Below are 55,617 nucleotides of genomic sequence, written 5' to 3'. Positions count from 1 at the left end.
GTGACGTCGCAAAGCTTGGCGTTGACGTATACGTGACCTCGGACCTGCGGCACCACCCGGTGGACGAACACCTGCGCGCGGGCGGGCCCGCCGTGATTGATACGGCGCACTGGGCGAGCGAGTTTCCGTGGACGGAGCAGGCGGCGAGTATCGTTGAGCCGCTAGGCGTGCAGACGCAGGTGCTGGACATCCGCACCGATCCGTGGACGGTGTCTGCGCACCCCGGGCACCCAGAGACAACGAAGTAGCAAAAGGAGGAGTACCCCGTGAAGCTTTCCGCAGAGGAGCAGCCGATCCTGCTGGAGCTGGCCAAGGCGGACCGCGTGGCCGCGCACCCGGATTCGGCGCGTCCGGAGGAGCAGGAGCTGGAGAGGCTGCTCAAGGAGCGCAAGGACCTACAGGCGGCGTCCGCCGCCGCGCAGATGGCCGTGGACGACATGGAGCTGGAGATCCTGCGCATCCAGGAGGACGAGCGCAAGCTGAAGAAGCGCGAGATTGATGACAAGCGCCAGCTCGGCGCCGAGACCAACCCGGAGCGCCGCAAGGACCTGGAGCACGACCGCTACGCGGCGAAGTCGCGCATCGCGGACCTGCTCTCCGAGCTCAAGGAGGCGCACAACGAGATCGCCGCGCTGCGCAACAACCGCGACAACCACGGCGCGCGCCTGGACGAGGCGGACCGCAAGGTGGAGGCCGCCCGCCGTGCCGTTGAGGCGCTGCCGGACCGCGAGCAGGTGGACACCGCCGCGCTGCGCCACAAGCTCCCCGACGACGTCCTCGAGGTCTACGACGAAATGGGCGCCGCCGCGTTCAACGGCCGCACCTGCAACGCCTGCTTCATCCAGCTGCCCGCCTCCGAGCGCGCCGCAGTGATGGGCACGCCCGCCGACGAGGTCCCCGCCTGCCCGAATTGCGGTGCCCTGCTCGTGCGCGTGCGCCTCACCCCGGACGAGGCTGCGGCCCGCACCGGACTGACCATCGAGGAGTAGGGGAGCCGATGAAGGTCAGCGTCTTTACTGACGGCGGCTCGCGCGGCAATCCCGGCGTGGCCGGCTCCGGCGCAGTTGTCTACGGCGAGGGCGGGGAGACCCTCGCCGAGATCGTCTACGTGGTGGGCTCCAAGTCCTCCAACAACGTCGCCGAGTACCACGGCCTGCTGCGCGGCCTCGAGGCCGCCGCCGAGCTGGGAGCCACCGAGGTGGCGGTGTCCATGGACTCCAAGCTGGTTGTCGAGCAGATGAACGGCCGCTGGAAGATCAAGCACCCTGACATGCAGAAGCTCGCCGTCAAGGCCCGCAAGCTCGCCGGCGGCTTCGACCGCGTCACCTACACCTGGGTGCCGCGCGCGAAGAACAAGAAGGCCGACGAGCTGTCCAACAAGGCGATGGACGCCGCCACGAAGGACGGCACGCCCCGCATCGTGGAGGAAGCAAGCCTGCACAGCGGGCCGCCCGCCCGCGCCACCGCCCCCCCCAAGGCGCCGAAAACCCGCGCCGCTTCCGCCACCGCGGCCGCCGCCCACCCCGGCGCGCTGGTCTACGGCAACAGCGGCGCAACCCGCACCCGCTTCATCCTGCTGCGCCACGGGCAGACCGCGCACTCCGCGGAACACCGCCTCTCCGGCACCTCCAACCCGGAGCTGACCGAGCTGGGCCGCGCGCAGGCGCGCCGCGCCGCCGGGGCGCTCACCGCGCTGGCGCAGGAGTCGCAGTTTGGGCCCATCGACGCGATCGTCGCCTCGCCGCAGGCGCGCGCCCAGCAGACCGCGCGCGCCGCGGCCGACGCGCTCGGGTTCGACGCGTTTGCAACCAACGACGGATTCCGGGAGATCAACTTCGGCGACTTCGAGGGGCTGACGAGGGACGAGGCCCGGGGGAAGTTTCCGCATGAGTTTGGGGAATGGGAGGCGTCGGTAAGCAAGGCCCCGCCACGGGGCGAATCGCTCGCCGCGCTGCACCGACGGGTGACCCGCGCGCGGCTGAAGCTACAGGAGGAGCGCGCCGGGCAGACCATCCTGGTGGTCAGCCACATGATGCCGATCAAGAGCGTGATCCGGCAGGGGCTCGGCGCCGGGGCGGAGGTGTTCAAGCACACCTACCTGGACCTGGCCAGCGTGTCCGTGGTGGATTTCTACGACGATTTTGGCGTCGTACGCTGCGTCAACGATGTCGCGCACCACAGGTAAGGTACAATGACGGCTTGCGAATGAGTCGGCCGGGTGACCGCGGCCGCCCGAACCGCCGCGCATGCGGGCTGGCGGGTGGCCGAGGAAAGTCCGGACTCCACAGGGCACGGTGGTTGCTAACGGCAACCCGGAGTGATCCGCGGGAAAGTGCAACAGAAAGTAGACCGCCTCGCGCTTGTCGCGGGGTAAGGGTGAAAGGGTGCGGTAAGAGCGCACCGGCGCCGGTGGTGACATCGGCGGCCAGGTAAACCCCACCGGGAGCAAGGCAAGAACCGCTGCGCGTGCGCAGGGGTCGTCGGACGCGATGAGGCTGCCCGCCCATGTTCGAAGGTAGCTGCTTGAGGCGCCCAGCGATGGGTGGCCCAGATGGATGGTCACCGCCCCGTCCGGGGCACAGAATCCGGCTCATAGGCCGGCTCATTCGCACTGCGCGCTCCCGCAGACTCTGGCACGATGGCGGGGTATGAAACTGTATGCCGCGCCGCTGAACTTTCGCGCTATCGCGAGCGAATTCTCCGTCCCCACCGACTTCCCGCCGCAGGTGCTCGAGGAAGCGACGCAGCTCACCGATCGGTTCGCCGGGCAGCGTATCGACGCCCGCTCGATCCCCCTCGTCACCATCGACCCAGTCGGCTCCCGCGACCTGGACCAGGCGGTGCACATCGCCGAGCGCGGCGAGGGAGGAGGCGGCGGCTACACCGTCACGTACGCGATCGCGGACGTCGCCGCCTTTGTGGAGCCGGGCGGGGCGGTGAAGGACGAGTCGCTGCAGCGCGGCCAGACCATCTACCTTCCCGACGAGCCGGCCCGCCTGCACCCGCCGAGCCTGAGCGAGGGTTCCGCCTCGCTGCTGCCGGACGTGGACCGGCCGGCGGTGTTGTGGACGTTCGAGCTGGACCAGGACGGCGAGGTGGACAGCGCTCACGTCGAGCGCGCTCTGGTGCGCTCGGTGGCCCGGCTGGACTACGACGGGGTGCACGAGGACTTCGTGCGGGGGGAGCCGCACGCGTCGATACGCTTGCTCCCCGAGGTCGGCCAGCTGCGGCAGCGCAGCTCGCTGCGGCGCGAGGCGATCAACCTACGGCTGCCCAGCGTGCGCGTGGTCGGCGAGGGCGGGACCTTCGAGCTGGTCATCGAGCCGCGCCACCCCGTCATGGACTACAACTCGGAGATCTCCCTGCTCACCGGCATGGTGGCGGGCAACATGATGGTGGAGGCTGGCGTCGGGTTCCTGCGCACGCTCGGGCCCGCGACCGGTGAGGCGGAGGCCGAGTTCCGGCGCGAGGCGTCGAACCTGGGCTACGAGGTCGGCGGCAACATCGGCGAGTTCCTCGCCGGGATCGACGCGGACACCCCGCGCGGGATGGCCATGATGCGCGAGGCACAGAAGCTGCTGCGCGGCGCGGGCTACGTGGACCTGTCGGAGAAGGAGCCGGAGGTACACGCGGGCATCGGCGGCTACTACAGTCACGTCACCGCGCCGCTGCGCCGACTGGTCGACCGCTACGCCACCGAAGTCTGCCTGGCTATCTGCGCGGGCACGGAGGTGCCGGAGTGGGTGCGCGAGGACGCACCAAGGGTGATGAAGACGATGGGGCGGACGTCCCAGCTGGCCAACACCGTGGACAAGGCGTGCTTGAACCTGACCGAGGCGACCGTGCTCGAGCCGTGGGTCGGCCACAACTTCGAGGGCGTGACGCTCACGGTCAACGAGGAGGACCGCGCCCGCATCTTCATCGCGGACCCGCCGGTGCTCGCCCCGTCCGTCGGCGCGCCGGGGGAGGGCACGGAGACGAAGTTTTCGCTCGTGCTTGCCGACGCCACCCAGCGCGAAGTCTCCTTCGCCTGGCCCGCCGACTAGGTCTGCTGAATAGGTTTGCCGGCTAGGACGCAGGGGCGTCCTCGAGGCGCGCGGTGGTGCCCGGCGTGATCTCGACGACGTCGAACTGCTCGGCCATGCGGCGGGCGAACTCGTCCGCGTCCCGGCGTGGCACGAGCGCGAGCACCGCCCTGGAGGTGCCGGTGGCCGCGGGCCGTGCCGCGAGCGCGCCCCGCTCGCGGCACAGGGCCACGAGCTCGGCGGGGACATTGAGCCCGCGCAGCTCGGTCGGCGAGTTCACCAGCGCGAACAGGTCGTTGGTGTGGCGAGAGCGCAGCGCCCTGGCTACGGCCATGCTGCGCAGCGTCTCCGCCTCGCAGAAGTGGACCCACGCCCGTGCCGTCTCCGGCGCCGGCGCGGTTGCGTCGCCGACGGTGTGGCGCGCCTGGACCCACTCGACGACGCGCTCGATGGCGTCGGGCAGCTTGCGCAGCGAGTGGACGCCGAAGTTGGCGCACGCCGCGCTGATGAACGCGCGGTGCGTGGCGATGCCCTCCACCTGGCCCGCGTCCGCCTCACCGAACGTCTCCGCGACGGAGAAGATGCGCACGCCCTCGCGGGTTGGGTGCGGCGCCTCGGTGAGCGAGCCGTCCGCGTAATCGATCACGGCGATGCCGTTGCCGGTGGCGCGCAGGGCCGCGGTGTGGCGGGAGCGCAGGCCGTTGAGCGACGAGTACGTCTCCACCGCGTGGGCGGCGATGTCGGCGAGGCGGGCGCGGAAGGGCGCGTCGTTGATGTCGCCGTGCCCGGCGGCGAGGGCGAGGCACATGGCCGAGTCCGCGGCCCACAGCGCCCCGAGCCCGGCGCCGAGTGGGATGTCTGAGACAATCGTCACGTCCAGGCCCGCCGTGTCGCGCGAGAGCACCTGCCGCTGGATCAGCTGGTGGACCAGGCCGGCCCACCGCTTGCCCAGGGGGTGGTCGGCGCCGTCGGGGTCGCCGAGCGGGGCGATGGCCAGGACCGGCGCCGAGCCCGGCGCGGACGCCGCGAAGCGGAGCTTATGGTCGTCGCGCGGGCTCACCGCCACCGCGGCGCGCAGCCCGCCGAGCCCGATGAGCGTGGCGCCGCCGAAGTGGTCCACGTTTTCCCCGGCGAGGATCCACGTCGCCGGGGCGGACGCGACGTGTGCCGGCTGCGCGCCCACGCGCCGTTCGTGCTCCTTGCGAGCGCGTTCCACCAGGCCGGATGGTTGGGCGTCGGGGGCAGGCCACAAAGACATAAAGCGTTCTCCACTCTGCGCAAAGGGGGATTGGTACGAGGAAACTCCAGACTACCAACCGCCGTCGGCGGGTATGGTGGGCCAAAATGTCCACCGTTCGCGGCCCACCGCGAACCCCCGGAATACACGAAGGAGCCGACCATGGCAGACGAAAAGTTCTACTTCAACCCGTCCACCGGCGAGGTCACCCAGGGCAAGGTTGCGTCCTGGGACAACCGCATGGGCCCGTACGACACCCGCGAGGAGGCGGAGCGCGCGCTGGAGACCGCGGCGCAGCGCAACCAGGTCGCAGACGACCAGGACGAGGCCTGGGAGGACTAGGACGCGAGCCCCGCCCCCGGCTCTACACCTGCTTGAATGCCTTCTTGATGTCCTTGATCGCCTTCGGGTAGTCCTCGAGCGCTGCGCGCCCGATCTCCAGTTCTCGCTGGTAGAGGATGCCGTACGCGAAGGTATCCTCGCCGCGGTCGCGCGCCGCCCGGGCGAGGCGCTCGATGTGCTCGCGCGCGGTCACCGCGTCCTGGAAATCGCCGAGGATGGTCTGCAGCCGCTTGCACGCCTTGGCCAGCGGCCCCGTCTTCAGGCCCGCGTCCTTGGCGGCCACCGCGGCGTAGCGCAGCTTCTTCGCCGTCTTGCGCACGTCGTGTACGTACGACTCACGCTGCAGCAGCGGCAGGGAGGTGTCGCCGTAGTATTTTTCCACCTTTGCGTTGCGCTTCTTCAGCTTTTTGTACGCCGCCCGCAGGTGCGCGTAGAGCACCGCGTCGGCGGGCTCCTCGGGCTCATGCTTGTCGACGCCACCCTCATCCTCATCAACCTCACCGGGGAGGTGGGGCGTGAGGGCGTCGTGAAGCAGCGCGTCGACCTCGGCGAGCAGGGCGGTGAAGCGCTCGGAGTCGAACATGTCGACGATGTCGGCGTGGGCCTCCTCGTAGACGCCGCGCATGTCGCGATTGATGTGGGCGGCGGTGATCACGTCGATCTTGTCGGACTGGTCGCTGGCCAGCAGGTCGTGGAAGCGCTGCTCGACTACCTCGGCGTCGCGGGCCATGCCGAGGACCGCCGCGGCGTGCTTGAGCTCCGCCTCGAGGTGGGCGAGGTCGCCGGCGGTGATCACGCCGTCGAAAGTCTCCAGCAGGGAGCGCAGCTCGCGGGTGGCCACGCGCATCTGGTGGACCGAGTCGTATTCGTCGGCGCGCACGCGCGGCTCCCAGCTCATGATGGCGTCGCGTTTGTCGCGTAAAGAGGCGTACACCGCGTCGGCGGCCGCGTCGCCGGTGCCCGCGGACGGCAGGGGCGCGTTGTTGAAGCTGTCGCCGAGCGCCGTGGCCAGCTTGGACGGCGAGTCCGAGTGGCGGGCGCCCGCGGCCAGCATGGCCTCGGTGGCGCGGCTGAGCAGGCGCTCGCCGGCGGGGGTGCCGGCGATGGCGTCGGTGAGCTCAAGCTCCCACTCGCGCCACTCGGAGGCCGTGCCGCCGGGCAGGTAGGACTCGGCGGAGACGTGGTCGTCGCAGAACTCCGCCACCGCGAGCGAGTCGGCCGGGTCCGGGTAGCGCACGCCGATCACGGTTTCCACGCGTCGGTTGTCCACGCGCGCGATCGGCTTCAGCGGCGGGTGGACGGGGCCGAGGACGTCGCGCACCGCGTCCAGCAGCGGCTCGGGGACGGTGTCTGCGTCACTGTTCGTGCCGGTGCCGTCCGACAGCGGGTGCTGCAGCTCGCGGCGCCCGCCGGACTCGCCGGGCAGCTTGACGTGCCAGCCGGCGTCCTTGCCGCCGGTGCGGCGGCGCAGGGTGATTTTGGAGCGCGTCAGGCGCAGGTCCGCGGTATCGAAGTAGATGGCGGAAAGTTCGTGGGTGGTGGTGGAGATGGGGGACAGTGTGGCGTCGATAAGCGAAAGCTTCGGTGGCTTAGTCTCGGCGTCGACGGCGAGCTTGACCTCGAGTTCCAGAAATTCCTGTGGTTGTGGCATGCGTTCCTCTCCTCACTTCGGCTGGCATAGAGTCTAGCCCGGCTACAGTGGGCCGTATGAACACTCAACAGGAAGAGGTCCTGCGCAAGGTAGAGCAGCAGGACATCGCGTTTCTGCGGCTCTGGTTCACCGACATCTTCGGCTCGCTGAAGACGGTCATGATGTCTCCCGCGGAGCTGGAATCCGCGTTTGATGAGGGCGCGGGGTTTGACGGCTCCTCCATCGAGGGCTTTACCCGCATCTCCGAGTCCGACACGCTGCTGAAGCCGGACCCGTCGACCTACCAGGCGCTGCCGTTCGACGAGGACTCCGGGCTGCAAACCGCGCGCATGTTCTGCGACATCACCATGCCGGACGGCGACCCGCTCTACGCGGACCCGCGGCAGGTGCTGCGCCGCCAGATCCAGAACGCCCGCGACATGGGCTTTGAGTTCCTGGCCAGCCCCGAGATCGAGTTCTACGTGGTCAAGCCCTTCGAACCGGGCGAGCTTCCGCGGCCGGCCGACAAGGGCGGCTACTTCGACCAGGCCAAGCGCAACGAGGCGCCGAAGCTGCGTCGGCAGGCGATCAGCGCCCTGGAGTACATGGGCATCGTCACCGAGTTTTCGCACCACGAGGCCAGCGCCGGCCAGCAGGAGATCGACCTGCGCCACACCGACGCGCTGACCATGGCGGACAACGTGGTGACGTTCCGCTACATCGTAAAGACGGTCGCCGAAGCCAACGGCGTGCACGCGACCTTTATGCCCAAGCCGTTCCGGGACATGGACGGCTCCGCCATGCACACGCACTTCTCCCTGTTCGAGGGCGACGAGAACGCCTTCCACGACCCGGACGATGAGATCAGCCTGTCGCGCACCGGCCGCCAGTTCATCGCCGGCATCATCGAGCACGCCAACGAGATCTCCGCCCTGACCAACCAGTACGTCAATTCCTACAAGCGCCTCCAGTTCGGCTCCGAGGCGCCCACCGCCGCGACCTGGGGCGTGTCCAACCGCTCCGCGATGGTCCGCGTGCCCACATACCGGCTGCACAAGGCGGAGTCGCGCCGCGTAGAGGTCCGCTCGCTGGACTCCGCCGCGAACCCCTACCTGGCCTACGCGGCGGTCCTGGCCGCCGGCCTGCGCGGGATCGAGCAGGGCTACGAGCTGGACGAGCCCGCCCGCGACGACGTCTTCTCGCTCACCCGCCGCGAGCGCCGCGCGATGGGCTACCGCGACCTGCCCAACTCGCTCGACCAGGCGCTGCGCTACCTCGAGCAGTCCGAGTTCATGGCCGAAGTGCTCGGCGAGCAGGTCTTCGAGTACTTCCTGCGCGCCAAGTGGGACGAGTGGCACGACTACACCTGCCAGGTCACCCCGTGGGAGCTGGAGAGCGGGATGGACCTTTAATATGGCGCTTCCCACCCCAGCAAAACTCGGCCTCGTCTCGCCGCGCGCCGCGGAGGACATCGAGGAGCTTTCGCTTGTCGACGCCCCCTCGCTCTGGACCCTCGCCGGCACCGGTGACCCCGACCTGGCCCTGAACAACACGCACCGTTTCGCCGGGGCGCTGCAGGAGCACGCGCCGGGCGAGTGGGCCGAGGTGCGCGACCAGCTGGCGGCCGATCCGGCGTTTTGCACGCGCTTCTTCGCGCTGCTCGGCGGCTCGACGGCGCTGGCGGACCACCTGGTGGCCAACCCGGGGCAGTGGCGCGCGCTGGCGGGCGAGTTGCCCACCGCCGAGGAGATGCGTGAGGCGATGCTCGCCGCCGTGGACGCCGCACCGATCGCGGAGGCGACGTACCGCGCCGGCGCGCGCTTCGACGACAAGCACGCCGCGAAGGAGGCGCTGCGCGACGCGTACCGCACGCTCATGATGCGGGTCGCCGCCGCGGACCTGGCGGGCACGTTCGCCCCGGTGAAAGGCCACGGCGGGACGGAACCGCTCGGCTACACCCGCACCACCGAGACGCTGACCGCGCTTGCCGACGCCGCCCTCACCGCCGCCCTCGCCGTCGCCGTCCGCCACGTCTACGGCGACGAGGAACCGGATACACGGCTCGCCGTCGTTGCCATGGGCAAGTGCGGCGCCCGCGAGCTGAACTACATCTCCGACGTGGACGTCATCTTCGTCGCCGACGACGCCACCGCCAAGGCGACCCGCACCGCCAGCGAGTTCATGCAGCTGGGCACCGCCTGCTTCTTCGAGGTGGACGGCAACCTGCGCCCCGAGGGCAAGGCCGGCGCGCTCGTGCGCACCCTGGACAGCCACGTGGCGTACTACAAGCGGTGGGCCGAGACGTGGGAGTTCCAAGCCCTGCTCAAGGCGCGGCCGCTGACGGGGTCGCTGGAGTTGGGGCAGTGCTACGTCGATAAGCTTGCTCCGCTCGTGTGGGAGGCCTCCCAGCGCGAATCCTTCGTGGAGGATGTGCAGGCGATGCGGCGGCGCGTGCTGGACAACGTGCCCGAGTCGCTGCGGCAGCGCGAGCTGAAGCTGGGGGAGGGGGGCCTGCGCGACGTGGAGTTCGCCGTGCAGCTGCTGCAGCTCGTGCACGGGCGCATCGACGCCGACCTGCGCAACCCCAACACGGTCGCGGCGCTCGAATCGCTTCGCGACGGCGGCTACGTCGGCCGCGAAGACACGAGCAAACTCATCCGCGCCTACGAGTTCCTCCGACTCCTGGAGCACCGCCTGCAGTTGCAGCGCTTCAAGCGGACCCACCAGCTGCCCGACGCGGATGACGAGAAGCGGCTGCGCTGGCTCGCCCGCGCCGCCGGGTTTCAGGCCACCGCGCGCCGCACCGCGGTCGAGGAGATGCAGCGGGCGCTGTCGCAGCTGCGCCAGGTGGTGTCCAACCTGCACGAGCGCCTCTTCTACCGCCCGCTGCTCGAGGCCGTCGTAGACCTGTCCATCGGCGAGGCGACCTTCTCCGCCGACGCGGTCAAGGCGCAGCTGGCCGCGCTGGGCTACCGCCACCCCGCCCGCGCCTACGACCACCTCAACGCGCTGGTCAAGGGCACCTCGCGCAAGGCGAAGCTGCAGGCGATCCTCCTGCCCACGCTCATGCACTGGCTCGCCGGTACTGCCGACCCGGGCGCGGGCCTGCTCAACTACCGCAAACTCTCGGACGCCGCGCTGGATCGCAGCTGGTTTCTGCGCATGCTTCGCGACGAAAGCGTCGTCGGCATGCGCCTCATGCACATCCTGGGCAACTCGCCGTACACCTCCGACCTCATCATCTCCGCCCCCGACGTGGTCAAGCTGCTCGGCGACGGCTCCAGCGGGCCGCGCCTGCTTGAGCCCGCGCCGGACCAGGTGTACAAGGCGATCATCAACTCCGCCAACCGGCACCGGGGCAACCCCGACAAGGCCGTCGCGGTGGCGCGCTCCCTGCGCCGCGCGGAGCTGGCACGCATCGCGTCTGCGGACCTGCTGGGCCTGATGGAGGTGCGCCAGGTGTGCACCGAGCTGACCATCGTGTGGGAGGCGGTGCTGCAGGCGGCGCTGGAATCTGAAATCTACGCCGACCTGCAGGACCAGGAGCTTACCGAGCAGCCGGCGCGCATCGCTTTCATCGGCATGGGCCGCCTCGGCGGCGCGGAGCTGGGCTACGGCTCCGACGCCGACGTCATGGTGGTTGCCGAGCCCGTGGGGGAGACCTCCGAGGCCGACGCCACCGCGTGGGCGGCGCGCATCGTGGACCAGATGCGCAAGCGCCTGGCCAAGCCGTCCGGTGACCCGCCGCTCGAGGTGGACCTGGGGCTGCGGCCCGAGGGACGCTCCGGCGCCGTCGCGCGCACGATCGCCTCCTACGAGCGCTACTACCGCGAGTGGGGCGAGGTATGGGAAAAGCAGGCGCTGCTGCGCGCCACCGGAGTGGCCGGCCACGCGCCGCTCGGCGAGCAATTCCTGCGCATGATTGACCAGTTCCGCTACCCCAAGGGCGGGGCGAGCAGGGCCGACATCCGCGAGATCCGCCGCATCAAAGCCCGCGTGGACAACGAGCGCCTCCCGCGCGGCGCCGACCGCGCCACCCACACCAAGCTGGGGCGCGGGGCGCTTGCCGACGTCGAGTGGACCGTCCAGCTCCTCACCATGATGCACGCCCACGAGCACCAGGGGCTCCACACCACGTCCACCTTGGACGCGCTGGACTTCCTCGCGGAGTTAGACGACCCGGAGGTGCTGGCCGCGTCGAAGGCGGAGATCCTCCGGACCGCCTGGCTCACGGCCACGCGCGCCCGCAGCGCGCTCGTGCTGGTCTCCGGCAAGCGCACCGACCAGCTGCCCGCGCCGGGGCCGCACCTGGCGCAGGTGGCGGGCTCCGCCGGCTACGACCCGGACGACCAGCAGCAGTTCTTGGAGGACTACCTGCGCATTACGCGCCGGGCTCACCAGGTGATTGAAGAGGTGTTCTGGGGGGAAAAGCCCACCCGCGAGTTTGATTAGCGCCGTCTCCCGCTCGCGCCCGTAGAGTGGGGGCATGGCTGTTCACTTTTCTATTGATCTGACCGATGCGACCTACGCCGACCTGGTGGCGCTGGTGGAGGGGGCGCGTGTGGCGGGCGTCGATAAGCGTGCCGCGCTGCACCTTGAAGATACGACGCTGTCGCTCGAGGTCGAGCCCGATGCGCGGACCGAGCGCAGCGCCGCGCGCGAGCATGCGCCGGCGACGGGCGGGCAGCTGCCGCAGCTTGGCGACGCCGCCATCCGCTCCGTCGTGGACATCCTGACCGGGCGCCAGGAGCCGCCCCGGCGGTAGGGGCTACGCGTCCTGCAGCTTCTGCCGCTCGGCGGGCGCCTCGTTGACGATCTTGACGCGCGGTGTCGCGGTAAGGCGCTGCGCCTTGCGGCGCGACACGAGCAGGCCGATGAGCAACACGGCGGCCGTGACGTAGAAGGCGATCCAGGCGAGCTGGAAGTCGTGCCACTGGTAGGCCTGCCCGTGCGAGGAGTGGTCGAGCAGCACGCCGACGGTCTGAGCGCCGATCATGGTCGCGACGAACCCGCCCATGTTGCCCAGGCCGGTGCCGGTGGCGACCATATTGGTGGGCAGGTTTTCGCGCACGGCGTCGAAGCCGAAGTTCGCGGTGGGCACGCACAGGCCCATGATGATGGCCATGGTGAGGATGGCCGCGTAGCTGCGCGGCTCGCTGGGCAGGAAGAAGATGATCCACGCCAGCGGGGTGACGCCGCCGAGGATGAGGGCGCCGAGGTCGCGGCTCGAGCCCATGCGGGCGGAGACCGCGCCGACGAACGGTGCCGAGGCGATATTGACCACCGTGAACAGGATGAGCACGGTGCCGGCCTGGCTTTCGGTCAGTCCCATGCCGAGCGTCATGAGCGGCAGGCCCCACAGGAGGCAGAAGCTGAACATCCAGAAGATGACCCAGCCGTGGATGAAGAAGGCCTCCCAGGCGATGGGGGAGCGCAGGACCACGCCGAGCACCTCCTTCATCGGGGTGCGGTCGTCCTGGCGCTGCTGCTTGATCTCGCGGCGCTGGCCGGGCGTCATCTCGGCCCATTCCGGGGTGTCGGCGACTGCGATCGCGGCGAGGAGCGCGACAAGTAGGCCGAGCGCGCCGAGGGAGACGAAGGAGACGGTCCAGCCCTTGGCGGTGAGCAGGGCGAGGAAGGGGACCGCGGAGAGGAACTGGCCGAGCTGGCCGAGCGCCGCGGTGAGCTGGGTGAACAGCGGGGTCTTCCGCGGCGGGAACCAGTAGGGCAGGATGCGCATGCCGGACAGGAACGCGGTGGCGTCGCCGGCGCCGATGAGGACGCGGGCGACAATGGCTACGCCGTACGACGTGGTCAGGCCGAGGACGATCTGCCCCACGGCCATGATGATGGCGCCGGCGACGAGCATGAAGCGGGGGCCGAGCCTGTCGATGAGCAGCCCGGTGGGGATCTGCGCGAAGGCGTAGACGCCGACCTGGACTGCGGTAAAGACTGCGATTCGTGATGCGTCGACGTTGAATCTGTCGATAGCTTCCACGCTTGCCACACCGAAGGAGGTGCGGCCGAGGATGGCTACGGCATACACAGCGACTGCGCCGAACCACACGATAAGGGCTTTGGTTGTCAGTTGTTCGCGTGGATGATTGTTTGCCATGGCAATGAATGGTAATACCCTAACGCCCGTTATGTTTAATTGGGAATACCTTTGAGGGAACTCGTGCACGTTGCGCAGCCCGATGCGCCGCAAAAATATCTACGAATTCCAACCCGGTCCCGTAAACTCGACGCCCGTGGATTACATTTCAACTCGCGATACGACCGCCTCACCGCACAAGTTCACCGACATCCTGCTCGGGGGATTGAGCGCCGACGGCGGTCTGTTCATGCCGGCCACGTATCCGCGCCTGGAGCCTTCGCTTCTCGACGCCTGGCGTGACCTCCTCGCCGCCGAGGGGTACGCAGCCCTCGCGGCCGAGGTTGTGAAGCTGTTCGTGGACGACATCCCGCCAGCGGTGATCGAGGAACTCACCGCCAAGGCCTACAGCACTCCCAAGTTCGCGCACCCGGACATCGTTCCGGTCACGGAGCTGGATGAAACGCTCTCCATCGCCCACCTGTCCGAGGGCCCCACCGCCGCGTTCAAGGACATGGCGATGCAGCTGCTCGGCGAGCTGTTCGAGTACGAGCTGACCCGCCGCGGCGAGGCGCTCGCCGTGTTGGGCGCGACCTCGGGCGACACCGGCTCGTCCGCCGAGTACGCGATGCGCGGACGCAACAACATCCGCGTCTTCATGCTCACCCCAGCCGGCCGCATGACCCCGTTCCAGCAGGCGCAGATGTTCGGGCTGGACGACCCGAACATCCACAACATCGCCCTCGACGGCGTCTTCGACGACTGCCAGGACGTGGTCAAGGAGGTCAACGCCGACGCCGCCTTCAAGGCCAAGTACTCCATCGGCGCGGTGAACTCCATCAACTGGGCGCGCCTGCTTGCGCAGACCGTCTACTACATCTCGACCTACCTGCGCGTGACCGAGTCGAACGACGAAAAACTCTCGTTCGCTGTACCGACCGGCAACTTTGGTGACGTGTGCGCGGGCTACGTCGTCAAGCGCATGGGCCTGCCCATCGACCGCCTCATCGTGGCCACGAACGAAAACGACGTGCTCGACGAGTTCTTCCGCACCGGCAACTACCGCCCGCGCTCCTCGGCGGAAACCCAGGCCACCTCGTCGCCGTCCATGGACATCTCGAAGGCATCCAACTTCGAGCGCATGCTTTTCGACGCCCTCCAGCGCGACGCCTCCGCCACCAAGCGCCTCTTCGGTACCAAAGTGAAGGAGGGCGGCTTCGACCTGGACGATCTGGGCGGCCAGGAGGTCCTGGACCGCATCCGGAACGACTTCGGCTTCGTCTCGGGCTCGTCCACCCACGCCGACCGACTCGCCACGATCAAGCAGACGTGGGAGGAGCACGGGGTAATGGTGGACCCGCACACCGCCGACGGCATCCACGTCGCACGCGGCCTTGCCGACGAGACCGACACCCGCATCGTGGTCCTGGAGACCGCGCTGCCGGTCAAGTTCGCCGACACGATCGTCGAGGCGACCGGCCGCGAGCCGCAGGTGCCGGAGCGCTTCGCCTCCATCTTGGCCGCCGACCGCCACGTCACGGACCTGCCCAACGACGCGGAGCGCGTCAAGCAGTTTATCGTCGATACCCTCGGGCAGTAAGCCCCAGCACGAAAAGGAGCACACCATGGCACAGGAACAGTTCGCCGGCCCCGACTACTTCACCGAGTTCGACCCGGAGAAGTTCATCCGCGACCTAAAGATCCAGGCATCCGCCGGCGCTGAGTCGGAAAACGACGCGGAGGAGCACTCGGACGCCGAGTAGCGTGACCCACCCAAACGATTCATCGACCGGCAACCACGCCAGGAAGTACCAGCCGACCTACGGCGAGCGCTGGACGTTCCCGGAGCCCGCGCCGCAACACCGCGCCGCACCCGCCCCGCGCAGCACCACGGCACGCACCGTGAGCTGGGTGGTCTGCATCGTCGCAGTCGCCCTGTTCGTCGCCTCCGTGGTGTGGCTCGGCTTGACCACCTCGCAGCTGCCCACCGGCTCCGTCGAGGAGCGCCAGGCGCGCGAGGCGGTGCAGACCCCGCTGGAGACGGAGGCCGCCGAGTCTGACGGCCAGGCCAACCTGGTCCGCGTGCCAGCGTTCGCGTTGTGGGCGCCCGGTACGCGCATCCAGACGACAGACCACCAGCCGCAGCCCGGCGAGAGCTTCACGGCGCAGTCGTGCACCGTCGCGTTCAGCTTCAGCGACGCGGCGGGCCAGCACTACGCCGTCACCGCGGGGCACTGCGGCCACGCCGGCGACCTCGTGTGGCCCACGAACGCCTCGCGCGCCTTCGACTACGCGCACGAAGTCGGCCAGTTCGTCTACTCGGGGCTGTTTGCTCACGACGCCAGCGCCTCCGACGGCATCGACGTCGGCATCATCAAGATCACCGACCCGGACCGCTACATGGACGTGATTGGCGACCCAATCCCCACCGGCATCGCCGACGAAGTCCCGCCAGTGGGCCACGTCTGCAAAACCGGCGCCACCACCGGCTACACCTGCGGCGAGTTCGAAGACACGCAGCGGGTGCAGATCGTGAACGCGGGGGACGACGAAGACCGCGAAACCTTCGGCGACATCGCCGCAGTCTGCGCCGCCGCCGGCGACTCGGGCGGCCCGGTGTTCACCCACGTCAACGGCCGCGCCGTAATCATCGGCATCGTCTCCGGCACGGAGGCCGGCCGCAGCGGCGAGGACTGCTGGGAGGGGATGGAGAACCCCAAGCTCATGTCCTACTCAAACGTCGAGCAGATGATGACCGTGATCGACCAGGTCGTGCCGGACGCGCAGTGGGAGACGCAACGCTGGTAGCGCTGCGCTGCGAAGCTACCAGGATTCGCCAGGCTCCGGCATGCCCCACTTCTCGCGCAGCGCCGCGCCGGTCGGTTCGTGCTTGTAGGTGTGCGGCCGCGAGGGATTCGCCTCCATGATGGTGAGCTCGTCGTCCGTGAACGCCTCGAAAGTCGCGCGGTCCAGGTACGGGCGCAGGCCGAACTCCTCCCATGCCGGCTGCAGCGCCTCCACCTGCTCGTGCGTCGCGTCGAGCCAGTACAGCTGCGCGAGTTGGCCGCCCCCCTGGCGCTCCAGGTTGTTGGTCACCGTGACCGAGTTGGCACCGTGCTCGTCGCCGAAGTGGAGGAGGTCGGCGATGGTCTGGGGCGGGAGCGTCGTGAAGCAAAAGCCCAGCAGCTCGAAGCGCATGTTGTCGGGTGTCTCGAGGGTGAGCGTGTCCAGGCAGTTCTGCTCGAGCAGGCGCGAGATGTGGCCGGCGGTCTCCGCACTCACCATGGCGGTGGGGGTGAGGTCACCGCGCAGCATCACACCGGTCTTCGTGGCGCCTACCTGCGCGTCGGCGATGACGTTGGGGCGGACGCTGGCGGCGACGTTGGGGGCGTCGGCAGGCGTGGGGTTCCAGGCGGAAACCGGCGGCGCCGGCGTCGTCTGCGTGGTGCGCGCGTTGGTTTGGTAGCTGGTCAGCGCTGCGATCATGACCACGAGCGCGATCAGCACCGCGCCGTAGACGGTGATAAATACGGCTTTGGGGAGGCGCTTCAGGGTGTGCATCGCAGCTCATCCTAGCCGACGTAGACTCGTGGGCACGCGAACGACGAACGAAAGGACACGCCGTGCCAATCCCGGAATTTATCGTGCAGATCCGCGAGAAGATCGGCCACGACCCGCTCTGGCTGCCGTCGGTCGCCGCGATCGTGCTGCGCGATTCCGCCGACCAGTCCGCCTGGGCGGTGCCGGACGTGCTGCTCGTGCGCCGCGCGGACAACGGCGAGTGGACCCCGGTGACCGGGATCGCGGAGCCGGGCGAGCAGCCGCACGACGCGGCGGTGCGCGAGGTGCGCGAGGAGACCGGCATCGAGGCCACGCCCGCCGCGATCCTTGGCGCGGGGTCCGTCGGCCCTCTCGTGCACGCCAACGGCGATCAGGCCAGCTACATGTCGGTGCAGCTGCGCCTCGAGCCGGTAAACCCCGCCGCGGAGCCGGTGGTGGGCGACGACGAGTCGACCGAGGTCGGCTGGTTCCCCATCTCGCGCATGCCCGTCACGGACCCGAAGTGGCGCCTGGCCATCGCGGACGCGGCCGCCCAGCGCCGTCACCCCGCGTCGTTCACCCCGCGGATGGGGCTGTCCAAGCGGTGAGGCTCGGCGTCGATTGCTCCGAGTACCAGGCCGGCCTCGACTTCGCCGGCTTCGACTTCGCGGTCCTGCGCACCACCGACGGCACCTACCAGGACCCGTGCTTCGAGCAATTGCTTCTCGACGCCCACTCGTCCCACTGCTCCCTGTCCACCTACCACTACCTGCGCAGCCCGTCGGAGGGCACGACCGTCGCCGAGCAGGTCGGCGCCGCCCTCGACGTGTTGGGCGGGAGGCGGCTGCCGATGTGGCTCGACGTGGAGTCACCCGCGGGGCTTTCGCTTGCCGACGTCCGCGCCGCCGACACCGCCTTCCGCGCCGCAGGCGTCCCCGTCGCCGGCGTCTACACCACCGCCCGCTACTGGCGACGCCACATGCGCCTTGCCAACCCGGCGGAGTTCGGGGCCCTGTGGCTGGCGCAGTGGGGCGACAACTCCGTGACCGACCCCGCGCGCCTCGGGCCGTGGCCGCGGCCGCTCGGGTTCCCGGCACCGCAGGTGTGGCAGTTCACGTCCCGCGGGCGCGTCGGTGGGATCGCGGTGGATCTCAACCTTGCGGTTGCGGGGTGCGTGGGGGTGGGCTAGGTTGTGGGCCTATGGGGGAGGAACAACTACGGGCCTTTTTGGCCTTCCGCGCTGGGGGTATTGCCACGCTCCGGCTCGTCGACGAGGCCGGGCTCGACGCGCCCGCGCTGGTGGGGATGGGCGCGGCTGAGGACTACGCGGATACGCTGGTGCGGCTCGCGCGGCGGTTCTTTCGGCCGACCAGCCACTCGCGCTACCAGGCCGAGGCACGCTCCGCGGCGGAAGCCAACAGTCACTGCATTGAAACGCTGGAGCTGATCGAGCGCACCGCTCGCCGCATCAGCAACCCGACCAAGCGTTGGGAATACACCGCCGAGCTGTGCGCCGCGCAGGGGGACACCGCCACCATCGCAAAGAAGGCCGCCCGGCTGCGCAAGGACTTCATCGCGCCGCGCGTGCCCGAGGACGGGGTGCGGATCCAGCGCGACATGAAAAACGACAAGTTCATCATCCGGCTCACCGGCCCTACCAACCGACTGCAGGACGTGGTCACCACGTTCGAAACGCCCGACGAGCGGGGCAAGCCTATCGATGCGATTGACTGGATTGTCAACAACCGGCGCATCGTGCAGGCACCGGTGGCGGTGCACGCCATTGTCACCGACAAGGACATCGACCACGTACTCGCAGGCACCGACGACAGCGACGACACCGAGCCGGTCGTCGTCACCAACACCGGGGTCCGCATGACCACCAGCCAGTTGCTCAAGCGCCGGATCCTGCCGGACGGCTACATCACGCTCGCCGCGGAGCACCTTGGCCCGATCAACACCCACCGCATGCGCCTCGCGTCCCGGGTGCAGCGGCTCGCGTTGGAGGTGGACTCGCCGACGTGCTGCTGGCCTGACTGCAACGCGCCGATTTCCAAGTGCCAGGCCCACCACCTCACCGAGTACGCGCACGGGGGAGAGACCACCCCGGCGAACATGTGCTGGCTGTGCCCGCACCACAATGCCGTCAACGGCGACCCGAAGCGCGGCCGCATGACCCGCATCGACGGGCGCATCGCGTGGGTCGGTCCGAAGTACGCCGCGCCGCGCTTCACCGGCCGGGCCTACGCCGATACCGGCGCCGTGATCGGCGGGCCGGCCCAGGGCGCGCCGGCCGGTGAGCCCACCTACGCGGGGCCGTCGCCGCCGGAGTAAAGGCGCACGCGGCGGCGTGCGCGCGGATAGACTGTGCACCATGAAGGTGGTGTGCATTGGTGCGGGCGCGATCGGCGGGTACTTCGGCGGCGTGCTCGCAGAGGCTGGTCACGAGGTGTCGTTTGTCGCGCGCGGGGAGACGCTCGCGGCGCTCAGGCAGCGCGGCGTGCTGCTCAGCCGCGGCGACGAGCCGGCGCGCGCCGTCCGGGTCCACGCGGCGGAGCACGCCGGGGAGGCCGCGGACCTGATGGGCGGGGCGGACATCGTGGTTGTCGCCACGAAGGCGCTGCCGGATAACCCGACGTTCGCGGACCTCGCGGACGCGCGGCAGCTCGGCGGCGTGCCCATCGTCACGACGCAGAACTCGGTCGAAATCCACGACACCGCCGCGCGCATTTTCGGCGCCGACCGGGTCCTCGCCGGGGTGGCCCGCTGCTACGCCACGCGTGTCGGGCCGGCAGAGATCGTGCTCAATCCCGGGCCTTTGGCGTTGAGCTTTGGGCCGGTGGCGGGGGCGTCGATAAGCGAAACTGCCCGGACGTTCCGCGCGGCGCTGGATGAGGCGGGGATCGGCGGCGAGCTGTACGCGCCGGGCGACGTGCTTACGGACGTGTGGTCAAAAGCCATGTTTGTCACCACGACGGGCGCGCTCGGCGCGGTGGCCGGCGTGCCGATGGGCGTGCTTCGCGACGCTTTGCGCCCCCAACTCCGCGCCCTGATGAAAGAAGTCGAGGCCGCAGCCCGCGGGCTTGGCGTGCGGCTGCCGGCGGACGCGGTCTCGCAAACCCTCGCGTTTGCGGACCAGCAGTACGCGGGCGCGACGAGCTCGATGCAGCGCGACATCGCGGACGGACTGCCCAGCGAGCTCGACGCGCAAGTCGGCGCGATCCGTCGGCAGGCCGCCGCCGCGGGCGTGCCCACCCCGCTGCTGGATTACACCTACGCGGTGCTCGCGGTGCGCGCCTAGCTCGTGCGCCCCTCCGCCACCCAACTGACGAACCGGCTCGAGCACAGCGCCCAGTGCGCGACGAGCAGCACCGGGATGCTCAGTGCGATCGCGTCCAGCCACTGCGACCCGCTGACCATCGCCATCTGGTGTCCGCCCATGCTGACGGTGCCCGGCGGGAAGGTACACGACCACCATGCCGGCGAGTACGGCACCCAGCGCGCGGCGTTGGGGTAGAAGGTGATCATGGCGTAGATCGCGAGCGGGATCGCGATGATCAGCGCGACCAGGCCGTAGTAGATGGAGACCGTGCCCGGGAAGAGGATCTGCATCGCGGTGGTGGATTGCCCGACCACGCCGAGTGGCACCCACGCGGTGGCGGACTTCGCGCCCTCGAAGTCAACGCGCCCGTGCCAGGCGGCCCAGTAGACGCGGGCGAATGTCGGCACCGCGGTAAGCAGCGACATGACAAACAGGGCGGTGCCCATCACGTGGTAGAGCGGGCCGTAGTCGTGCGCGAGCCAGCCGGAGACGGACGCGGAAATCATCGGCCCGACCAGCGGCAGGCCCCAGGTGAACCGGGGCTGGCCGTCGAATCGCGTGAGCTGGATCGCCCAGGTGATGACGGTGACTGGGCCGCCGATCCAGAAGCCGATGAGCCTGTACACGCCGTCGCCGGTGAGCCCGGACAGCGCGGCGCCGAGCGCGAGGATGCCGATAAAGTACATCGACCACTCGGCCATCGTGGTGCGCTCGAAGCTGGGCTGGCGGTAGCGCGCAAAGCCTACGGTGAGCACGACGAGGATCACGCACGCGATGGCGGCGAAGATGCCGGCGAGGAGGAGGAGGTCTTCCTCGACGAGCAGGCGCGCGACGATCGAGGTGCCCATGAGGCTGCCGCCCCACGCGGGGCCCGGGGGCGGGAGTTGGCGAAATTTGTCAGTCACGGGCTTATGGTAATCCCTATTGCTTCACGACGCCACGTTACCCCACCCCAGCGGCGTATCTTGAAGGCATGGGTTCCTATCATTTGCTCGGCCGCGACGGTGCGCCGCGCGTTGCCTGGTGGCGTCCGCTTCTCGAGCTCGTCGTCGTCCTCATACTCTTCTTCGGCATCTTCGCCGCGATGCTCGCGCTCTTCAGCGCGGCGGATCAGTTCTTCGACCCGTCGGTCAAGGCGATGGGCGAGTTCGAGTTCGTGGACACGCCTTGGCTCGCGCTCGCGGCGGGGTCAATAGAGGGCGCGACGATCCCCGCGGCGTTCATCGCCGCGTGGTTGCGGGGCCGGCGCCCGGCCGTGCTGTGGTCGGTGGAGCGCCGCTTCCGGTGGCGTATCTTCGGCATCGCGCTGGTGCCGGCGCTCGTCGCGTTCGGTGCGGAGCTGGCGTACACGCTGTGGCGGAGCGAACCCGCGGACGGTGCGTTCACCGCAGAGAACTTCGGTGCGTTGTGCATCCTCGTCGCGCTCATCCCGCTGCAGGCGCTGTCGGAAGAGCTGGTGTTTCGCGGCTCGCTGGTGCAGGCAGTAGGGCAGTGGACCCGCTCGCCGTGGGTGGCCTACCTCGTCCCCGCGTTCATGTTCGTCTCCGTCCACGACTACGGCTGGCGAGGCCAGCTCAGCGTCGCGACGTTCGCGCTCTGCGGCGCGTTCCTCACGTGGGCAACGGGCGGGCTCGAGGCGTCGTTGGCGGTGCACGCCGTGGCGAACACGCTCGCGATCCTACCGGATCCCTTCCACGTGCCCGTTGCGGGCTTGGCTGAGGCGACGGTGGGGGATGCGGTGGCGTCGATAGGCGCGACCGTGCTCGCCACCGCCGCGATTTGGTGGCTGGTGGCTAGCGGTACTGCTGCGAAATCTCGTCGAAGCTAGCCTGCTCCTTACCAACCTGCTTGCGCTGCTGCTTCGCGCGCTTCTTCCTGCGCACCTGGTTCGGGGTGTCGCGCTCCTCGTAGCGCAAGCCCGGGATACCGGTGCGCATCGTGCGCGTGCGGCCGCCGTTGGAGTTGAACGTGTAGCGGAACGGGCCCGAGCCGACGGACGCGGAGAGGCCGGATCCGGACATCGTGAACCGGAACGGCCCGAACTTCTTGGAGCGGCGGAAACGGAACGGCATGGGGGCTCCTTATCGGCGTAGCGTAAAAAGTCCCTCAAGCGTAGCAAAGACCACCCCACACTCGACCTTGGTGCGCGTTGGCAGGACCGTAACGCTTTCATAAGACGTGTTCGTTTCAAGGGAGATCGCGCCGGGGCGCCGGTACGTTGGTCCGCATGGCTAACCAGATCGTACGGAAATTGACCACCAAGACGGCTGCCGCGGCGGCGATCGGCGCGCTGGCGCTCAGCGGCGCTGGTACGGCGGGGGCGCAGGACCTGTCGTCTGTGCCGAGCGTCGCAAGCCTGAACGTGACCGACTATGTCGATACCGACCGGCTTGGCGAGCTCAACGCCACCGTGCTTGGCGGCGCGAGCGGGAAGGCGGCGGAGCAGCGCGCGTCGCAGTCTTCCGTCGTGACCACCCTGCCCGCCGACGCGCAGCCGTTGCCCAAGTCGCAGGCGCAGCGCGCGGTGACCGGGCTGCTCGAGGCGAAGCAGAGCCAGGCGATGACTGTGGAGCTGCGCGCCGACGGCACGCTCACCTACAGCGACGGCTGCAACTCCGGCAACGGCCTGTACACCATCGACGACGTCGGCTCTCTGCACGTCAGCGGCCTTTCGGAGACCCGCGTCATGTGCGATTCCGCGACGATGAACAACGCCGCCGCGCTGAAGTCGGTGCTGCAGTCCGCCCCGGCCGTGTACCAGGTTAACGGTGGCGTCGCGCTCGGGAGCCAGGCGAAGGCGATCGAGTTCACCAAGGCCGCCGCGCAGTAGTTACTCGGCGGCGATGAGCGCGTCGCGGTTGATCTTGCCCGCCAGTGAGCGCGCCACCACGAACGGGATCCAGAGCATCTGGCAGAAGAGCAGTTTGGCAAAGAACAGCGCCACGTCCAGGCTTGACGGTTCGAATCCGAAGCGCGTCGCGAGCGCCAGGAATCCTGCCAGGACAAACATGGCGGTTGAGGAGAAGATGGACCAGCTTAGTCCCTCGTCGCGAGCCTCGATGTGCCGCTGGGTCTCGTACTCGTCGAGCTCGGCGCGCGGCATGTCGGCCCCGCCGATGGATTTGCGAAGCAGCAAGATTCCGACCGCGGCGAGCGCACCCCCACCGAGCCACAGCGCAGTGGACACAGTGGGGTTGAAAAATTGGAGGACCGCAGCGAGCAGCACGATCGCGATTCCGACGTCGGTGGCCAGAGTGAGCCGATTTCGCTTCACGACGATCGCGTGAACATCTTTCGGTGCCATGGGGAGTCCTTTCGGGGTTTTAGGGTGTGCGGTAGATCTCGGTTGACATTGGCGTGAACTCGGTACGGGAGAACACGGCTTCCACCGGCAGCCCGAAGACGTCGCAGATTTTGAATGCGAGGTCGAGGCTGGGGTAGTGGTCGCCGCGCTCGAGCGCTCCGATGGTTTGTGGATTGACTTCAACCGCTTCCGCGAGTTGCCCGCGCGACATGTCCCGTTCGGTGCGCAGCACGCGGATACGGTTAAAGATCGGATCCACAGGTCTTTTCTTTGGGGACATGACTCAGAGTGTTGCATAAACACAACGGGTTATCAACTGATTGCACCAACTTTCATGCGACTTTCAGCTTCGACCGCCGCGTTTAGGAGTGCCCTGGAGATACCGTTCTAGTTCTCTCAAGGTGGTTGATTTGGCGGTTTTGCTCGGTAGGTTGAGGGCCATGGTTTCCAAGATCATGAAGAAACTGTCCACCGCAACCATTGCCGTTGCCCTGATGGGTGGCGCCACCGGCACCGCCAACGCACAGGAGCTGCCGCAGGGGCTGTCGTCTGACCCCGCGATCGTCGAGAGTGCTGCGGGGCTCAGCTCCATCCTCATCGGCGGCGCACCGGCGCTGCCGGGCTCCAGCGCTCAGCTGCCGGCTGCTCCGGCCGAGCAGGGCGGCCTGATTACCGCCCTGCCCGAGCACGCGCAGCCGGCACCCGAGCATCTGCGCGGCCCCGCCGTCGAGCGCCCGCTGCAGGCGAAGGCCAACGAGAACGTGACCATCGAGTTCAGCCCGGACGGCACCCTGACCTACGGCGACGGGTGCAACTCCGGCAACGCCACCTACCACTTCGACGAGCAGGGCAAGCTGCACGTCGGCGACCTTGCCGAGACTCAGGCGCTGTGCGACCCGGCCGCTATGGCCGCCGCCGACGATCTGAAGACCATCCTGCAGGCGAACCCGGACGTCTACATCCTGGACCGCGACACCATCGCACTGGGCAGCCAGGGCCACGGGATCGAGTTCATCGAGGCGAAGGCCACGATCAGCGAACCGCAGGAAGGCTAAGAACGCGACCCACGAGAAACGATGCACTCGCGGCCCGGACTACTTTGGTCCGGGCCGCGTAGCATCGTTCTATGACTGCACACAAACCAATTTCGAAAGTCGCCTACGCGCCAATGCTCGGGCTGGAAACATAGGCCGAGCGCGTCGACAAGCGCTATTCGCACCTGGTGCAGCTGCGGGCTTCCGCGCTCAACCAATGCGTGTATTGCCTGGCCATGCACCGTCGTGATGCGAAGAAGGACGGCTGGAGCGAAGAAAAGATCAGCAGCACCGAGCGCTGGACCGACTACAAGGAGCAATTCTCCGACGAAGAGTGCGCAGCACTCGAGCTCACCGACGCCGTGACCCGAATCCACGGGGAGGAGTCCGTGCCGGACGAGCTCCGGAATCGGATCGGCATCACCACACGTCTTCACCCGCGCAGCATTTCCGGAGTTGGCGACTTCGACCTAGGCATCCGGGTATAAGTAAACCCCGAGGGAACACCCTCGGGGTTTTGACTGACGCGCGCGAGCTAGCAGTCGAAGTACATTTCGAACTCGAGCGGCGTCGGCCGCAGCTGGGCCGGCGCGATCTCGTCCTCGCGCTTGAGCGTGAGGTAGGTCTGGATCAGGTCGTCGGTGAAGACGTCGCCTTCGGTGAGGAAGTCGTGGTCCGCCTCGAGGGCGGCGAGCGAGGCCTCGAGCGAGGTCGGTGCCTGCGGGATCTCCTTCGCTTCCTCCGGCGGGAGCTCGTAGAGGTCCTTGTCCACCGGGGCGTGCGGCTCGATGCGGTTCTTGATGCCGTCGATACCCGCCATCATCATCGCGGCAAAGCCGAAGTAGGGGTTGCCAGACGGGTCCGGCGCGCGGAACTCAATGCGCTTGGCCTTCGGGTTGGTGCCGGTGATCGGGATGCGGATCGCGGCGGAGCGGTTGCGCTGCGAGTACACCAGGTTGATCGGCGCCTCGAAGCCCGGGACCAGGCGGTGGTAGGAGTTCAGCGTCGGGTTGGTAAACGCGAGCACGGCGCCAGCGTGCTCGAGGATGCCGCCGATGTACCAGCGTGCCAGGTCGGACAGGCCGCCGTAGCCCGACTCGTCGTAGAACAGCGGCTCGCCGTCCTTCCACAGAGACTGGTGGGCGTGCATGCCCGAGCCATTGTCGCCGGCCAGCGGCTTCGGCATGAACGTCGCCGCCTTGCCAAACTGGGTCGCCGTGTTCTTCACAATGTACTTGAAGTCCTGCAGGTCATCGGCCGCGTGCAACAGGGTGTTGAAGCGGTAGTTGATCTCCTGCTGGCCGCCGTTGCCCACCTCGCGGTGGAAGCGCTCGATGTGGAAGCCGGCCTGGTCGAGGTTGCGGACCATCGCGTCGCGCACGTCGACGGTCTTGTCGTACGGCGGGACCGGGAAGTAGCCGCCCTTGTAGCGGTTCTTGTAGCCCAGGTTCGGGTTGCCGTCGGCGTCGGATTCCTTGCCGCGGTTCCACCAGCCCTCTTCCGCGTCGATCTCGTAGAACGCGCGGTGGCCCTCGGCCTCGTAGCGGATGGAGTCGAAGAGGTAGAACTCGGCCTCGGCACCGAAGCTGCAGGTGTCCGCAATGCCTGTCGACGCCAAGTAGTCCTCCGCCTTGCGCGCCACGTTACGCGGGTCACGCGAGAAGGCCTCGTGGGTGAACGGGTCGTTGACAAAGAACTTCACGTTCAGCGTCTTCGCCTCGCGGAACTGGTCCAGCTTCGCGGTGGCCAGGTCCGGCATGAGCGTCATGTCGGACTCTTCAATGGTGGTGAAGCCGCGGATGGAGGAGCCGTCGAATGCGAGGCCCTCTTCAATGACATCCTCATCAAACATGGACGCCGGGATGGAGAAGTGGTGTTCGCGGCCGGGAACGTCGGTGAACCTGACGTCGACGAATTCGACTTCCTCGTCCTTAATGAATTTTGTTACGTCCTCGATATTTTCGAAAGACACGTGCTATCTCCTTACGGCGACAATGTGAACCACACAAAGTTTAGTCGAATGCCCCGCCGAGGTCGCGTACCCCGCCCATTTTCGTGGCTCGCGCGGCGCAGCTAGGCTTGGTCACCATGGCAGGATCGAAGAGTTGGCGCGAAGGCCCGGAAATGCCGAACCAGTTCGGCGGCACACCGGAGTACCCAGGGCAGACGTTGGGGCTGCCGGCGGAGGGGCCGGGCTCGCAGGCGTCGGTAATGCGGCGCGCGGGCGGAGTCCTCATCGACTGGGTCCTCGCGTGGGCGATCGCGACGCTGATTACCGCCACCACGGATGCGTTGGGAGACACCGCCACACTGACCTACCTCGTCTGGATCGTCCTGGGCATCCTCACCGGTTGGCTCATGGCCCGCACGCCGGGGATGGCCATGCTGGGCATGGGTGTCGCGCGGGTCGACGCCACCGAGCCCGTCGGCCTCTGGCGCGCCGCGCTGCGCACCGTCCTGACCGGGTTCGTGTTCCCGGCCGCGATCGTGGATGCGGACGGCCGCGGTATGCACGACCGGGCGACGAACACGACGGTGATCCGCGGCTGAGAAGGGGGAAGTGGGGGCGTCGATAAGCGACTAGCCCGGCGTGCCGCCGAGGTTTTCGCGGAAGTCGATGTGGTGCTGGAACGCCCAATTGCGGTCTGTGATGAGGCGGGCGACGGTAAGCCCGCCGGAGAGGAAGAGCACCGCGAGGACGACCTCGGTGGTGGCGCTGATGCCGCCGGTGACGTCGCCGCTGGTCAGCTCCTGCATCGCGGCGTAGATCGTGGTGCCGGGGATCATCACGACGGTCGCGGGGATGGTGACCGTGGAGCGCGGGACGTGGAAGTGCTGCCCGAGCCAGCGGCCGAGAATGCCGATGGTGAGCGTGCCGAGGAAGCACGCGAGGAAGTACCGCATGTCGGCGTGGAGGAGGACGAGTCGCAGGATGTTAGCGACCGTGCCGAGCGTCGCGGCGAGGAGCGCCATGCGCCGTGAGGCGTTGAAGAGGATGGCAAAGCCGCCGATACTGAAGAAGCTGGCGACGGCTGCGGCGAGGTAGAACCCGAGCTCCGGCTCCGCGGCGATGTGCGGCGGCGGGGGAGCGCTGGTGATCATGGCGATCACGGCGACGGTGAGCATCATGGCCACGATCACTTCGAGCGCGTAGAACAGCCGGGGGATGCCGGCGCTGAAGTCGAAGCGCGACAGGTCATTGAGCGCCACGAACAGCGGGAAGCCGGGGATGAGGTAGAGGATCGCGGCGACGAAGCCGGCGGAGAGCTGCGTGTCCGCGCCCGGCACGAGGAGCGACAACAGCAGGAAGAGGATGGTGGAGACGGCGCCGGCGATCATCACCACGCCGAGCTGGAGGAATCGCTTGTGCGCCAGGCGCTGGCGCACGAACTGGCCGACGCCCGCAGCGATCACCACCAGCACTGCGGTGAGCAGGGAGAAGCGGTTGAGGATCGCGAACCCGCCACACGCCAGGCCCGCGGCGAGCGACGCCACGAGGGGGCTCCAGCGAGGGGTGTGGATGTGCTCGATGTCGTCGAGAAGCGCGTTGACTTCCTCGGCGGTGGCGTAGTGGTGCAGCTCGTGGCGGCTAAAGTTTTCCAGCGCCTCAATGCGCGAGGCGTTCACGCCGGGCACCGGGAGCACGGCGGCGAGGGTGCGGAACCGCTCGCCGCGGTGGAACGTACAGGTGAGCGTGTCGAGCCCGACGATGACGTCCGCGTGGTCGAAGCCGAGCGCGCGGGCGCACCGCTTCACGGCGCGGATGACTCGGTAGGCGGGCGCGCCGGAGGTCAGCAGCATTGAGCCGAAGCGCAGCGCCGTGCTGGCCTCTACGCCCATGCCGAAGTGCTCGTCGCTGCCGTGGTGCGTGTGGTCGATTCGCATGATCGTATCCGGTAGCCGCCCGGTCGCTCTACTTACCCTTGCGCTGCTGCATGCGGCGCATGCGGCGGTTCATACCCGCCATGTTCTGTGCCTGACGAGGCATTGGGCCGCCCGGCATCCCGGCGACCTGGCCGGGGCCCTTGCGGTTATCCATCGCCTCAAGCTTGGCGTTGAGGGAGTAGACCTCGTCCTTCTTGTAGTTCTTCGGCAGCTTCAGCAGGTGCTTCTGCAGGTCACGGACGGGAACCTGGTCCTCGCCGTCGCCGGCGTAGACCTCGTGGATCGGCACGCCGGCCAGGAGGCGGTCGACGCGCTTGTGTTCCTTCGCCATCATCGGCTTGAGGCGGTTCCGGTTGCCCTCTCCAACCAGCACGACGCCGGGGTTGCCCACGACGCGGTGGATGGTGTCCATGTGGGTGTTGGCCTGGACGCCGTTCTTGGTCAGCCAGACGATGCCCATGGTGTTGCGCATGTTTTCCAGGGTCCAGCCCGCTGCGCCCGGGGTGTCGCCAACCTCGTCGTACATGGACTTCTCCAGGCGGCGGGAGAACAGCCACATCGCCAGCACAGCACCCAGCAGCAGGCCGATGACCAGCATGAACCACTGGCCGCTCCAGAGCAGGCCGATGAGGAAGAACAGCAGGCCCACGCCGAGCACCGAACCCAGCATGATGGGGATGAGCGCCTTGTCGCGCTCCTTTTGCATCTTGAACGCCTGCCACACCTGGCTGCGCGTCTGCTTGCTCTTCGCGCGCTTCGCGGCGCGCTCTTCCTTCTTCGCGGCCTTCGCTGCGGCCTTGTCATCCTGCTTCGCCATGTCGCCAATGTTAATGGCACGCCCCGGGCAAGCAAAAAGAAACGCCCGCCGGTGAGGCGGGCGTGAAGCAGCGCTTAGCGCGTGACCACGGGGTGGTCCTTCGACGGGCCGTACTTCTTCAGCAGGGTCGACGCCTCCTGCGTCGTTTCGCCCTGCGAGGTCTCCTTGAGGTGCTTGAGGTTCTCGGGCAGTTCGCGGCCGTGGTGCTCCATCGCCTGGACGTAGAGCTTGCCGGCGCGGTAGGAGGAACGCACGAGCGGGCCGGACATGACGGCGGCGAAGCCCATGTCGTAGGCGGCGTCGCGGTATTCGATGAACTCCTCCGGCTTCACCCAGCGGTCGATCGGGTGGTAGGTCGGGCCGGGGCGCAGGTACTGGGTGATCGTGATGATGTCGGTGCCGGCATCGTGCAGGTCCTGCAAGGCCTCGAGGATTTCCTCGCGGGTCTCGCCCATGCCGAGGATGAGGTTGGACTTGGTAATCAGCCCGAAGTCGCGCGCCTGACGGATCACGTCCAGCGAACGGTCGTAGCGGAACGCGGGGCGGATGCGCTTGAAGATGCGCGGCACGGTCTCCACGTTGTGCGCGAAAACCTCGGGGCGGGCCTCGAAGACCTCCTGGAGCAGGTCCGGCTTGCCGGAGAAGTCCGGGGTGAGGTTCTCCACACCGGTGTGTGGGTTGAGCTCGTGGATCTTGCGCACGACCTCGGCGTAGAGCCACGCGCCTTCGTCCTCAAGGTCGTCGCGGGTCACGCCGGTGATGGTGGAGTAGTTCAGGTTCATGCCGCGGACCTCTTCGGCTACGCGGCGCGGCTCGTCGCGGTCCAGCGGGTCGGGCTTGCCGGAGGCGATGTCGCAGAAATCGCAGCGGCGGGAGCAGCGGGAGCCGCCGATGAGGAAGGTCGCCTCGCGGGATTCCCAGCATTCGTGGATGTTGGGGCAGCCGGCTTCCTGGCACACGGTGTGCAGGCCTGCGCCCTTCACCTTTTGTTTCATGTCCTCGTACTCGGGCCCCGTTTTGACCTGGTTGCGGATCCACCGCGGTTTGGACTCGATGGGGGTTTGCGCGTTGCGCTTTTCGATTCGGAGGAGCTTTCTGCCATCTGGTGCTACAGTCACGTTTTCTACGTTAACTGACGTGTCAAGCGCTGCGTTACCGCGGTCGCTTCTTCAGCCCCTTCGTGGGATCCGGCGCCGAGGCGAAGGTGTGGTTAGCCACCGTGAGCTCGCCGGACAGCGCGCGGTCGAGGTGGTGGAGAAGCCTTGGGGCGATTGCCGACGCCCGCGTGTCCCTCCCCAACTCCAGACTCATGGTGGTCACGTCGGCGTCGTCAATGCCGCAGGCGACGATGTGCGCGTAGTGGGCGAGCGTGTTGTCACAATTGAGGCTCAGCCCGTGCATGGTGACGCCACGGGTGATGCGGATTCCCAGGGCCGCGATTTTGCGGTCGCGCGTCGGTGCCGACGGGTCGGCGGCGCGCGTGGTGTGGGGGACCCAGACGCCGGAGCGCCCGTCGATGCGGCCGGCGGTGGTCACGCCCGCCTCGCGGACCGTCTCAATGAGCGCCTCTTCCAGGCGGCGCACGTAATCCACCACGTCGACGGGCTCGGCGAGCTTGATGATGGGGTAGACCACGAGCTGGCCCTCGCCGTGCCACGTGATGCGCCCGCCGCGGTCCACGTTGACCACGGGGACGGGGTAGTCGGCGTCGGGCATGTCCTCGGGCTGCGTGCGCTTGCCCGCGGTGAACGTGGAGGGGTGCTCGAGTACGAGCACGGTGTCGCCGACCTCGCCCTTCGCGCGCTTTGTCGCGAGCTCTGCCTGCAGGTCCCATGCCTCCTGGTACGGCACGACGCCGAGCTCGCGCACCTCGAGCGGGGTGGCGGCGTCGGCGCGGATGGATTTGTCGGCGGGGAAAAATGGGTCACGCGGGGCAGTCATGCTTTCGCATTCTAGCCCCGCGTGAAGTGGTGGGTGTTTAGCCCTCGACGCCGTTCTCTGCGGCGTACTCGTCGGCGGTCATGAGCTCGCCGACGGACTCGACCTCGACCTCGAACAGCCAGCCTGCGCCGTACGGGTCATTGTTGATGGCCTCGTAGGCGCCGTCGATGTCCTCGTTGACGGCGGTCACGGTGCCGGTGACCGGTGAGAACAGGTCGGAGACGGACTTGGTGGACTCGACCTCGCCGCAGTGCTCGCCGGCGGTCACGGTGTCGCCCACCTGCGGCAGCTCGGCGAAGACGATCTCGCCCAGGCGATCAGCGGCCACGTTGGTAATGCCCACGCGCACGGTGGCGCCGACGGCGGTGTCCGGGGTGGCGTTGATCCACTCGTGGTCCTCGGAGTAGTAGAAGTCCTTCTGCAGTGCCATGTTAGGCGTCCTTTCGGGAGTAAAACGGGGTCTCTACGATAGTAAACGGATAGCGACGTCCACGGATGTCAATTTCCACAGCCGTGCCAACCTCCGCGTGCTCGGGCGCGATGTGCGCCAGAGCAACAGGGTAGCCCAGCGTCGGCGAAGGCTGGCCGGAGGTGACCACACCGATGCGTTCCTCCGCGCCCGGCAGGAACACCTCCGCGCCCTCGCGCGCGGCGCGGCGCTGCTCGGAGGTCAGACCGGCGATGACTACAGACGGCTCGCGGCCAGTCAGCGCGTCCTTGCCCACAAAGTCCGCTTCCTTCTTGGCAAAGGCGCGGCCCATCCCGGCCTCGACCGGGGTGATGTTGGTGGTGAGCTCGTGGCCGTAAAGCGGCATCGATGCTTCGAGGCGCAGCGAGTCGCGCGAGGCGAGCCCGCACGGGGTGCCGGAACCGATCACGGCGTCCCACACCGCCTGGGCGTCCGTGTTGGCGCAGAACAGCTCGAAGCCGTCCTCGCCGGTGTAGCCGGTGCGGGCGACGAACACCTCGACGGACCCGCCGCCTGCCGGGTGCAGGGTCATCCAGGCACCGGAGTAGTAGGCGAGTGTGTCGGCGTCGTCGCTGAGCAAAGGCTCGAGGACCTTGAGCGCATTCGGGCCCTGGACCGCGACGAGTGCCAAGGCCTCGGAGTCGTTGCGCAGCTCAACGTCGAAGTCGCCCTTGCGCGCTTCAAATGCGGCCCACACGGTGGCGGTATTGGCAGCGTTGGGCACGACCATGAAGTGGTCGTCGGCCATCTTGTAGGTGATCAGGTCGTCCAGGATGCCGCCGTCCTCGGCGACGATCATGGAGTACTTCGCCTTGCCCACCTTCAGGATGGACATGTTGGAAATCAGGGCGTAGTCCAAAAACGCGGCGGCGTCGGGGCCCTTGACGTCGATCTCGCCCATGTGGGAGAGGTCGAAGATGCCGACGGCGCTGCGCACCGCGCGGTGCTCGTCGAGCTCGTTGCCGTACTTCAGCGGCATGTTCCAGCCGCCGAAATCGGTAAACGTGGCGCCCAGCTTCTCGTGGGCTGCGTGCAGGGGAGAGGTAGCCATGAGGGTTCTCGCTTTCAGTGGGAGGGGACTATTCGCCGGTGTTGATGCCAAAGGCTTCCGGCGGCGGGCATGCACAGACGAGGTTGCGGTCGCCGTACGCCTCGTCGATGCGGCGCACCGGCGGGAAGTACTTCGCGTGCACGAGCCGGTCGACCGGGTAGGCCGCCTGCTCGCGGCTGAATTCGTACGGCCAGTCGGAGCGCACCACGGAGTGGGCGGTAAACGGCGCGTGGTGCAGCACGGAGGATTCGTAGGCGACGCGGCCGTCGATGATCTCCTGGATCTCGCCGTGGATGGAGCGCATCGCCTCGACGAAGCGGTCCAGCTCGGCCAGGTCCTCGGATTCGGTCGGCTCGACCATGAGGGTGCCAGCGACCGGGAAGGACAGCGTCGGCGCGTGGAAGCCGTAGTCCACCAGGCGTTTCGCCACGTCCGCTGCGGTCACTCCGGACTTGTCGGTCAGCTCGCGCAGGTCCAGGATGCACTCGTGGCCCACCATGCCGTTGTCGCCGGTGTAGAGCACCGGGAAGTACTCGTTGAGCTGGTGAGCGAGGTAGTTGGCGCCGAGCACGGCGTGCTGGGTGGCGGACTTCAGTCCGTCGGCGCCGCTCATGGCGATGTAGGCCCAGGAAATCTGCAGCACGCCCGCGGAGCCGTAGAGGCTCGCGGAGACGGGCACGCCGGCGTCGCCAGGCACGGGCGCCGAGGCCTGCTCAAGCGAGACGTTCGCGTCACCGGGCAGGAAGGGGATGAGGTGTTCGCCCACACCGATGGGGCCCACGCCCGGGCCGCCGCCACCGTGAGGGATGGTGAAGGTCTTGTGCAGGTTGAGGTGGCTGACGTCGCCGCCGAAGTCGCCGGGGCGCGCGATGCCGGTGAGCGCGTTCATGTTTGCGCCGTCGATGTAGACCTGGCCGCCGGCCGCGTGGACCTTGTCGGCCACGGTGCGCACGGTGTCCTCGTACACGCCGTGGGTCGACGGGTAGGTGAGCATGATGGCGGCGACGTGCTCGCCGTGCTTCTCCAGCTGCGCGTCGAGGTCGTTCAGGTCGATCGAGCCGTCGTCGGCGGTCTTGATCACCACGACTCGCAGGTTGGCCAGGCTTGCCGACGCCGCGTTCGTCCCGTGCGCCGACGCCGGGATCAAGCAGATGTCGCGCTCGGTGTCGCCGTTTGCCACGTGGTAGCGGCGGATCGCGAGCAGGCCGGCGAGCTCGCCGGTCGCGCCCGAGTTGGGCTGCAGGGACACCTCGGCGTAGCCGGTGATGCTGATGAGCCAGGTGCGCAGGTCGTCGATAAGCGTGGCCCAGCCCTTCGTGTATTCGGCCGGGGTGAAGGGGTGCACGTTGGCGAATTCTGGCCAGGTGATGGTCTCCAGGCCAGCGGTGGGGTTGAGCTTCATCGTGCAGGAGCCGAGCGGGATCATCGTGCGGTCCAGCGCGAGGTCCTTGTCGCCGAGGGTGCGGATGTAGCGCATCATTTGCGTCTCGGAGTGGATCGCGTTGAAGGTCTCGTGGGTGAGGAACTCGGTACGGCGTTCCAGCGCCTCGGGCAGGCGCGGTTCGGCGGACTCGGGCGCGGTGGCGCCGAACGCGTCGAGGAGTGCCGCAAGGTCGGCCTCGGAGGTGTCCTCGCCGAAGGACACGCCCACGGTGGTCGCGTCGATGGAGCGCACGAGGTAGCCGGCCTGGGCAAGCTTATCGACGACCCCCTGCGCGTCCGACACCTCAACCGCCACCGTGTCGAAGAAGTGCGCGTGCTTGACGCGCGCGCCGGCGACCTCCACACCTGCGGCGAAGCGCGCGGCGAAGTCGTGGACGGTGCGCGCGATCTCGGTCAGGCCGGCGGGGCCGTGATAGACCGCGTACATGGAGGCCGCCACAGCCAGCAGCGCCTGGGCGGTGCAAATGTTGGAGGTGGCGCGCTCGCGACGGATGTGCTGCTCGCGCGTCTGCAGTGCGAGGCGGTAGGCGGGAAAGCCCTCGGCGTCCTTGGACACGCCGACCAGGCGGCCCGGCAGCTGGCGCTTGAGCTTCTCCGGCACCGCCATGAAGGCAGCGTGCGGGCCGCCGTAGAACAGCGGGACGCCGAAGCGCTGGGAGGAGCCGATCGCGATGTCAGCACCAAGCTCACCCGGCGACTCCAGCACGGTCAGCGCGAGGATGTCGGCATCAACGGTGACGAGGCCGCCGCGTTCGTGGATCGCCTCGATAACCGGGCGCGGGTCCGCGATGTCGCCCTCGGTGCCCGGGTAGGCCAGCACGGCGCCGACGAGGTCCTCGCCAACCACGCCCTCGGAAAGGTCAGCGACCTCCACCTCGAGGTCGATGGCGCGGGCGCGCTCTGCCGCGACGGTAATGACTTGGGGGTGCAGGCGGGCGTCGAGAAGCACCCTGCGTCCCTTGCGCACCGCGCGCGACATGAGGCCGACGGCCTCGGCGGCGGCGGAGGCCTCGTCCAGCAGCGAAGCGTTGGCAATGTCCAGGCCGGTGAGGTCCTGCACCATGGTCTGGAAGTTGAGCAGCGCCTCCAGGCGTCCCTGGGAGATTTCCGGCTGGTACGGGGTGTAGGCGGTGTACCACCCGGCGTCCTCGATCACGCCGCGGCGGATCACCGGCGGGGTGAGCGTGGAGTTGTAGCCCTGGCCGTAGAAGGCCTTGAGCACGGTGTTCTGGCTTGCGATCTCGCGCAGGCGGTCCTGCGCCTCGTACTCCGTGAGCGCCTGCGGCAGCTGCAGCGGCCCGTCAGCGAGGATGCCCTTCGGCACCGCCGCACTGATCAGGGCGTCCAGCGACTCGTAACCCAGCGCGTCCAGCATTTTCCGCTGCTCGCTCTGGTCGGGGCCAATATGACGGGAGATGTAATCCAACAGGTGCTCCTTGGTCGAAAGTGGTGCCAAACACCGTCAGTATACGGTCTGGGCCTTAGGTGACTCGAACTGTGGGGGAGTCCCAGAACGCACACAGCGGCCCGGCCCCCGTTCGTGGGGGGCCGGGCCGCTGTGTGGCTGTGCCGTTGATCCAGCGCCGGATCAGTCGGCGAAATTACAGGGCGAGGTCTGCTTCGAAGTCGCCGACCTCGATGCGGTCCTTGATCGTGGTGATGAAGCGACCTGCGTCTGCGCCGTCGACCAGCTGGTGGTCGTAGCTGAACGGCAGGTAGCACATCTGGCGGATCGCGATGGAGTCGATGCCGTCCTCGGTGACGATGACCGGGCGCTTCTCAATCGTCGCCGTGCCCAGGATGCCCGCCTGCGGCGGGGTGAGGATCGGGGTGTCCAGCATGGCGCCCTCGGAGCCGATGTTGGTCACCGTGAAGGTAGCGCCGGTCAGGTCGTCCGGGCGCAGCTTCTTGTTGCGGGCGCGCTCGGCGAGGTCCTTGATGGCCTTGGCGATCTCGGCCAGGTCCATGTCCTGCGCCTTCTTGATCACCGGCACGAGCAGGCCCTGCGGGGTGTCCACAGCAATGCCGATGTTGACGTCGGAGTGGTAGGTGATCTCCTTGGTCTCCGCGTTGTAGGACGCGTTGACGTTCGGGTGGGAGACCAGCGCCTCGGCCGTCGCCTTGATGAAGAATGCAAGGTAGGTGATGTTCGTGCCGTGCTTCTCCACGAAGGCCGGCTTGACCTTCTTGCGCAGCTCTGCGACGCGGGTGACGTCGACCTCCTGCACGTGGGTGAGCTGGGCGGTGGTCTGCAGGGACTCGACCATCTTCGCAGCGGTGATCTCGCGGATGCGGTTGACCTTCTGCGTGGTGCCGATGAGCTTCTGCTTCTCCGGGTCCACGGACTTGGTGGACCAGTTTGCGCGAGCACCCTTGGCGGCCGGCTTCTCGGCCGCGCCCTTGTCAGTTGCGGAAGCGCCCTTGTCAGCTGCGGCCTCGCCGTTAGCAGCAGCCAGCACGTCCTGCTTGCGGATGCGGCCTCCAACGCCGGTGCCCTCAACGGTGCTGAGGTCAACGCCGTGCTTGTCGGCCAGCTTGCGCACCAGCGGGGTGACGTACGGGACGTCGCCACCGCGGTTTGCCAGCTTCTCGGAAGCGCCCGCCTTCGGGGCCTCCTTCTTGGGCGCCTCCTGCTTCGGGGCAGCCTTCGGAGCTTCCTCCTTCGGCTCCTCTGCCTTGGCCGGAGCCTCTTCCTCCTCCTCAGCCTCGTCGGCACCAGCGGCAGCGGCGTCTGCGTCGCCGACAACGGCGATGGCGCCGCCGACCTCGATGGTGTCGTCCTCTTCAGCCAGGATCTCCAGCAGGGTGCCGGCGACCGGGGACGGGATTTCGGTGTCGACCTTGTCGGTGGAGACCTCGAGCAGCGGCTCGTCGACCTCGACCTCGTCGCCGACCTCCTTGAGCCAGGTGGTGATGGTGCCCTCGGTGACGGACTCGCCGAGCTCCGGCATCTCAATCTTGGTGCCAGCGCCCGAGCCGGAGGACTTCTTCTCCTGCTTCGGAGCTTCCTGCTTCGGCTCCTCGGCCTTGGCCGGAGCCTCTTCCTCGGCCTCGGTCTCGTCGGCGGCGTCGTCCGCGCCAGCAGCAGCGGCGTCTGCGTCGCCGATGCGCGCGATGACCTCGCCGACCTCGACGGTGTCGTCCTCATCGGCCAGGACCTCAACCAGGGTGCCGGCGACCGGGGACGGAATTTCGGTGTCGACCTTGTCGGTGGAGACCTCGAGCAGCGGCTCGTCGACCTCGACCTCGTCGCCGACCTCCTTGAGCCAGGTGGTGATGGTGCCCTCGGTGACGGACTCGCCGAGCTCCGGCATCTCGACGTCGGTCGCGGAGCCGGATGCCTTCGGTGCGGACTTGGCTTCCTGCTTCTCAGCCGGCTTTTCCTCTGCGGCCTCGTCCTTCTCTTCAGCCTTGTCGGCGGAGTCGGCGGAGCCAGCGGCTTCCTCGCCCTCCTCGCCGATGATGGCGATGACCTCGCCGACCTCGACGGTGTCGTCTTCCTCAGCCTTGACCTCAATGAGGACGCCGGCGACTGGAGACGGAATTTCGGTGTCGACCTTATCGGTTGAGACCTCGAGCAGGGGTTCGTCTACCTCGACGGTATCGCCGACTTCCTTCAGCCACGTGGTGATCGTGCCTTCGGTGACAGACTCGCCCAGCTCGGGCATCTCTACGGAGTGCGCCATGTTTTCTCAGTCTCCTCGTAGTTCAAGGTTGTAACGGAAGCTATACAGAAAACAGGCTACCCGCATTCTCCCGTATTCGTCGCGTTTGGGGGCACCATCGGTGGGGGCCTCAGCCGGGCGGCATCGCCTCGCCCGCGCGCCGGTTCCGTAAGATAAGGCGCGTGTTTAACCTTTTCGGCAAACGGAAACAGTCCTCCAGCTTCAAACCCCCGCGCGCGCCAGGCGGAACGATTCGCCCGGACGACGCCGAGTACCTGAAGCAGTGGGTGCGTGGCCGCAAGTTTGTCGAGGGCTACATTGAGCCGGAGACCATGGTCAATGAGATGTCGGTCGTGCTCGTCGATGAGCTGGGCAACTACACCCGCCGCCGCATCGGCGGGCCGAAAGGCATCGACCAGGTGGCCAAGCTGCTGAGCATCTCGCTCTACGACGTCGAAGAGACCGGCTACCCCGACCGCATGCGCAAGAAGATGGAGCAGGAGCGCATTCTGCGCAAGCGCGAGGAGCAGCGGCAGCGCCGCGCCAAGTTCGAGCGCGGCGAGGACCCCTACAGTTAGGGGTTCATCGCTTATCGACGCCACCGCCCCCGGCCACGCCTACTCACCCGCAAGCTGCGTGAGCGTCTCCACAATGGTGCGAACCGGCGCGCCGGTTGCCCTCTTTGGGGTGTAGCCGAATGGCGAGTCGGTGTTGAAGGCCGGGCCCGCGACGTCGATATGCGCCCACTGCGTGCCGTTGTCTTCCCCGGAGAACTTGGAGAGGTACAGCCCGGCGAACAGCATGCCGCCGGTGCGCGCGTTGTGGGTGTTGCGGATGTCCGCGATCGGGGACTTCAGCTGCGCCTCCTGCTCCTCGAGCAGCGGCATGGACCAGGCCGGCTCGCCGACGGTGCGTCCGTTCTCCGCGATGCGGTCGCGCAGCTCCCCCGTACCCATCACGCCGGCGGTGCGGGTACCGAGCGCCACCATCTGCGCGCCGGTGAGCGTGGCGGTCTCGATGAGGTAGGTGGGCTTGTCCTCCGCTGCGCGCGCCATCGCGTCGGCGAGCACCAGGCGGCCCTCCGCGTCGGTGTTGAGGATCTCCGAGGTCAGCCCGCCGTAGTGGGTGATCACGTCGCCCGGGCGGGTCGCCGAGCCGGATGGCATGTTCTCGGCGAGGGGCAGCCAGGCGTCGATAGGCATGGCCAGCTCGAGGCGTGCCGCGGCGACGATGGAGGCCAGCTGGGCCGCGGAGCCGCCCATGTCGCTGATCATGTCCTCCATGTGCGCGCCCGGCTTCAGGGAGATACCGCCGGTATCAAAGGTGATGCCCTTGCCAACCAACGCGGCGCTCGCTGCCTCGCCGTCCTGCGCGGTTGACGGAGCCCAGGACAGGTGCACCAGGCGCGGCGGGCGGGCCGAGCCCTTGCCCACAGCGGTGATGCCGCCGAAGCCGTGGTCCTCCAGGTACTGCTCATCAAAGACCTCGACGCTCAGCCCGACCTGCTCGCCGACCTCGCGCATGATCTCGGCGTACGCCTCGGGGTAGAGGTAGTTCGCCGGCGTGTTGACCAAGTCGCGCGCCAGGTTGACGGATTCCGCGATGATGCGCGCGCGGTCAAACGCTGCTCGCTCCTCGTCGCCCGCGACAACTGTCACCGCGACCGGGGCGGGGGCGTCCTCCTCCGCGGACTTCAAGCCTTGGTAGGAGTAGGAGCCCAGCAGCAGGCCCTCCACGATCGGTCCCATGCCAAACTCCGTGCTCACCGCGACCTCCTCGAGGCCGGAGAGGCTGCGCGCCGCCGTGCCGACGCCGCGACGCACGGACTCCTCGTCAACCTCGTCGGCAGCGCCCAAGCCGTAAGCGATAAACAGGGTGCCGCCGACCACGACGCGGTGCAGCTCGCCGGCCGCGCCCTTCGCGCCCACCTTCGCCAGGGCGTCGAGGACGCCGTCCGCAGTCAGCGCGGTCACGGGCAGCTCGACGCCGTCCTGGCCCGCAGCGACCGGGATCAGGCGCGCGGCCTGCAACGGGGCGGAATCCGCCAACGTCAGCGCCGCGGTGGTGCCGCGGGCGGGGAGTGCGCAAGTGAAAGTCATGTTGGGTTACCTTTCGATCAGGGAATCGTCGATAAGCTCTGCTGAATAAATTCCAGCCCTATTCAGCGTACTCGGGCTCCGGCGGGGTACTGCCCGAGTAGGGTGGGGCGCATGACAACGCTAGACTTCTCCATTTCGCAACACCCGAACCCCGCAACCGACGCGGAGCGCGAAGCCATTTTGGCCGACCCGGCGTTTGGGCAAGAGTTCACCGACCACATGGTCTCCATCGAGTGGACCGAGGACAAGGGCTGGCACGACGCGCAGGTGCGCCCGTATGGGCCCATCTCCCTGGACCCCGCGACCAACGTCTTCCACTACGGGCAGGCCATTTTTGAGGGCCTGAAGGCGTACCGCCACGCCGACGGTTCCATCAGCACCTTCCGGCCGGAGCAGAACGCGAAGCGCATGCAGCACTCCGCCCACCGTCTGGCCATGCCGGAGCTGCCGGAGGAGTTGTTTATCGAGTCGCTGCGCCAGCTGGTGAGCATCGATAAGGCGTGGGTGCCCGAGGCGGGCGGCGAGGCCGCGCTGTACCTGCGTCCCTTCATGATCGGCACCGAGGAGACCCTGGGCGTCAAGCCCTCCCATTCGTACACGTTCTACGTCATTGCCTCGCCCGCGGGCGCGTACTTCTCCGGCGGCGTGAAGCCGGTCTCCGTGTGGGTGTCTAAGGAGTACGTCCGCGCCGCGCCGGGCGGCACCGGCGACGCGAAGTTCGCCGGCAACTACGCGGGCTCGCTGCTCGCGCAGGCGGAGGCCCAGGAGAAGGGCTGCGACCAGGTGGTCTGGCTCGACGCCATCGAGCGCAAGTACATCGAGGAGATGGGCGGCATGAACCTCATGTTCGTCGAGGGCTCCGGGGACGACGCCACACTGGTCACCCCGGCGCTGTCCGGTTCGCTGCTCGCCGGCATCACCCGCAAGTCGCTGCTCCAGGTCGCGGAAGACGCCGGCTTGGGCACTGAGGAGCGCAAGATCACCGTGGAACAGTGGCGCGAGGGAGTGGAAAACGGCACGATCACGGAGACGCTGGCGTGCGGCACCGCTGCGGTGCTCACCCCGGTGGGGCGCGTGCGTAGTGCGGACGGCGAGTTCACCATCAACAACAATGAGGCCGGTCCGATCACGATGTCGCTGCGCGAGCGCCTGCGGGGAATCCAGAACGGCAGCGTGGAGGACACCCACGGGTGGAACGTCACGCTGGTTGAGGCGTAGAGCGCCTCACCCGGCCTAGCGCGGCTCCGGCCGGCTCGTGGCACGCAGCTGCGTGAGCGCCTCGGCTGCCATCTCCGCGGCCATGTTGACCTGCGGCAGCGCGGCCAGCGCGCCCGCCGCCTGGCCCGTGGTCATGTCCAGGGCAAGCACCGGGGTCAGCTCGAGCGCCTGGAGGCAGCCGATGTGCGCCGGCTCTGGGCTTACCCCGCCGGCGATGCACCAGCGCTTCGTGCCGGGGGCGAGTCGCTCTGCTGTGTAGGCGGCGACGGAGGGGAGCGCGGCGTCGATAAGCACTGGCGTCCTGCGCGCCGCGGACTGGGCGACGAGGCCCACGAGGAAGGCCATGTCGGGGCCAGAGATCTCCGCGAGCACGCGCTCGACGTCGTCGGCGATGGTGCGGGCGCGGAACATTGCGTCGCGGATCGCGGCGACCTTGACCTTCCACACCTCGTCGTTGATCCCGGAGCCGCGGCCGATCGCCTTGACCGGCTCCGTGCGCGTGAGCGTGCCGTACACTGCGGCGGCGACCGTGGTATCGCCGACGCCCACGTTGCCGGGGATGATGAGGTCGGTGCCGGAATCCACTTCGTGGTCGGCCACCTCTATGCCCCGCGCGATGGCGGCGACGCACTGCTGCGTGGTCATCGCGGGCTCCACGTCGATCGCGCCGGTGACCTCGTCGAACTCGTCTACCACGCGCACCGACGCCCCCGCGGCGCGCGCCGCGATGTGCGCCGGACCCGCGCCGGCCTCAAGCTGTTCCAGCAGCGTCGCGCCTGCGTCCGGCTCCCACGCGGACACGCCGCGCTGGGCTACGCCGTGGCGAGCGGCAACGATGACCGCGCGCGGGTGGGCGAACGGCGCGGGCGTCGACGCCCCCTGCACCCCCGCGACCCACGCGCCGATGTCGGCCAACCGGCCCAGGTTCCGCCCCGGCACGGAGCGCGCGAGGAGGCGCGACACGTTCCGCGCGCGGCCGAGATCGGGGGATTGCACGGGCGCGAAGTCGACGCCGGCCAGATGGGGCTCGGTCATGGCTTAGACCTTCTCGCCGATGCTCACCTGCGGTTTGGGCGAGCGCCAGTTGCGCGGCTGCGACGCGCGAGAGAACGCGTACATACCCAGGCCGAAGCCAGTCTCGGTGGTGCCCGGGAACTTGGCGCGCACCGCGTTGTTCACGCGCTTGCCAATCACGAAGGCCTCGATGAAGATGGCCAGGATAAACAGCATGGTCAGCCCGGAGAGCACCGCGGACACCTCGGGCAGCCACGTGCCAATGAACAGGACCACCACGAGCACAAGCGCGACCGGCATCACGTAGTTGTTGAAGAAGCGGCGCGCGTCGACCCAGTCGCGCGCGTAGCGGCGCACCTCGCCCTTGTCGCGGTCCATGAGGTAGCGCTCGTCGCCAGCGTCGATGCGCGCCTGAATCTCCTTGTTCGCGCGGCGGTTCTCCGCGCGCTGCTCCTTCTTGTAGGCCTTCCACTCCTCCTTCGACATGGAGGCCTTGAGCTCCTTGTTCTTCTGCGCGCGCTGCGCCTGCGTCATGTTGTCAGGGTCGCGCAAGACGCCGCGCTTGACCTCCTGGTCGTGGCGCTTCGGGGTCGGCCGCCCCTTCGGCGGCGTGTAGCCCTTCGGGTACTTGGGCTCGTCGTGTGCATCGCTTATCGACGCCCCCTTGTCCCCACCGGACGCCCCACCGATCTCCGCGGCGGAGATGGCGGTCGAGCCGCCCCCGGCCCGTTGCTCGGACTGTTGCTCAGATTTCTGCCATGGGAGTTTCACGCACTCTAGGCTACAAGGCGCCGCCCGGAAAGGAGCAATGCGCTGCCGGGAATAATCGCCCACGGCCCCGCGTTGCGAGGCGTGAGGAAACCCCACCGTCCCCACCGATGCTGCGCGGGCAGTATGATGGGGCAAACTCCGGCCACATATATAAGGAGAGATTTCAATGACTGCACCTACCTCTGCAACTGGTGTGAACCTGACCGATGCCGCCGCCGCGAAGGCCAAGGCGCTGCTGGACCAGGAAGGCCGCACCGACCTGTCCCTGCGCATCGCCGTGCAGCCGGGTGGCTGCGCTGGTCTGCGCTACCAGCTGTACTTCGACGACCGCGACCTGGACGGCGACAAGGCCGACGAGGTCGGCGGTGTGCGCCTCGTGGTGGACAAGATGAGCGTGCCCTACCTGATGGGCGCCACCATCGACTTTGCAGACACGATCGAGCAGCAGGGCTTCACCATCGACAACCCGAACGCCGGTGGCTCCTGCGCTTGCGGCGACTCCTTCAACTAAGTCGCAACGCGAAAGAATCCCGCCCTCCACACAGGCGACAAGCTGTGTAGCGGACGGGATTCATTTCTCATAGGCCGATTGTTTCTGCGTTATTCGCAGGCGACGCCATCGCCGTCGCGGTCCAAGGCGGAGCGGTAGCCAGGCTCATAGTCGTAGATGGGATTTACACCAGCCTCGCGGGCTGCAGCGCAATTGCGGTAGTAGCCGTTTGCAGGCCGCTTCCCGTTCTGATTAGCGGGTGCGGGGCGCGCTTGGGGTGCTGGTGCTGGAGCTGGTTTGGGCACAGACCGCGGGGCCGGAGCAGGCTTGGGTGCTTGCCGCGGAGCGTTCGCTGGTGCTGTGTTCTGGCGGGGCGCCGGCTTCTGTGCCGGTGCTTTTGCTCGGGGGCGGGGCCCAGGAATAACTCCCGGAAGGGGGTTAGGGATGAGTCGCTGCTGGACTGCCCAAACTGTCGCGCCAGCGCCCAAGCCAACGACCGCAAGAATGGCGGCAATCGTAATGGCAGCGGCTGCGCCTGTGGAGAGCTCATTGTCTTCTGCGTGAGCAGCCTCTTGCGAAGTAACCTCGGTAGCTTGCGCATTCGGCACAGACGTTAGGGAAAACATGCATGCGCCAGCCAGCCCTAGCGCCAGAATTGACTTTTTCATAACTAAAGAATAGCAGCATGCTTTGAATTGCCTTGTAGTTTGGATGGCGTGATGTTGCGCACTTTCTGAACCTCGTCTACGCCCCGCAGCCGTGCTGCTCGCGCAGCCACGTCTTCGCTTCGTCGAGGGCCTCGTCCCCGGTGGAGGTGGGGGAGTCGGGCTGGATCGGATACTCGGCGAACTCTTCGCCCGTTCGGGCCTTGTCCTTAGCCATGGTGAGCATGAGTACGCTGCCATCCGGGAAGTCGTAGAGCATGTTCGCGGAGGCGAAACCAGCCGTGGGGGTGCCGAAGGAGCGTGCGGTGTCCAGACCGCGGAAAGCGAGCATGGTTGCCTCGCCGGAGGAGGCGGTGGTGGCGTCGACAAGCACTGCGGTGGGCGCTTCCCACTTACCGCCTGCAGTTTCCAGCGGGGTGCCGCCGCCGCTGACCGCGTTGCCGTCGACCGTGACCTGAGACGTGTTGACGCGGCTGACGAACTCGAGCGCCGTCCCGTCGGGCAGGAGCGGGGACAGGCCGGCGATCATGGGGCCCATGTCGCCGCCGTCGTTGCCCCGGAGATCAACGATTGCGCCGCACGCCCCGCCGTCCCGGGCCTCGAGCAGTCCACTGGTGAGGGTGTCCGCGTACTGCTGGATTTCATCGTTCCGGCCGATGCCCGGCACAGTTGCGACCGCGACGTTTCCCACCGTTGTCACTCCGACCTGGGCAGTAGGGCTGCCTTCTTCGGCGTCGGGCTGCTGGGTTTCCGCCGGAATGAGCCTGGAGTGCTTGCCGCCGGCGGCGTGGACAGCCTGGTCGAGCACGTCCAGGAGCTCGGCCTGGTGCTCCGCGCCCTTCGCAGCCTCCTCTGCCTTGGCTCGAGCGGCGGCGAACTCCTCCGAGTCTCCGTAAAGCCCCATGGACTCAGACAGGTCGAGCACCGTGCGGGCGTAGCGCTGCGGAGAATCTTTGCCCAGGAACTTTGCCTGGCCGGTCATCTGCGCGGAGAGTGTCGGCCCCCAGACGTAGCAGGCGGCCGCGAGGGCCAGGCCGATGGCGACTACGACGCCGCCGAGGACGAGAAGAATTTTCTTTGCTGTACTCATGGTGTCCATTCCACCGTGGCGGCGGGGCTCGGACAATGGTGGCAACCGGAGTCTTTGGGTAGAGCTAGCGCTACCCCTTGAGCTCGCGCAGCTACTTCGCCGGCGGCCGGTGCTGCCTGGCGCAAATGGAACTAGCTCCATCTGGACGGATGCTGCCTGCAAAACGCCTGGTCGGCTGGGGTCGCCCGGTGCAAATGGAGCTAACGCCATGTAGATAGCTGTGTCGGGGAAACGCCCGGTCGGCTGGGGCTGCCAAGTGCAAACGGAGCTAGCTCCATGTGGATAGGTGTGTCGGGGAATCGCCTGGTCGGCTGGGGCTGCCCGGTGCAAATGGAGCTAACGCTGTTATGTCCATAGAGTTTTTGGACAAGGAGTCCAATGACTTTTTGGACACGGAATCCATGGAGTTCTTGGACAGTTTCTAGCGGGTCATATTTGTGGTCTGCGTTTCGGTCGGGGCTTAGCGAGTTTCGGGTTCATCCGTGGCGGCTTGCGGTGCTTCATTCCTTCAACGAGGTTGATGTTGATCTGCCCGCCTGGTGGCCTGTGGCTCAGTGTGACTGGCAGTGGCACGCTGAAGAGGAATTCACCGTCGTGGGCCGTGAAGAACTCCGCGATATCGTCGTTGGTGACCGTGGCGTAGAGCTCGCGGTTTTTGAATCTTAGGCCGATGTAGAGCCCGTAGCTACACACACGAACGACACCGTCTTTGCTCACGCGGAGCGTATCTGGGATACCCCAATCGTTTGTTGATTGTGTTGTCGGCACCGTTAGTGTTGGGGTATCGGTGCCAGGTATGCCGTGTGAAGCTGCCATGTCATCGGTGCTGGTCTCGGGTGAAGTTGCCGCTTCCCCGGGGCCGTTTCTCACTTCGTTTGCTGCCTGCGGGTTGTGCGCCTTGTTGTAGGCAAGTACGCGGGCCCAGACTTGATCTGGATCAAGCGGCTGCGTGGGCGAAGGTGCTTTGGGGAAGGTCTCGAAAGCCTGGCGTGGAGTGATGTGCATCTTGCCGACCAGCAGTGATTGGTGCCGTCGTCGTTCGTTGTACACGTGCCGATACTCAGCGAGGTATGTGTTGACCTCGGCAAGGCTTACTGGGTGGCGAGCGTCGAGAAACTGGGTCAATGTGCGGTGGGAGCGTTCGTCTTTGCCTTGGGTTGTCGGCGCGAATCCAGCAATGGCGAGCACGCCTTCGCTGGCGAGCCATGTTTCAGTCGCTGTGAGGTATCCGCGGTGGTAGGTGGCAAACGCGTCGCCGTTATCAGAAAGGATCTCTTGGGGTTTGCCGTAGGTGGCGAACGCTTCGGCAAGCACGGTGCGCGCATCAGTACCGTTTTCCGGTAACGCGAACGCTTTGGTTCCGACGTCGAATCTGCTGGCGTCGTCGATGACCTGGTAAATCGTCACGAGCGTGTGAGCATGGTCGAAGAGGCGGTAGACCAGTCCATCGATCTGCCAGAGTTCACCGACGAAGTCACGGGCGAAGCGTCTATAGGAACTCCTCGGCCGTTTGCGGGCATTAACGTCGACAAACCCCAGCTCATGGAGCCATGAGGCGATTGTGGAACGTGAAGGGGTGCGATCGGCACCGACGGAGTCGAACAAGAAGTAGTAGATCGACCAAGGCCCGTAATCCAAGCCCTGTTCCATCAGCTTTTGCCTGGCGTGGACGACGGCGATCTTGTCGTGGTCTCCAAACTTTCCGGCCGGGTGCTTCGGGGCAGTCGAATCCGGCACAATGCCGGATCGCCCCTTTTGCGCTATCCGGTCTTTGATGTTGTGGTACGTCTGCCGCGAGATGCCCAGTTCTTTGCAAAACTGTGTGATCGTTTTGCCGTCACGAGCAGGATCGAAATCTGCGACCTTTCTGCGCTTGTGTAGTGGAATAGCCATCCGGCTATTCCACCGCTGCAGGCGTCCAAAAAGCTACTAGACATCCTGTCCAAAAACTTCCTGGACTCCTTGTCCAAAAAGTCCCTAGACATGACAAAATGGAGCTAACGCCATGTAGATAGCTGTGTCGGGGAAACGCCCGGTCGGCTGGTGCTGCCAAGTGCAAACGGAGCTAGCTCCATGTGGATAGGTGTGTCGGGGAATCGCCTGGTCGGCTGGGGCCGCCCGGTGCAAACGGAGCTAGCTCCATCTAGACGCACGTGGCCCGTAAAACGCCCGGTCGGCTGGTGCTGCCAGGTGCAAACGGAGCTAGCTCCATCTAGACGGACGCTGCCCGTAAAAACGCCTGGTCGCGGACCCCGGCGCCGCCCAAAGGGAGCTAGCTCCATTTGCCCAGTGTGCACCCAGCCCCCTTTGCGCACCCAGCGCCCCCTTTGTGCACCCAGCCCCGGCGTGCCCCCCGGATCCGCCAGCCCACGCAGGACCCCCAAACGCGGCCGCCCGTTTACAGCTTGACCGGGTACTCCTTGTGCTCGATCTGCGGGTCGATACGGTGCTCGACGAAGATGCCGTGCCACACCATAAACGCCAGCACGGTCCACAGGCGGCGCGAGTGATCCGAGATGCCGTCGCGGTGCTCCTTGAGCATCTCCAGCACGGCCTTCTTGTCAAAGATGTGCTCGGTTTGCGAGTCGTTGATGGTGTCCTGCGTCCAGCCGTACAGTTCCTCGCCGGCGAGCCAGTGGCGCATCGGCACCGGGAAGCCGAGCTTGCGGCGGTTGAGCACGTGCGCGGGCACGATCTGCTCCATGGCGCGTCGCAGCGCGTACTTGGTCGTCCCGTTCGCAATCTTCTGCTCATGCGGGATCGTCTGCGCCACCTCGAACACTTCCTTGTCCAGGAACGGTACGCGCAGCTCGAGCGAGTTGGCCATGTTCATCTTGTCCGCCTTCACCAGGATGTCGCCACGCATCCAGGTAAAGAGGTCAAGGTTCTGCATGCGCGCCACCGGGTCCATGCTTGTCGACGCCGCGTAAATCGGCGCCGTGACCTCGCGGTGGTCCCACTCGCGCTTCGCCCAGGGAAGCACTCGCTCCAGCTGCTGGAAGTTGAAGGACCGTGCGTTGCCGTAATAGCGGTCTTCCATCGGTGTGGTGCCGCGCTCGAGCAGGCTCTTGCCCTTCATGCCTTCCGGTAGGACCTGTCCGAGCCTGTTCAGCCCGCGCAGCAGGGGAGAGGGGAGCTTCTCAAACGGAGCGAGCGACAGCGGCTCCTTGTAGATGGTGTAGCCGCCGAACAGCTCGTCGGCGCCCTCGCCGGACAGCACGACCTTGACGTGCTTGCGGGCTTCCTGGGCCACGAAGAACAGGGGCACGAGCGACGGATCGGCGACCGGGTCGTCGAGGTACCACATGATCCTCGGGATGGCGTCGGCGTACTCCTCGGGGGAGACGATCTTCACGATGTGCTCTACGCCGATGGCCTCGGCAGACTCGGCCGCCACGTCGACCTCCGAGTAGCCTTCGCGCTCAAAGCCGGTGGTGAAGGTGAGCAGGTCCGGGTTGTGGCGCTTTGCCAGCGCGGCGATTGCGGTGGAGTCGATACCGCCGGAGAGGAAGGAGCCGACGGTAACGTCCGCACGCATGTGCTTCGCCACCGAGTCCTCAAGCGCCGCTGCGATGCGGTCGTAGAGGTCTTGCTCCTTGTCCTTGGTCACCGGGGTGGTGCGGAAATCGGGCTTGAAGTAACGCTCCGCGTGGACCTCGCCGCCCGGGGTCAGGGTGACGGTGCAGCCGGACTCTACGCGGCGAATTCCGGCGTGCAGTGTCTCTGGCTCAGGGACGTACTGCAGGTCCACGTAATGCTCGATGGCGCGACGGTCCAGGCCGTTGTCTTGACCGGAGAGGTCAAGGCCCAACTGCTCGGACATGTTCAGGATGGACTTCTTCTCGGAGGCGAAAACGGTACCGGCGTCGGTCGTGGCGTAGAACAGCGGCTTGATGCCAAACAGGTCGCGGGCGGCAAACATCGTCTTGGTCTCGGTATCCCAGATCACGATGCCGAACATGCCGCGCAGGTGCTTGACCACATCCTTGCCCCAGTGGTGGTAGCCCACCACAATCGGCTCGCCGTCGCCGGAAGTATTGAACGTGTAGCCGGCGGCCTGGAGCTCTTCGCGCAGCTCGATGTAGTTGTAAATCTCCCCGTTGAACGTCATGGCGTAGCGCTCGGGGTTCTCGGCCGGGCCCCAGCGCAGCGGCTGGTGGGAGTGCTCGAGGTCAATGATGGCCAGGCGGTTGAAGCCGAACACTGCGTCGTCGTCGTGCCAGGTGCCGGCGGCGTCCGGGCCACGGTGGTACATGCACGGCAGCGCGTCGTCCACGGCTGGGACGAAGGTGCTGGCGTTGGATCCGGCGGTAAGCATTGCAAGCAGGCCACACATCGTAAGTTGAACCTTCTCCTTATATATACGGTGCGCCGCAAGCATCGGCCGGGGCGCGTCATGATGTGTTCCAGGATAAGGTTCCGAGGGCTGGAACGGCGAACCAGACGTGGCCGCGGTGGTTCAACCTTTAGCCCGTCCCCGATTGGGGGCCAACTTTCGGATGAACTTTTTGGCGAAAAATCCGTTTTTTGGGTGACACAGACCACGCTGTGGGTGGGGGATGGGGAAAAGCCAAGGGTGGCGGGTGTGCGTCGAGAAGCGAAAGCTTGGCGCGTTGCGGCTCCAATCTGCAATTCCGTGCCTGCCCGCTGGATGAACTATTCTGACTGGGTAGGAATGGGTAGGAATGCTCTGGCATTTCTATGAACGTTCATCGTTTTCAACGAATTGAAGTGTGGACAGGAAGGCAGACACACGTGGAAAAGGAAACAAAGCGCAGCTTTGCCCGGAAGCTCGGTGTAGCAGGCTCGCTCCTGCTCGGTGGCTTCGCGCTCGCTGGCTGCAGCGTTGCTCCCCCGGAGGCCCTCGCTAACGTGCTGGACATGGGCTGGCCGGACCCGATTACGCCGGAGGGCACTGAGCTGTACAACTTCTGGGTGTGGGTCTGGGTTGCCGCCTGGATTGTCGGCATCATCATGTGGGGCCTGTTCCTCACCGCTGTGTTCAAGTGGAACCGCAAGGCCAAGGAAAAGAAGGGTGAGGGCGAGTTCCCGAAGCAGCTGCAGTACAACGTCCCGCTGGAGCTTGCGCTGACCATCGTGCCGATCGTCATCGTTATGGTCCTGTTCTTCTTCACCGTGCAGTCGCAGACCAAGGTCACCGCGCTGGACAAGGATCCGAAGGTGACCGTGGACGTCACCGCGTTCCAGTGGAACTGGAAGTTCGGCTACGCCGAGCTCGACGGCGAGTTCACCAACAACGGCCAGAAGTACGAGGGTGTGGACAAGGAGCGCCAGGCGCTCGCCGAGGAGACCAAGCACGATCCGGAAGACATGCCGAACGCGAACCCGATTCACGGTATGTCCCAGGGCGACCAGTCGTATCTGAACTTCAACAAAATCGAGACCATCGGTTCCACCGAGGAAATCCCGGTGCTGGTGCTGCCGACCGACACGCCGATCGAGTTCCGTCTCGCGTCCGGCGACGTCTCCCACGCGTTCTGGATTCCGGAGTTCCTGTTCAAGCGCGACGTCTACGCACACCCGGAGGCGAACCAGCAGCAGCGCAGCTTCCAGATCGAGCGCATTGAGAAGGAAGGCGCATTCGTCGGCCGCTGTGCCGAGATGTGCGGTACCTACCACTCGATGATGAACTTCGAGCTCCGCGCAGTCTCGCCGGAGAAGTTCAAGGACTACATGGAGTTCCGCGAAGCCAACCCGGAGGCGCCGAACTCGGACGCGCTGAAGGCTATCGGCGAGGAGCCGTTCGCAACGACCACCCACCCGTTTGTCACTGACCGCACCGCAACCCGCGACGGCGATAACGCCGTTGTCGCTGCCAACAACTAAGAAAGAGGAAGTGTAGAACTATGGGTCCTGGCGCAAAAGTTTTCTACGCAATCGGCACCTTCTTGGGTCTGATGGCGGTGATCTACATCTTCGCCACGAGCTGGATTGGTGAAGATGCTTACCTGTTCGGCCTCGAGTGGGTCGGCGGCGTTGCCCTCGTTCTGGCAACCGCCCTGTGCTTCATGATGGGTGTGTACCTCGACTTCACCGAGCGACGCATGGACGTCGTCCCCGAGGACTGGGAAGAGGCGGAGATCGAAGACGGCGCGGGCGTGCTCGGCTTCTTCTCCCCGCACTCCATTTGGCCGTTCGCAATGTCCGGCGCGGTGCTCTTCCTCGGCTTGGGTATCGCCTTCTACCAGCTGTGGCTGATCGCCTTCGGTGCAGTGTTCCTCATCTGGACCACCACCCAGCTCAACCTGCAGTACGGCATCCCGCGCGAGAAGCACTAACTGCTCCGCCCCGCTGCCTTCGCGGGTCCGCAAGCCTCGGCACTTCGGTGCCGGGGCTTTTTGCTTAGCGACGCCCACCCGCCCAGGGGTCAACCGAAAGTAGGTCCGCGCGCCAAATCCCCTGGGAGAAAATGTGAGAAGTGACACATTCGGGAACTTGGGGAACCAGCAGTGCGACCGTGAATCCGTCGGTCGGGGAGGGGCACGGGGTTGTGGAAATCGATGCCCGGCGGCGCTCGCTTGTGTCGTGTTGGTGTGACCAGGGACGATGCGCGTCGTAAAGCGCGGGCCAAAAGTTCCCGAGTTTTTCAAAAAGTTTTCCGTAACCGTTGTTCGCGCTGAAACGGCAGGTTGGGGCATGCCTGTCAGAGAAAGTCCGGGGGTATTCGAGGTGACTTTAAGGCGGAAACGCGCCATAATCACATGCGTGACGACCGCAATTACTAATCAAGGTATGGCGACACCGCAGAATCGTGTCCCAGTGCTGAACCGACCCAACATGGTCAGCGTTGGCACGATGGCGTTCCTCGCCCAAGAGTTGATGTTCTTTGCCGGCTTGTTCGCGATGTACTTCACGTCGCGCGCAAACGGCCTGGCCGCCGGAGACTGGGCGCACCAGACGGAAAACCTGAACGTTATTTTTGGCCTCATCATTACTATCGTTCTGCTGGCTTCCTCGGTGACGTCCCAGGTGGGCGTATTTGCTGCAGAAAGGGGTGACGTATTCGGGCTTCGCAAGTGGTTCTCCGTAACCATTCTGCTCGGCGTGGTCTTCCTGGGCCTCGTCGCGTTTGAGTGGACTGAGATGGTGCACGAGGGCGTGACGCCGCAGGCGAGCGTCTACGGCTCGGTGTTCTACATCATCACCGGATTCCACATGGCGCACGTGACCGCGGGCATCCTCGCGTTCATCGTGGTGCTGCTCCGCGTTTCCAAGTCGAAGTTCACCCCGGCGCAGGCTACGGCCGCAATGGTGACCTCCTACTACTGGCACTTCGTGGACGTCGTGTGGATCGGCGTGTTCACCACGATCTACCTCGTCCAGTAGCCGGCCTAGTAACCGTTTGAATAGTCGCTAAAAGGAAACAAGATGGAAAACACACCAAAGAAGAAGCGCATTGGTCGCAAGACCAGGCGCACGGTCGCTGGTGCAGCCGCGCTCACGCTCGGCCTCTCCGGCGCCGGCCTCTTGGCATCCGCACTGGCCCCGAACGCTCAGGTTGCTAACGCCGAGCGAGACGAGCAGGCGATGATCCAAGAAGGCAAGGACATCTACGACGTCGCGTGTATCACCTGCCACGGCGCCAACCTGCAGGGCGTTGAAGACCGCGGCCCGTCCCTGATCGGTACCGGTGAAGGCGCCGTGTACTTCCAGGTCAACTCCGGCCGTATGCCGATGATGTCCAACGACGCGCAGGCTGAGCGCAAGCGTCCGCGCTACACCGAGTCCCAGGCACTCGCCCTCGCTGCGTACGTCGCGGCGAACGGTGGCGGCCCCGAGCTCGTGTACGACAAGGACGGCAGCGTCGCGATGGAGTCGCTGCGCGGTAAGGACTACGACGGCAACATTCAGGCCGCCGACGTTGCCCGCGGTTCCGAGCTTTTCCGCCTGAACTGCGCGTCTTGCCACAACTTCACCGGCCGCGGCGGTTCGCTGTCGTCCGGTAAGTACGCACCGGCCCTGGATCCCGCCAACGAGCAGGAGATCTACCAGGCGATGCTCACCGGCCCGCAGAACATGCCGAAGTTCTCTGACCGTCAGCTCTCTGCTGATGAGAAGCGAGACATCATCGCCTACATCAAGTCGGCTAAGGAGACCCCGAGCCCCGGCGGCTACGCCCTGGGCGGCCTCGGCCCGGTTTCTGAGGGTATGGCTATGTGGATGATTGGCGTGACCTTGGTCGCCGCCGCTGCTATCTGGATTGGATCGCGTTCATGAGTGATGTAAAGAAGAACTACACAAACGAAGAGCTGGACCGCATGAGCAATGCGGAGCTGGCCGCGCTGGGCACCGAGCTTGACGACGTCACCGTTGCCTACCGCAAGGAGCGTTTCCCGGTCGAGGGCGACCCGCGCGAGAAGTCCGCAGCCGCAGGTATCAACGCCTGGCTGCTGGTTTCGGTCCTGTGCGGCATCGCGTTCCTCGGCGTCTACCTCTTCTGGCCCTGGGAGCCGAAGTTCCACGGCGACGAGGATCTGTGGGTCTACACCCTGTACACCCCGCTGTTGGGCCTGACCTCCGGTCTTGGCTTTGTCACGCTGGGCATTGCAATCATCCAGTACGTGAAGAAGTTCATCCCCGAGGAGATCTCGGTACAGCGCCGCCACGACGGCCGTTCCAGCGAGCTGGATCGCCGCACGACGACGGCGCTGCTGAACGACGCTTGGGAGACCTCGACCTTTGGCCGTCGTAAGGCCATGCAGGGCCTCCTTGGCGGCGCTGGCGTGCTGGCCGGTCTCATGGTCATCGCCCCGCTGGCCGGTCTTATCAAGAACCCGTGGCGCCCGCGCACCGAGCTCGGCTACATGGGCGACGGCACGCTGTGGACCCACGGTTGGACCATTCAGGACCAGGGCGTCAAGGTCTACCTCGGCCGCGACACCGGTGCAATCGCCGAGCTGCACGAGGGCGAAACCGGTTCGCACTACAGCACCGCCGGCGTCTCCCGCCTGGTGCGCATGCGCCCGGAGGACTTGGCTGCCGCGTCCATGGAGACTGTCTTCCCCCTCTACGAGGAGGACGTCAACGACGGCAAGGAGTACGACCCGAACCGCGACGTGTACGAGCACCACATGCACTCGCTGCACGGTCCGCGTAACTCCGTCATGCTGATTCGCCTGCGTTCGCAGGACGCACAGCGCGCCGTTGAGCGCGAAGGCCAGGAGGACTTCCACTACGGCGACTACTACGCATACTCGAAGATTTGCACGCACATCGGTTGCCCGACCTCGCTGTACGAGGCCCAGACGAACCGCATCCTGTGTCCGTGCCACCAGTCGCAGTTCGACGCACTGCACTACGGCAAGCCGGTCTTCGGCCCGGCCGCCCGTGCGCTGCCGCAGCTTCCTGTGACTGTTGACGAAGAAGGTTACCTCATCGCCAACGGCAACTTCATCGAGCCCGTCGGCCCGGCATTCTGGGAGCGTAAGTCCTAATGAGTACTAAACTTGCACAAGTCGCGGACAATGTTGATTCGCGGTACACAATCGCTGGGGTGCTTCGCCCCCAGCTGAACAAGGTCTTCCCGAGCCACTGGTCCTTCATGCTCGGCGAGATGGCCCTGTACAGCTTCATCATTCTGTTGTTGACCGGTGTCTACCTGGCGCTGTTCTTCGACCCGTCTATTACCAAGGTCATCTACGACGGCGCGTACCTCCCGCTTAACGGTGTGGAGATGTCGCGCGCATACGCAACTGCACTGAACATCTCGTTCGAGGTCCGCGGCGGCCTGTTCGTCCGCCAGATGCACCACTGGGCAGCGCTGATGTTCATGATGTCGATGTTCGCCCACATGATGCGCATCTTCTTCACCGGCGCGTTCCGTCGCCCGCGTGAGGCGAACTGGATTATCGGTGTCACCCTGGTGCTCCTGGGCATGATCGAGGGCTTCATGGGGTACTCCCTGCCGGACGACCTGCTCTCCGGCGTCGGTCTGCGCATTATGTCCGCCATCATCGTCGGTATTCCGATCATCGGTACCTGGATGCACTGGGCCATCTTCGGTGGCGACTTCCCGTCGGACCTCATGCTGGATCGCTTCTACATTCTGCACGTGCTGATCGTGCCGGGCATCATCCTCGCGCTGATCGCAGCTCACCTGCTGCTCGTCTGGTTCCAGAAGCACACCCAGTTCCCGGGCCCGGGCCGTACCGAGAACAACGTCATTGGTATCCGCATCATGCCGGTCTTCGCCGTCAAGGCAATCGGCTTCATGATGTTCGTCTTTGGCGTCCTCGCAGCGATGGCCGGTCTGACCACCATCAACAGCATCTGGATGCTTGGCCCCTACAACCCGTCGCAGGTCTCCGCAGGTTCGCAGCCTGACGTCTACATGCTGTGGACCGATGGTGCCGCCCGTGTCATGCCGGCATGGGAGCTTTACCTGGGTAACTACACGATCCCGGGTGCCTTCTGGGTCGCCCTGCTCTGTGGTCTGATGGTCGTCCTGCTG

At 66.7% G+C, this 55,617-nt stretch carries 52 protein-coding genes, 1 other RNA gene and 1 pseudogene (2 of these 54 running past the window's edge); 30 read left to right on the top strand and 24 right to left on the bottom strand.

What is annotated here, in order from left to right:
* The 5 genes from EAW56_RS05535 to EAW56_RS05515 form a co-directional block, all read left to right on the top strand.
* Positions 1-248, top strand: the end of a protein-coding gene (locus EAW56_RS05535; RefSeq protein WP_208636490.1) for a Nif3-like dinuclear metal center hexameric protein. It extends 907 nt beyond the left edge of the window; the window shows 248 of its 1,155 coding nt (coding positions 908-1,155); its start codon lies off the left edge, out of view; the stop codon is at positions 246-248.
* An 18-nt stretch (positions 249-266) separates the two neighbouring features.
* Positions 267-989, top strand: coding sequence for a zinc ribbon domain-containing protein (locus EAW56_RS05530; protein WP_095534939.1), 723 nt, complete (start codon positions 267-269; stop codon positions 987-989).
* 8 nt (positions 990-997) lie between these two features.
* A complete protein-coding gene (locus tag EAW56_RS05525; protein WP_122085545.1) occupies positions 998-2,185 on the top strand; it encodes a bifunctional RNase H/acid phosphatase in 1,188 nt (395 codons plus the stop codon).
* A 21-nt stretch (positions 2,186-2,206) separates the two neighbouring features.
* An RNA gene (gene rnpB / locus EAW56_RS05520) (RNase P RNA component class A) lies at positions 2,207-2,609 on the top strand.
* Positions 2,610-2,648: 39 nt separating this feature from the next.
* A complete protein-coding gene (locus EAW56_RS05515) occupies positions 2,649-4,046 on the top strand; it encodes an RNB domain-containing ribonuclease (protein ID WP_122085543.1) in 1,398 nt (465 codons plus the stop codon).
* A gap of 22 nt (positions 4,047-4,068) precedes the next feature.
* On the opposite strand, the gene EAW56_RS05510 is transcribed toward EAW56_RS05515, so the two are convergent.
* Positions 4,069-5,283: a galactokinase family protein gene (locus tag EAW56_RS05510; protein WP_122085542.1), complete on the bottom strand. Its 1,215-nt coding sequence runs from the start codon at positions 5,281-5,283 to the stop codon at positions 4,069-4,071.
* A gap of 141 nt (positions 5,284-5,424) precedes the next feature.
* Here EAW56_RS05510 and EAW56_RS05505 point away from each other — a divergent pair, with 141 nt between their 5' ends.
* Positions 5,425-5,604, top strand: a complete 180-nt coding sequence (locus EAW56_RS05505; RefSeq protein WP_095278206.1) for a hypothetical protein — start codon at positions 5,425-5,427, stop codon at positions 5,602-5,604.
* 22 nt (positions 5,605-5,626) lie between these two features.
* Here the strand turns inward: EAW56_RS05505 and EAW56_RS05500 are convergent, their stop codons facing one another.
* Positions 5,627-7,255, bottom strand: a complete 1,629-nt coding sequence (locus EAW56_RS05500) for a CYTH and CHAD domain-containing protein (RefSeq protein ID WP_122085540.1) — start codon at positions 7,253-7,255, stop codon at positions 5,627-5,629.
* Between the two features lie 56 nt (positions 7,256-7,311).
* Between EAW56_RS05500 and glnA (EAW56_RS05495) the strand changes: the two genes are divergently transcribed.
* From glnA (EAW56_RS05495) to EAW56_RS05485, 3 genes are read left to right on the top strand one after another with little or no spacing between them, the layout of a single operon-like run.
* Positions 7,312-8,646 (top strand): type I glutamate--ammonia ligase, encoded by a 1,335-nt coding sequence (gene glnA / locus EAW56_RS05495; RefSeq protein ID WP_122085538.1) that lies wholly within the window; start codon positions 7,312-7,314, stop codon positions 8,644-8,646.
* Between the two features lies 1 nt (position 8,647).
* Complete coding sequence (locus EAW56_RS05490; RefSeq protein WP_122085537.1) at positions 8,648-11,686, top strand: bifunctional [glutamine synthetase] adenylyltransferase/[glutamine synthetase]-adenylyl-L-tyrosine phosphorylase; 3,039 nt, start codon at positions 8,648-8,650, stop codon at positions 11,684-11,686.
* Between the two features lie 34 nt (positions 11,687-11,720).
* The gene (locus tag EAW56_RS05485) at positions 11,721-11,999 is read left to right on the top strand and encodes a hypothetical protein (RefSeq protein WP_122085535.1); all 279 of its coding nucleotides are present in this window, start codon (positions 11,721-11,723) and stop codon (positions 11,997-11,999) included.
* A 3-nt stretch (positions 12,000-12,002) separates the two neighbouring features.
* Here EAW56_RS05485 and EAW56_RS05480 read toward each other — a convergent pair whose 3' ends face one another.
* Positions 12,003-13,349 (bottom strand): MFS transporter, encoded by a 1,347-nt coding sequence (locus tag EAW56_RS05480; protein ID WP_095546921.1) that lies wholly within the window; start codon positions 13,347-13,349, stop codon positions 12,003-12,005.
* A 136-nt stretch (positions 13,350-13,485) separates the two neighbouring features.
* Between EAW56_RS05480 and thrC the strand changes: the two genes are divergently transcribed.
* From thrC to EAW56_RS05470, 3 genes are read left to right on the top strand one after another with little or no spacing between them, the layout of a single operon-like run.
* Positions 13,486-14,928 carry a threonine synthase gene (gene thrC, locus EAW56_RS05475; RefSeq protein WP_095546971.1) on the top strand — a complete coding sequence of 481 codons (1,443 nt, stop codon included), beginning with the start codon at positions 13,486-13,488 and terminating at the stop codon, positions 14,926-14,928.
* A 25-nt stretch (positions 14,929-14,953) separates the two neighbouring features.
* The gene (locus EAW56_RS12700) at positions 14,954-15,091 is read left to right on the top strand and encodes a hypothetical protein (protein WP_167457398.1); all 138 of its coding nucleotides are present in this window, start codon (positions 14,954-14,956) and stop codon (positions 15,089-15,091) included.
* Between the two features lies 1 nt (position 15,092).
* Entirely contained in the window at positions 15,093-16,136 is a 1,044-nt protein-coding gene (locus EAW56_RS05470) for a S1 family peptidase (RefSeq protein WP_233125676.1), read from the top strand.
* A 15-nt stretch (positions 16,137-16,151) separates the two neighbouring features.
* On the opposite strand, the gene EAW56_RS05465 is transcribed toward EAW56_RS05470, so the two are convergent.
* The gene (locus tag EAW56_RS05465) at positions 16,152-16,889 is read right to left on the bottom strand and encodes a hypothetical protein (RefSeq protein WP_122085533.1); all 738 of its coding nucleotides are present in this window, start codon (positions 16,887-16,889) and stop codon (positions 16,152-16,154) included.
* 62 nt (positions 16,890-16,951) lie between these two features.
* Between EAW56_RS05465 and EAW56_RS05460 the strand changes: the two genes are divergently transcribed.
* Genes EAW56_RS05460 through EAW56_RS05445 form a run of 4 tightly spaced genes read left to right on the top strand, consistent with a single transcriptional unit; the run spans position 16,952 to position 20,169 of the window.
* Complete coding sequence (locus tag EAW56_RS05460) at positions 16,952-17,476, top strand: NUDIX hydrolase (RefSeq protein WP_122085531.1); 525 nt, start codon at positions 16,952-16,954, stop codon at positions 17,474-17,476.
* Entirely contained in the window at positions 17,473-18,057 is a 585-nt protein-coding gene (locus tag EAW56_RS05455; RefSeq protein WP_122085529.1) for a GH25 family lysozyme, read from the top strand. Before EAW56_RS05460 ends, EAW56_RS05455 begins: the two co-directional genes overlap by 4 nt.
* Positions 18,058-18,068: 11 nt before the next feature.
* Positions 18,069-19,202: an HNH endonuclease signature motif containing protein gene (locus tag EAW56_RS05450; RefSeq protein ID WP_143340140.1), complete on the top strand. Its 1,134-nt coding sequence runs from the start codon at positions 18,069-18,071 to the stop codon at positions 19,200-19,202.
* A gap of 40 nt (positions 19,203-19,242) precedes the next feature.
* Complete coding sequence (locus tag EAW56_RS05445) at positions 19,243-20,169, top strand: 2-dehydropantoate 2-reductase (RefSeq protein ID WP_122085528.1); 927 nt, start codon at positions 19,243-19,245, stop codon at positions 20,167-20,169.
* Here EAW56_RS05445 and EAW56_RS05440 read toward each other — a convergent pair.
* Positions 20,166-21,095: a TDT family transporter gene (locus EAW56_RS05440; protein ID WP_122085526.1), complete on the bottom strand. Its 930-nt coding sequence runs from the start codon at positions 21,093-21,095 to the stop codon at positions 20,166-20,168. The two genes, EAW56_RS05445 and EAW56_RS05440, sit on opposite strands and share 4 nt — an antisense overlap.
* A gap of 68 nt (positions 21,096-21,163) precedes the next feature.
* Between EAW56_RS05440 and EAW56_RS05435 the strand changes: the two genes are divergently transcribed.
* A complete protein-coding gene (locus tag EAW56_RS05435) occupies positions 21,164-22,018 on the top strand; it encodes a CPBP family intramembrane glutamic endopeptidase (RefSeq protein WP_122085524.1) in 855 nt (284 codons plus the stop codon).
* Here EAW56_RS05435 and EAW56_RS05430 read toward each other — a convergent pair.
* Entirely contained in the window at positions 21,984-22,262 is a 279-nt protein-coding gene (locus EAW56_RS05430) for a DUF4236 domain-containing protein (protein ID WP_095538082.1), read from the bottom strand. The genes EAW56_RS05435 and EAW56_RS05430 overlap by 35 nt on opposite strands.
* A gap of 155 nt (positions 22,263-22,417) precedes the next feature.
* Between EAW56_RS05430 and EAW56_RS05425 the strand changes: the two genes are divergently transcribed.
* Positions 22,418-23,020 carry an META domain-containing protein gene (locus EAW56_RS05425; protein ID WP_122085523.1) on the top strand — a complete coding sequence of 201 codons (603 nt, stop codon included), beginning with the start codon at positions 22,418-22,420 and terminating at the stop codon, positions 23,018-23,020.
* Here the strand turns inward: EAW56_RS05425 and EAW56_RS05420 are convergent, their stop codons facing one another.
* Together EAW56_RS05420 and EAW56_RS05415 are read right to left on the bottom strand one after the other, a co-directional pair.
* Positions 23,021-23,494 (bottom strand): hypothetical protein, encoded by a 474-nt coding sequence (locus tag EAW56_RS05420; RefSeq protein WP_122085521.1) that lies wholly within the window; start codon positions 23,492-23,494, stop codon positions 23,021-23,023.
* Positions 23,495-23,513: 19 nt separating this feature from the next.
* Positions 23,514-23,774, bottom strand: a complete 261-nt coding sequence (locus EAW56_RS05415) for a helix-turn-helix transcriptional regulator (protein ID WP_095278171.1) — start codon at positions 23,772-23,774, stop codon at positions 23,514-23,516.
* Between the two features lie 160 nt (positions 23,775-23,934).
* Between EAW56_RS05415 and EAW56_RS05410 the strand changes: the two genes are divergently transcribed.
* Entirely contained in the window at positions 23,935-24,549 is a 615-nt protein-coding gene (locus EAW56_RS05410) for an META domain-containing protein (RefSeq protein WP_095546931.1), read from the top strand.
* Between the two features lie 152 nt (positions 24,550-24,701).
* Positions 24,702-25,016 (top strand): annotated as a pseudogene (locus tag EAW56_RS05405) (carboxymuconolactone decarboxylase family protein); the annotation flags it as partial.
* Positions 25,017-25,063: 47 nt separating this feature from the next.
* Here the strand turns inward: EAW56_RS05405 and glnA (EAW56_RS05400) are convergent.
* Positions 25,064-26,500, bottom strand: coding sequence for a type I glutamate--ammonia ligase (gene glnA, locus EAW56_RS05400; protein WP_122085519.1), 1,437 nt, complete (start codon positions 26,498-26,500; stop codon positions 25,064-25,066).
* Between the two features lie 116 nt (positions 26,501-26,616).
* Here glnA (EAW56_RS05400) and EAW56_RS05395 point away from each other — a divergent pair, with 116 nt between their 5' ends.
* The gene (locus tag EAW56_RS05395) at positions 26,617-27,078 is read left to right on the top strand and encodes an RDD family protein (RefSeq protein WP_095534918.1); all 462 of its coding nucleotides are present in this window, start codon (positions 26,617-26,619) and stop codon (positions 27,076-27,078) included.
* Positions 27,079-27,108: 30 nt separating this feature from the next.
* Here EAW56_RS05395 and EAW56_RS05390 read toward each other — a convergent pair whose 3' ends face one another.
* From EAW56_RS05390 to sucB, 8 genes are all read right to left on the bottom strand, one after another.
* Positions 27,109-28,413, bottom strand: coding sequence for a threonine/serine exporter family protein (locus EAW56_RS05390; RefSeq protein WP_122085518.1), 1,305 nt, complete (start codon positions 28,411-28,413; stop codon positions 27,109-27,111).
* A 28-nt stretch (positions 28,414-28,441) separates the two neighbouring features.
* Positions 28,442-29,230: a DUF4191 domain-containing protein gene (locus EAW56_RS05385; RefSeq protein WP_122085516.1), complete on the bottom strand. Its 789-nt coding sequence runs from the start codon at positions 29,228-29,230 to the stop codon at positions 28,442-28,444.
* 74 nt (positions 29,231-29,304) lie between these two features.
* Positions 29,305-30,348, bottom strand: a complete 1,044-nt coding sequence (gene lipA / locus EAW56_RS05380) for a lipoyl synthase (RefSeq protein ID WP_095278155.1) — start codon at positions 30,346-30,348, stop codon at positions 29,305-29,307.
* A 34-nt stretch (positions 30,349-30,382) separates the two neighbouring features.
* Complete coding sequence (lipB, locus tag EAW56_RS05375; protein ID WP_095278153.1) at positions 30,383-31,171, bottom strand: lipoyl(octanoyl) transferase LipB; 789 nt, start codon at positions 31,169-31,171, stop codon at positions 30,383-30,385.
* Positions 31,172-31,208: 37 nt separating this feature from the next.
* A complete protein-coding gene (gcvH, locus tag EAW56_RS05370) occupies positions 31,209-31,601 on the bottom strand; it encodes a glycine cleavage system protein GcvH (RefSeq protein WP_122085514.1) in 393 nt (130 codons plus the stop codon).
* Position 31,602: 1 nt separating this feature from the next.
* Positions 31,603-32,691, bottom strand: coding sequence for a glycine cleavage system aminomethyltransferase GcvT (gene gcvT / locus EAW56_RS05365; protein WP_095553895.1), 1,089 nt, complete (start codon positions 32,689-32,691; stop codon positions 31,603-31,605).
* A 28-nt stretch (positions 32,692-32,719) separates the two neighbouring features.
* A complete protein-coding gene (gene gcvP / locus EAW56_RS05360; protein ID WP_122085512.1) occupies positions 32,720-35,560 on the bottom strand; it encodes an aminomethyl-transferring glycine dehydrogenase in 2,841 nt (946 codons plus the stop codon).
* A 175-nt stretch (positions 35,561-35,735) separates the two neighbouring features.
* The gene (sucB, locus tag EAW56_RS05355; RefSeq protein WP_122085510.1) at positions 35,736-37,820 is read right to left on the bottom strand and encodes a 2-oxoglutarate dehydrogenase, E2 component, dihydrolipoamide succinyltransferase; all 2,085 of its coding nucleotides are present in this window, start codon (positions 37,818-37,820) and stop codon (positions 35,736-35,738) included.
* A 161-nt stretch (positions 37,821-37,981) separates the two neighbouring features.
* Here sucB and EAW56_RS05350 point away from each other — a divergent pair, with 161 nt between their 5' ends.
* Positions 37,982-38,377 (top strand): oxidoreductase, encoded by a 396-nt coding sequence (locus EAW56_RS05350; protein ID WP_095278143.1) that lies wholly within the window; start codon positions 37,982-37,984, stop codon positions 38,375-38,377.
* A 39-nt stretch (positions 38,378-38,416) separates the two neighbouring features.
* Here EAW56_RS05350 and EAW56_RS05345 read toward each other — a convergent pair whose 3' ends face one another.
* Positions 38,417-39,898 (bottom strand): leucyl aminopeptidase, encoded by a 1,482-nt coding sequence (locus tag EAW56_RS05345; RefSeq protein ID WP_122085509.1) that lies wholly within the window; start codon positions 39,896-39,898, stop codon positions 38,417-38,419.
* Between the two features lie 111 nt (positions 39,899-40,009).
* Here EAW56_RS05345 and EAW56_RS05340 point away from each other — a divergent pair, with 111 nt between their 5' ends.
* Positions 40,010-41,116, top strand: a complete 1,107-nt coding sequence (locus EAW56_RS05340) for a branched-chain amino acid aminotransferase (protein WP_095555418.1) — start codon at positions 40,010-40,012, stop codon at positions 41,114-41,116.
* A 15-nt stretch (positions 41,117-41,131) separates the two neighbouring features.
* Here EAW56_RS05340 and EAW56_RS05335 read toward each other — a convergent pair whose 3' ends face one another.
* Together EAW56_RS05335 and EAW56_RS05330 are read right to left on the bottom strand one after the other, a co-directional pair.
* Complete coding sequence (locus tag EAW56_RS05335; protein ID WP_122085507.1) at positions 41,132-42,151, bottom strand: nicotinate-nucleotide--dimethylbenzimidazole phosphoribosyltransferase; 1,020 nt, start codon at positions 42,149-42,151, stop codon at positions 41,132-41,134.
* A gap of 3 nt (positions 42,152-42,154) precedes the next feature.
* A complete protein-coding gene (locus tag EAW56_RS05330) occupies positions 42,155-42,901 on the bottom strand; it encodes a DUF3043 domain-containing protein (protein ID WP_095546944.1) in 747 nt (248 codons plus the stop codon).
* A 166-nt stretch (positions 42,902-43,067) separates the two neighbouring features.
* Here EAW56_RS05330 and EAW56_RS05325 point away from each other — a divergent pair, with 166 nt between their 5' ends.
* Positions 43,068-43,412: a HesB/IscA family protein gene (locus tag EAW56_RS05325; protein ID WP_122085595.1), complete on the top strand. Its 345-nt coding sequence runs from the start codon at positions 43,068-43,070 to the stop codon at positions 43,410-43,412.
* 89 nt (positions 43,413-43,501) lie between these two features.
* Here the strand turns inward: EAW56_RS05325 and EAW56_RS13220 are convergent, their stop codons facing one another.
* The 4 genes from EAW56_RS13220 to asnB form a co-directional block, all read right to left on the bottom strand.
* On the bottom strand, positions 43,502-44,017 hold the full coding sequence (locus tag EAW56_RS13220) for an excalibur calcium-binding domain-containing protein (RefSeq protein WP_353959593.1): 516 nt from the start codon (positions 44,015-44,017) through the stop codon (positions 43,502-43,504).
* Between the two features lie 118 nt (positions 44,018-44,135).
* Positions 44,136-45,146 (bottom strand): S41 family peptidase, encoded by a 1,011-nt coding sequence (locus tag EAW56_RS05315; RefSeq protein ID WP_122085593.1) that lies wholly within the window; start codon positions 45,144-45,146, stop codon positions 44,136-44,138.
* A 429-nt stretch (positions 45,147-45,575) separates the two neighbouring features.
* Positions 45,576-47,039 (bottom strand): integrase core domain-containing protein, encoded by a 1,464-nt coding sequence (locus EAW56_RS05310; protein WP_095546637.1) that lies wholly within the window; start codon positions 47,037-47,039, stop codon positions 45,576-45,578.
* A gap of 505 nt (positions 47,040-47,544) precedes the next feature.
* On the bottom strand, positions 47,545-49,482 hold the full coding sequence (gene asnB / locus EAW56_RS05305) for an asparagine synthase (glutamine-hydrolyzing) (RefSeq protein WP_122085504.1): 1,938 nt from the start codon (positions 49,480-49,482) through the stop codon (positions 47,545-47,547).
* A gap of 419 nt (positions 49,483-49,901) precedes the next feature.
* Between asnB and ctaC the strand changes: the two genes are divergently transcribed.
* From ctaC to qcrB, 6 genes are all read left to right on the top strand, one after another.
* Positions 49,902-50,993, top strand: a complete 1,092-nt coding sequence (gene ctaC, locus EAW56_RS05300; protein ID WP_095534902.1) for an aa3-type cytochrome oxidase subunit II — start codon at positions 49,902-49,904, stop codon at positions 50,991-50,993.
* A gap of 20 nt (positions 50,994-51,013) precedes the next feature.
* Complete coding sequence (gene ctaF / locus EAW56_RS05295) at positions 51,014-51,445, top strand: aa3-type cytochrome oxidase subunit IV (protein WP_095278124.1); 432 nt, start codon at positions 51,014-51,016, stop codon at positions 51,443-51,445.
* A 427-nt stretch (positions 51,446-51,872) separates the two neighbouring features.
* Positions 51,873-52,493 (top strand): aa3-type cytochrome oxidase subunit III, encoded by a 621-nt coding sequence (ctaE, locus tag EAW56_RS05290; protein ID WP_173783230.1) that lies wholly within the window; start codon positions 51,873-51,875, stop codon positions 52,491-52,493.
* A 42-nt stretch (positions 52,494-52,535) separates the two neighbouring features.
* Positions 52,536-53,384 carry a cytochrome bc1 complex diheme cytochrome c subunit gene (gene qcrC, locus EAW56_RS05285; protein ID WP_095555156.1) on the top strand — a complete coding sequence of 283 codons (849 nt, stop codon included), beginning with the start codon at positions 52,536-52,538 and terminating at the stop codon, positions 53,382-53,384.
* Positions 53,381-54,601, top strand: a complete 1,221-nt coding sequence (gene qcrA / locus EAW56_RS05280) for a cytochrome bc1 complex Rieske iron-sulfur subunit (protein ID WP_122085502.1) — start codon at positions 53,381-53,383, stop codon at positions 54,599-54,601. Before qcrC ends, qcrA begins: the two co-directional genes overlap by 4 nt.
* A protein-coding gene (gene qcrB, locus EAW56_RS05275; RefSeq protein ID WP_122085501.1) for a cytochrome bc1 complex cytochrome b subunit crosses the window boundary here: on the top strand, positions 54,601-55,617 show its 5' portion. 615 nt of this gene lie beyond the right edge of the window; the window shows 1,017 of its 1,632 coding nt (coding positions 1-1,017); its start codon is at positions 54,601-54,603; its stop codon lies beyond the right edge, outside the window. Before qcrA ends, qcrB begins: the two co-directional genes overlap by 1 nt.

This window comes from Corynebacterium gottingense (assembly GCF_003693265.1).
In the GTDB taxonomy this organism is placed as follows: domain Bacteria; phylum Actinomycetota; class Actinomycetes; order Mycobacteriales; family Mycobacteriaceae; genus Corynebacterium; species Corynebacterium gottingense.
The sequence above is the reverse complement of the archived record's forward strand: the minus strand, read 5'-3'. Positions and strand labels throughout refer to the sequence as shown.

What these genes read in the sequence shown, in the direction of transcription:
- EAW56_RS05525 (WP_122085545.1), top strand. Translation starts at nt 998, where the DNA reads ATGAAGGTCAGCGTCTTTACTGACGGCGGCTCGCGCGGCAATCCCGGC.
- EAW56_RS05515 (WP_122085543.1), top strand. Translation starts at nt 2,649, where the DNA reads ATGAAACTGTATGCCGCGCCGCTGAACTTTCGCGCTATCGCGAGCGAA.
- EAW56_RS05510 (WP_122085542.1), bottom strand. Translation starts at nt 5,283, where the DNA reads ATGTCTTTGTGGCCTGCCCCCGACGCCCAACCATCCGGCCTGGTGGAA.
- EAW56_RS05505 (WP_095278206.1), top strand. Translation starts at nt 5,425, where the DNA reads ATGGCAGACGAAAAGTTCTACTTCAACCCGTCCACCGGCGAGGTCACC.
- EAW56_RS05500 (WP_122085540.1), bottom strand. Translation starts at nt 7,255, where the DNA reads ATGCCACAACCACAGGAATTTCTGGAACTCGAGGTCAAGCTCGCCGTC.
- glnA (WP_122085538.1), top strand. Translation starts at nt 7,312, where the DNA reads ATGAACACTCAACAGGAAGAGGTCCTGCGCAAGGTAGAGCAGCAGGAC.
- EAW56_RS05490 (WP_122085537.1), top strand. Translation starts at nt 8,648, where the DNA reads ATGGCGCTTCCCACCCCAGCAAAACTCGGCCTCGTCTCGCCGCGCGCC.
- EAW56_RS05485 (WP_122085535.1), top strand. Translation starts at nt 11,721, where the DNA reads ATGGCTGTTCACTTTTCTATTGATCTGACCGATGCGACCTACGCCGAC.
- EAW56_RS05480 (WP_095546921.1), bottom strand. Translation starts at nt 13,349, where the DNA reads ATGGCAAACAATCATCCACGCGAACAACTGACAACCAAAGCCCTTATC.
- EAW56_RS12700 (WP_167457398.1), top strand. Translation starts at nt 14,954, where the DNA reads ATGGCACAGGAACAGTTCGCCGGCCCCGACTACTTCACCGAGTTCGAC.
- EAW56_RS05465 (WP_122085533.1), bottom strand. Translation starts at nt 16,889, where the DNA reads ATGCACACCCTGAAGCGCCTCCCCAAAGCCGTATTTATCACCGTCTAC.
- EAW56_RS05450 (WP_143340140.1), top strand. Translation starts at nt 18,069, where the DNA reads ATGGGGGAGGAACAACTACGGGCCTTTTTGGCCTTCCGCGCTGGGGGT.
- EAW56_RS05445 (WP_122085528.1), top strand. Translation starts at nt 19,243, where the DNA reads ATGAAGGTGGTGTGCATTGGTGCGGGCGCGATCGGCGGGTACTTCGGC.
- EAW56_RS05435 (WP_122085524.1), top strand. Translation starts at nt 21,164, where the DNA reads ATGGGTTCCTATCATTTGCTCGGCCGCGACGGTGCGCCGCGCGTTGCC.
- EAW56_RS05430 (WP_095538082.1), bottom strand. Translation starts at nt 22,262, where the DNA reads ATGCCGTTCCGTTTCCGCCGCTCCAAGAAGTTCGGGCCGTTCCGGTTC.
- EAW56_RS05425 (WP_122085523.1), top strand. Translation starts at nt 22,418, where the DNA reads ATGGCTAACCAGATCGTACGGAAATTGACCACCAAGACGGCTGCCGCG.
- EAW56_RS05420 (WP_122085521.1), bottom strand. Translation starts at nt 23,494, where the DNA reads ATGGCACCGAAAGATGTTCACGCGATCGTCGTGAAGCGAAATCGGCTC.
- EAW56_RS05415 (WP_095278171.1), bottom strand. Translation starts at nt 23,774, where the DNA reads ATGTCCCCAAAGAAAAGACCTGTGGATCCGATCTTTAACCGTATCCGC.
- EAW56_RS05410 (WP_095546931.1), top strand. Translation starts at nt 23,935, where the DNA reads ATGGTTTCCAAGATCATGAAGAAACTGTCCACCGCAACCATTGCCGTT.
- EAW56_RS05395 (WP_095534918.1), top strand. Translation starts at nt 26,617, where the DNA reads ATGGCAGGATCGAAGAGTTGGCGCGAAGGCCCGGAAATGCCGAACCAG.
- EAW56_RS05390 (WP_122085518.1), bottom strand. Translation starts at nt 28,413, where the DNA reads ATGCGAATCGACCACACGCACCACGGCAGCGACGAGCACTTCGGCATG.
- EAW56_RS05385 (WP_122085516.1), bottom strand. Translation starts at nt 29,230, where the DNA reads ATGGCGAAGCAGGATGACAAGGCCGCAGCGAAGGCCGCGAAGAAGGAA.
- lipB (WP_095278153.1), bottom strand. Translation starts at nt 31,171, where the DNA reads ATGACTGCCCCGCGTGACCCATTTTTCCCCGCCGACAAATCCATCCGC.
- gcvH (WP_122085514.1), bottom strand. Translation starts at nt 31,601, where the DNA reads ATGGCACTGCAGAAGGACTTCTACTACTCCGAGGACCACGAGTGGATC.
- gcvT (WP_095553895.1), bottom strand. Translation starts at nt 32,691, where the DNA reads ATGGCTACCTCTCCCCTGCACGCAGCCCACGAGAAGCTGGGCGCCACG.
- sucB (WP_122085510.1), bottom strand. Translation starts at nt 37,820, where the DNA reads ATGGCGCACTCCGTAGAGATGCCCGAGCTGGGCGAGTCTGTCACCGAA.
- EAW56_RS05345 (WP_122085509.1), bottom strand. Translation starts at nt 39,898, where the DNA reads ATGACTTTCACTTGCGCACTCCCCGCCCGCGGCACCACCGCGGCGCTG.
- EAW56_RS05340 (WP_095555418.1), top strand. Translation starts at nt 40,010, where the DNA reads ATGACAACGCTAGACTTCTCCATTTCGCAACACCCGAACCCCGCAACC.
- EAW56_RS05335 (WP_122085507.1), bottom strand. Translation starts at nt 42,151, where the DNA reads ATGACCGAGCCCCATCTGGCCGGCGTCGACTTCGCGCCCGTGCAATCC.
- EAW56_RS05325 (WP_122085595.1), top strand. Translation starts at nt 43,068, where the DNA reads ATGACTGCACCTACCTCTGCAACTGGTGTGAACCTGACCGATGCCGCC.
- EAW56_RS13220 (WP_353959593.1), bottom strand. Translation starts at nt 44,017, where the DNA reads ATGTTTTCCCTAACGTCTGTGCCGAATGCGCAAGCTACCGAGGTTACT.
- EAW56_RS05315 (WP_122085593.1), bottom strand. Translation starts at nt 45,146, where the DNA reads ATGAGTACAGCAAAGAAAATTCTTCTCGTCCTCGGCGGCGTCGTAGTC.
- EAW56_RS05310 (WP_095546637.1), bottom strand. Translation starts at nt 47,039, where the DNA reads ATGGCTATTCCACTACACAAGCGCAGAAAGGTCGCAGATTTCGATCCT.
- asnB (WP_122085504.1), bottom strand. Translation starts at nt 49,482, where the DNA reads ATGTGTGGCCTGCTTGCAATGCTTACCGCCGGATCCAACGCCAGCACC.
- ctaF (WP_095278124.1), top strand. Translation starts at nt 51,014, where the DNA reads ATGGGTCCTGGCGCAAAAGTTTTCTACGCAATCGGCACCTTCTTGGGT.
- qcrC (WP_095555156.1), top strand. Translation starts at nt 52,536, where the DNA reads ATGGAAAACACACCAAAGAAGAAGCGCATTGGTCGCAAGACCAGGCGC.
- qcrA (WP_122085502.1), top strand. Translation starts at nt 53,381, where the DNA reads ATGAGTGATGTAAAGAAGAACTACACAAACGAAGAGCTGGACCGCATG.